This is a genomic window from uncultured Porphyromonas sp., assembly GCF_938046015.1.
Lineage (GTDB): Bacteria > Bacteroidota > Bacteroidia > Bacteroidales > Porphyromonadaceae > Porphyromonas.
This window is the reverse complement of sequence record NZ_CALIXW010000038.1, coordinates 57,672-104,000: the sequence shown is the minus strand read 5'-3', so window position 1 is coordinate 104,000 and position 46,329 is coordinate 57,672. Positions and strand designations below refer to the sequence as shown.

Below are 46,329 nucleotides of genomic sequence, written 5' to 3'. Positions count from 1 at the left end.
CCAAGGAGACGATCAATGACATCCCATGCCTCCGAGCTACCAGTAAGGCTAATGGTAAGTCCATTGTCATCTGCGTCTCCGGTTTTATGAGCGGGACAATCAACGACACTAGAGGCACTATGACTATGCTTTGGACGAGTACGCTCTACTCAGGTGAATGCGACAGAGGGGTGACATTCCTTGAGTTGGGGAAGGAAACCTTCAACCCTGCAGTGGGGTATGGCTTCCGCTTCCTTGGCCTCCCTATCCGTCCCGTCCGTCCCTAGTCCGCCTCTTGGCTAAAAGCGCCCTACCCTACCCGCGCCGCGCCCTTCGCTCAGCTGAGGTCCGCGCCGCCCTAGAGCAATAATCCGCCGGCTCCATCCCCGATCGGGATGAGGCCGACGGCCTTAGTATAGAGCACTTCCCCCTGCTCCCTCGCACTTCGCTCCACCGCCCGAGGCGCTTCCCCCAGCTCCCTTGCGCTTCCCCCGCCTAGGGGGAGAGGCTCGCTGACCGATATCCCTCAGCGCGCTGAGGGACGTCCGTCAGCAGCGTGAGGGATAGCAGTCAGGGCGCTGATGGGTATCCCTCAGCAGCGGGAGGCCGAGCAGCTAGGAGGCGGAGGAAAGGCAGGGAGCTGCGTGCAGCGCCTGCCTGAGGCGGGCTGAGGGCATAAAAAGACGGGGCGGCACACCCAGGTAAGGGAGTGCCGCCCCGTGGCGTCTCAGGGTGGCGGAGGTGCGGAGGGAGTGCCGCAGCGGCGGCCTCAGCGGCCTAGAGCTCGACCTCGCTGCTATTGATAATGACGGACTGGACGGAGATAGCGCTGTGCTGCAGCCGCTCCTCCACCAGCAGGCTGCGCTCCTCGCTGAGCGCACGCGGCACGGCCATCCCAGGAGCCGAGATCTGCGTGACCTTGATCTGATATTCGTGCCCACGCACCAGCCCGTAGCGCCCCAGCGAGCTCATCGTCGGGGCGGCACTGTCGTCGTAGTGGCGGATGGGGATGTAGTAGTAGTTCAGCGCCTTGTGGTAGAAGGCGATCCCCTCACGCTCGAAGGCCTTCGCGAAGGAGCCCTCGGTGAGCTGCGCCCGCTCTACGGCCTCCCGCAGGGCTTCGCTGGGGAAGCTCTTATCCTTGAGCATCTTGAGGAAGTCACTTTGGCTATAGCGCTGCCCGCGGAAGCTCAGCCAGCCCTCCTCCTCGCCGAGCGCCAGGCCACTCGGGATATAGGCGTAGCGGTAGCAGACCGTGGGCACCAAGGCCGCCTGATAGCAGGAGGGCGGCAGCGTGCTCTCCTTGGCATAGATCTGCGTCTGGCGCTGCCAGCCAGCCTCCGTGCCGAGGGTCGCGGGAGCCTTGGCCCAGCTGCGCTCGGGGTCTAGATAGTGCTCGCTGCTGTAGTAGGCGAAGTAAGGTGCGAGCTCCGTCGGGGGCTTCACCGCCCAGCTGTCGTAGTGAGGCCCTTTGGGGTAGCGGTCCTTGGGATCGGAGCTGTCGTCGTAGCGCTCCATGCCGCCCGTCCTGAGGAGGGCCAGGGGACGCAGCGGGATGAGCTGACGGCGCTGTGCGGTGAGGAGATAGCCTGGGGCGGCCTTGCCCTTATGCGCCCCAGCACGCAGCTCGGGCTCGCCATAGACCAGGACGCGTGCCAGCAGCGGCTCAAGGGTAAGGGCTTGGGGCGTGGCACTGAGGTCGAACTGCGCCTTCGACACCTGCACCGCCCCGCGCGCATTGAGCATGGGCAGCGTCATGACTGAGCGCTCCCCGTAGAGCTGGGTCGTCGTGATGGCGAGCTCTTCACTGAGGGCGGCGAGCGGGCTGCCCTCCTGCGTCAGCGAGACGAGGGCGGGGACGGGATTGGCGATGACGATGAGCCGATAGTCCTCGATGGGGAGGCGGAGGGCGAGGTCCGCCAGCTCCGCCACGGACTGGATCTCCCGCTCACGGACGAGGGTCACGGCGTCCTGCTTCGCCCCGCCGTAGAAGACGAAGCGCAGGCGCGTGATCTGCTGCATGGGGTCTTCGCTCAGGCTAAGCCCCCGCAGCTGTATGGTGCGTGCTGGGGAGATACGGAGGTGGAGCGTGCCCTCTGCGGTGGGGCGTGGGTCGAAGCGATGGGAAGCGTTCTCGGGACGAGGGCTGTCGGCGCAGGAGCCGACGAAGCCGAGCGCTAGCAGGGCTAGCGCCAAGGAGCGTATACTCATGGTAGTAAGATGGAGGTAAGGGGGGTAGAGAAGTAAAAGCAGTAGCCCCCAGCCGCGATGTGCTAGGGGCTACGCTAAGGGAGGGACGAGCGGCTAGACCAGCTCGTGGATGATGAGACCGGAGCGGAGCTTAGGCTCGAACCACGTCGTCTTGGGTGGCATGATCGCCCCACTGTCGGCGATGTCGATCAGCTGCTTCATCGAGACGGGATAGAGCGCTAGGGCGAGCTTCATCTCACCGCTATCGACGCGCTTCTTCAGCTCCCCGAGGCCACGGATGCCACCGACGAAGTCGATGCGCTTGTCGGTGCGCAGATCCTTGATGCCCAGCAGTTCGTCGAGGATGAGCTGGGAGGAGATCGTGACGTCGAGTACGCCGATGGGGTCGTGGTCATCGTAGGTGCCGGGGCGCGCCGTCAGCGAGTACCAGTGGTCTCCGAGGTAGAGGGAGAAGTTGTGCAGCGCTGCGGGGTGGTAGATCTCCGTCCCCTTGTCCTCGACGATGAAGTGCTCCTCGAGGCGCTTCAGCAGCTCTTCCTTGCTTAGCCCATTGAGGTCCTTGACCACGCGGTTGTAGTCAATGATGGTGAGCTGATCGTCAGGGAAGCACACGGCCATGAAGTAGTTGTACTCCTCGTCCCCACGGTGATTGGGGTTCTGGCGACGCTTCTCATCCCCGACCAGGGCAGCAGCGGCAGAGCGGTGGTGACCGTCGGCGATGTAGAGGGCGGGCATCTCGGCGAAGAGCTCCGTGATGCGGGCGATGTCCTTCTTGTCATCGATGATCCAGAACTCGTGACCGAAGCCGTCCAGCGGCGCGATGAAGCTGTAGACGGGCTTGGCCGCCGTGTACTTGGCTACGATGGCGTTGATCTCGTCCTTGGCGGGGTAGGCGAAGAAGACCGGCTCGATATTGGCATTGTTCACGCGCACGTGCTTCATGCGGTCCTCCTCCTTATCCTTGCGTGTCAGCTCATGCTTCTTGATGACGCCCGTCATGTAGTCCTGGACAGCGGCGCAGACGACGAGGCCGTACTGCGTCTTGCCGTTCATCGTCTGGGCATAGACGTAGTAGTTCTCCTCGGGGTCCTGGACGAGCCAGCCCTTCTCGCGAAAGCGGCGGAAGTTCTCAGCAGCCTTAGCATAGACCGCCTCGTCATGCTCATCCGTGCCGACGGGGAAGTCGATCTCAGGGCGGATGATATGGTAGAGGGACATCTCGTTGCCCTCGGCCTCGGCACGAGCCTCCTCACTGTTGAGGACGTCGTAAGGGCGAGAGGCGACGCGCTCGACGAGCTCCTGGGGGGGACGTATGCCCCTGAATGGTTTGATGATCGCCATAGCTGTAGGTATCTAAGGGGTGTGTAAGGGCGGCGCGACTACTTGTTGAGGCGGAAGCGCTCGTTGCCCTCCTTGATGAAGCCCACGATCTGTCGGGCAGCGGCCAGCCCAGCGTTGGTATTGGCCTCAGCCGTCTGGGCACCCATCTTCTTGGGCGTGGAGAAGTAGCGCTCACCGAGGGCAGCCTCGTAGTCCTCGTGGGCTGCGGGACGGATGTCGGAGAGGAAGCGCAGGTCCTCACGCTCCTTGAGCAGCTCGAGCAGCTCGGGCTCGTTGATGATCTCCTTGCGGGCGGTGTTCACGAGGATACCCTTCTTGGGCAGCAGGCTAACCAGCTCGCGGCCGATGGAGCCCTTAGTCTCGGGCGTGGCGGGGATGTGCAGGGAGACGATGTCGCAGGTGGAGAAGAGCTCGCGCTGGCTAGCTACGGGGTGTACGCCCTCCTGCTGCATGACTTCGGCAGGCGTGAAGGGGTCGTAGGCGTAGATATCCATGCCGAAGCCCTTGGCGATGCGTGCGACGTTGCGCCCCGTATTGCCGTAGGCCAGGAGGCCCAGTTTCTTGTCCTTGAGCTCCGTGCCCGAGGCGCCGTTGAAGCGGTTGCGGACGGTGAAGAGCAGCAGGGCGAAGACGAGCTCAGCCACGGCATTGGCGTTCTGCCCTGGGGTGTTCATGACGCAGACACCATGGGCGGTAGCTGCCTCGAGGTCTACGTTGTCGTAGCCTGCGCCAGCACGCACGACGATCTTGAGCTGGGGGGCAGCGTCGAAGACCTCCTGGTCGATGATGTCGCTGCGGATGATGATGGCGTCGACATCAGCGACGGCAGCCAGCAGCTCGCTCTTGGCGCTGTACTTCTCGAGGAGGACGACCTCGAAGCCAGCCTCGCTGAGGATAGACTTGATCCCTGCTACGGCGGGGGCAGCAAAGGGCTTTTCGGTGGCAATAAGGACTCTAGACATAGTGTTGATGTAATGATGATGCGTGTCGTGTGGGATAGATATAGGTGCAGGCAGCCGCGCCTCGGAGCCCCCCGCTGTGGCGAGGAGCTCCGAGCGTAGTGCCTTGGTGGTAGCGGGGGGCTTACTTAGCGACCTTGCGCTCGAAGTCCTTCATCGTCTGGACGAAGTACTCAACGCTGCTCTTAGGCATAGCGTTGTAGAGCGAAGCGCGGAAGCCGCCTACGGAGCGGTGTCCCTTGAAGCTGACGAAGCCGCGAGCGGAGGCGAATTCGTAGAACTCCTTCTCCAGCTCCTGGTAGGCCTCGCTCATGACGAAGCACACGTTCATGATCGAGCGGTCCTCCGTATTGACCGTACCACGGAAGAGGGGGTTGCGGTCGATCTCGTCGTAGAGGATAGCGGCCTTCTCGAGGTTCATCTGCTCCAGTACCTTGACCCCACCGAGCTCCTTGTACCACTTCATCGTCTGCAGGGCGACGTATACGGGGAAGACGGGAGGCGTGTTGTACATCGAGTCCTTGTCGACGTGCGTGCGGTAGTCGAGCATCGTAGGCAGTGGACGATCTACGTGGCCGAGGGCGTCGCGACGTACGATGACGAAGGTAGCCCCTGCGGGTGCGATGTTCTTCTGCGCACCGCCATAGATGAGGTCGTACTTAGCGATATCTACCTCACGGGTGAAGATGTCGGAGGACATGTCCCCTACGAGGCGGACGTTGACGTCGGGATCGTAGCGCAGCTCGGTACCGTAGACGGTGTTATTGCTCGTCAGGTGGAGGTAGTCGATATCGCTAGGCACCTCGCCGGTGAGCCAGGGCTTGGGGTACCAGACGTAGTTGTCGGCCTTGGAGGAGAAGCTGACGACTTCGCCGAAGAGCTTAGCTTCCTTGGCAGCCTTGTTGGCCCAGGTACCAGAGTCGACGTAGGCCGCCTTGGTCTTCAGCAGGTTCATGGCTACCTGAGTGAACTGAAGGCTGGCGCCGCCCCCGAGGAAGAGCACTTCGTAGCCCTCAGGGATATCGAGCAGCTCCTTCATCAGACGGCGTGCCTCCTCCATCGTAGCGGTGAACTCCTTGCCACGGTGAGAGACTTCGAGGATAGACAGGCCAGTGCCTGCATAGTTAAGGACGGCAGCAGCTGCATCCTTGATCACGCTTTCGTCCAGGATGGAGGGTCCAGCGGAGAAATTGTGCTTCTTCATAAGAGCAGATATTTAGTGATGAATAATAGGCTTGTACTTGGGGGCTCAGCCCTCAGCTCCCCATAGGGCGCACGGGGGCTAAACTCCTAGAGCAAAGGTATTAAAAAAACATACATCAGACGACGCACCGTAGACATTCGCTGGGGGCAGGGCTAAGGGGCGTTCTAAGGCGCTCGGGCTAAGGATCTTAAAAGACTTACGGATGGCCCAGCTCCGAGCCTCAGCGGGCCTGTGGCGAGGCTCGGGTCGTCGCGCGGGTCTGTTAGAATGCTAAGGTTTGCCCCGACCTAAGCCCCAAAGAGCTGCGCAAAGCGAGGCAAATCGTCTCATCCCCGTGCTACTCCTTGCCCGCGCGGATGCGCTGCTCGAGCTGCTGGAAGCGGCGCACGAGCTCGGGGTGCTTGTCGGCCACATTGTGCCGCTCCTCGGGGTCGTGCTTCAGGTCGTAGAGCTGCGGGGTGGGCAGGTAGCCCGTCTCGATCTTGGGCCCCCAGGTGATCATCGGCCCGTGTGTGGAGGGGGCGATGTACTTCCAGCGCTCGTCGCGTAGGCCCAGCGTCTTGTCGGCCGCCTGCTGGAGGATCCAGGGACGGCTCTGACGGCTCTGCCCGAGCCATACCGCCAGCTGATCACGGCTGTCGGGAGCGGCCTCGGCGGGGAGCTGGACGCCGAGTAGGGCAGCGAAGGAGGCCAGCCAGTCGGCCTGTGTCACCAGCGCCTCACTGCTGCGCCCCGCACGGACGACGCCTGGCCAGCGGACGATGGCGGGGATGCGCGTACCGCCCTCGAAGGCGCTGTACTTATACCCGCGGTAGCGCCCGGAAGGGTTGTGCCCTCCGAGGAGCTCCTCGGCGCGGTCGTCATAGCCGTCGTCGATGACGCCGCCATTATCGCTGGAGAGGACTACCAGCGTATTATCCGCGATCCCGAGGCTATCCAGGGCGCGCAGCACCTCTCCTACCGACCAGTCGAATTGTACGATGGCATCCCCACGTAGCCCCATACTGCTCTGACCGCGGAAGCGCGGGTGGGGGAAGCGCGGTACGTGGACGTCGTTGGTGGCGAGGTAGACGAAGAAGGGCTCCGCACGCTGGCTCTGCTCACGGATGAAGTCGATGGCGTGCCGCGTGATGGAGTCGGCGATGTTCTCATCCTTCCAGAGCGCCTTGCCTCCGCCCTTCATATAGCCGATGCGGCCGATACCGTTGACGATAGACATATCGTGCCCGTGGCTGGAGCGTAGGTTGTAGAGGAGCTCGGGGTGGGTACGCCCTGTGGGCTCGCCCGCGAAGTTCTGACGATAGTTCACCTCAATGGGCGCCGTGGGGTCGTAGTCCGCCACGCGCCCGTTGTGCATGAAGACGCAGGGTACACGGTCGGCAGTGGCCGCCATGATGTAGGACTCGTCGAAGCCCAGATCCACGAGCCCCGGCGTGACGAGGCCGTTCCAGTCCTGCGTCCCCGTCTTGTCCCCCAGCCCCAGATGCCACTTGCCGAAGGCCGCCGTACGGTAGCCCGCGGCCTTGAAGAGGTCGGCCATCGTGTACTGCTCGGGGCGGATGATCATGCCCGCATTGCCTGGGGCGACATCCGTGCCCGCTCGTCGCCAAGCGTACTGCCCCGTCAGCATACCGTAGCGCGAGGGCGTGCTGGTGGCGGCTGCGGCATAGGCGTTGGTCAGGCGTAGCCCTTGGCTGGCGAGGCGGTCGATGTGGGGCGTCTTGACATTCCGAGCGCCGTAGCAGCCGAGGTCGGCATAGCCGAGGTCGTCGGCGTAGATGATGAGGACGTTGGGGCGTGTGGTGGGGAGCTTGGCCTTCGTCCCAGGGGCGGCGGGCTGGGCGCTGGCCGTAAGGGGGAGCGCTGCTGAGGCGGCCAAGAGGCGACCGAGGCGGAGGGCTTGTGTTTCGCTGAGCATGATGGTGTCTGATTACTAGTACAAAGGTACTAAGTCTCGGGGCTCGCTGTGCAGCCTCAAGGCGGCTCGGGATGCGCTGAGCTGCTGCGACTCGCCCGCCTAAGGAGGCGCCGTGCTGACCTCCCCCCTATATATAAGGAGTATAAGGTGCCCGATCGTACCGCCCGCAAGGCAAAGGTAGACCTTTCCTCGGCGCAGCTTCCCCAGCGCTGGGGCGGCATCCCGAGGCCCTCCTACCCAAGAGAAGAGCGCTAGCCCCTGCTCGAGCTAGCGCCGAAGGTATTGAGGATGGGCACGCCCTCCCTAAGCTCGCAGCGCAGGAGCTCCTCGAAGCTCCGACCCCTAGGAGCTATAGCCCGCTCATGCCGCCTAAGCCAAGGTAAAGATACATAATTGCTCCGCGCGCGAGGCGCTGCAGCCTAAGGGGGGGGCGGGGCTGAGGGATATCCCTCACGCGGCTGACTGCCGTCCCTCAGCGTCCCGATGGATATCTGTCAGCACCCTCACTGATACCCCTCAGCGAGCTCCGAGGCTGAGGGCAGTACGGCGGGAGGCTGGAGCGGACTGCTCGGGGTAGGCTTCGTGCCCCTCCAGCCCTTAGCCTAAGGACAAGAATAGGACAAGGGTCAGCCCAGTCCCTTAGAGGAGCTTAGGCTGACCCTTGCCGTTCTGCTGACCTCGTCAGAGGCGAGCGGTCGTGCTAGAAGCGGTAGGTCGCGCTGAGCTTCAGCGAGCGTGGCGCCCCTGGGAAGGAGCGCAGCTTGTCGTAGCCCGAGATGAAGTAGCGCTTGTCGAGGAGGTTGTCCAGATTGAGCTGCAGCTGCAGGTCACGTACCTTGTAGTAGAGGGCGGCGTTCACGAGGGCGTAGCCTGGGTAGCTGATGGCATAGGCACGGCGGCCGACTTGCCCCAGTCGCTCAGAGACCCCATGCACCCCGAGGCCGAAGCCGAAGCCACGTAGGAGTCCCCGTGGGACGATGAACTTCGACCAAAGGCTACCCGAGTGGCGCGGCGTGCTCGGGCGCTGTAGCCCGAGGTCCTTCGTCCCTGCGGCGGCTTTGGTGATCTCGGCCTCGTTGAGGCCATAGCTGGCGGTGATGCTCCAGTAGGGCGTGAGCTGCCCCGCTACATCCAGCTCCAGACCGCGGCTGCGCTCCTCTCCGATGGGCACCATCAGGTCGGGCTGACCTGAGAGGCCAGCATTGTAGAGCGTATTGCGCTGCGTGAGGTGGTAGGCCGCGGCTGTCACGCTGAGGCGCCCGCCGAGGTATTCGCCCTTGGCGCCCAGCTCCCACAGCTCGCTCTCTACGGGGTCGAAGGGACCTCCCGCAGCAGGGTTGCTCTGCACGGCGACACTCTGTGGCTCGAAGCCGCGCAGCCAGGTCCCGTAGACGTTGGTGCTCGGGAGGAGGCTGTAGACGAGCCCTATGCGCGGCGTGAAGGCACGCTGCTCAGTGCGCTGCTGGGTGCCCTTGGCGTCCTTGACGACATCGGTGAACCACTCGTAGCGCAGTCCTAGGAGCAGCTGGAGACGCTGCCAGCTGAGCTGCTCCTGTAGGTAGAGGCCATGGGAATACTGCGTGGTGGGCTTGACGGTCTTGGACTCGTAGAGGTACTTGGAGATGTCCTGGTACTGGTTGCCCGAATTGCTGTTGAGGTCGAAGGCCGGGACGTTCGTCCGCGGGTTGCCGTCCTTGTCGAGGAGGTAGTCTGCGGCCTTCTTGGCATTGTAGCTCTTAGTCGTGCCGCCATTCTTGAGCAGGTAGCCGCCCGCTTCGATGTAGGACGAGTTGGGGAGCATATCGGTGCTGAAGTAGTCGTAGCCCAGGAGGAGCTTGTGCCTCAGCGCCCCTGTGTGGGTGTCCCAGGTGAGGTAGTTGTTGAAGCTATTGTTGCGGAAGGAGCGCAGGCGCTGCGTCACGCGCATCAGCACGCGGCTGGGGTCGTCGCTGCCATCGGCCTTCTTGACGAAGGCGTTGTCCTGCGAGTGCTCCAGCAGGTCCTCGTCGTAGGTGGAGTAGAGGTAGGTACTATTGAAGAGTAGCCCTGGGGCGAGCTGGTGGCTCAGAGAGAAGGTGAGGTTGGTCATCCGCTCGCGGAGGTAGTCGTTCGCCGCGGACTGCGTCGCGCTGATGGGGCGCGAGTCGAGCGCTCCGTCACCGAAGATCGCCAGGCCTCGGTCCAGCTTGCCCGAGCTAGCGCTATAGACGAGGTCCATCCCGAGCTGCGTGCGCTCGGAGAGGCGATAGGTCAGTGAGGGGGCGACGATATAGCTCGTCAGGCCCTGCAGGTCGCGGAAGCCGTCGGTGTCCTCATAGCCGAGGTTGAGGCGATAGAGGAGGCTCTTCTTATTGTTGAGCGGCCCCGTGAAGTCGCTATAGGCGCGCAGCGTGTGCCAGCTGCCCGTGGTGAGGCTCAGCGAGCGACGCTGTACCTCCAGCGGCTTCTTGGTCACGCGGTTGATGACGCCGCCTGGGGCTGCGTTCCCGAAGAGGGCCGAAGAGGGGCCCTTGATGACCTCGACGCGCTCGATATTGGCCAGTGAGGACTGGCGCCAGAGGCTCGTCTGGGTGCGCATGCCATTGATGAGGTTGCCCGAATTACGGTTGCCCGTAGCGCGGAAGCCACGGATGGAGAAGTCGTTGTAGAAGGAGTACTGATGGACGCCACTGATGTTGCGGACGACATCATTGACGGTCGTGGCACCTTGGTCGAGGACGAGCTCCTTGGTCACGTAGCCTATGGACTGAGGTACGTCCTTGAGGGCGGTGGCGGTCTTCGTCCCGACGAAGGAGAGGTTATTCTTATAGCTCTCGGCGCGGCGCCCTAGGACATCCACGGTGGGAAGGAGGTCCTCGCGCTCCTTGAGGGCAAAGTCTATATGCTGGTGCTGCTCGGGGCGGTCATCCTGCCCGAGGCTGATGATGCGCTCCTGGGGGTGGTACCCTAGGGCATGCACCACGAGGACGTACTGCCCTCGGGGGACGTCGGGTAGGAGGAAGAAGCCCGACCGTCCGCCCTGTACCTTCAGGGGGAGGCCCTTGATGCTGATGATGGTCTCGGGGATGGGACTGCCGTAGATATCGGTGATCTGACCGCGTAGGTCGTAGTGCCCGGGGCGCGGGCTATGTGCAGCCTGCGGCTCGGTGCCGCCTGCTGCCTGGGGCGTCTGGGCGGTGGCGAGGCTGCTCGCGGCCAGAAGCGCTAGGAGTACTGGGAGCTTCACTTAGGTGCTATCTAGAGTTATATACCTAGGGGCGGGCTGCGGCCTAGAGCCGCTACACACCCGCCTCTGTCTGCGCTGCAAAAGTACGCCAAAGCCTCGCCCGCCGTACGCTCAGCCCTGAATTTACCTAGATGTAGGGATAGTCGCCCGCCACTGTCCCCCTAGCCTTGGGGAGCTCCGAGCCTCCGCCCCGCTTGCAGACGGCCTCGCGGGGGCGCGGCTGACTGATATCCCTCAGGGGACGCATTGCCGTCCCTCAGCCGCCCCACTGATATCCCTCGCCGCCCTTCACTGATATCCCTCAGCACCCTAAGGAATATCCCTCAGCGCTCTGATAGATACCCATCAAGCTCCCGAGGAAGATCCCTCAGCACTCTGATAGATACCCGTCAAGCTCCTGAGGAAGGTCCCTCAGCGAGTCCCTAGGCTGAGGGTAGCACGGCGGGAGGCAGGGTAGGGCTGTGTCGCTCCTAGGCTCGGGACGCTGCTCGTAGGGGTAGCTGCATAAAACGACAGCGCGCATGAGTCGGAACTCATGCGCGCTGTGCCTCGTGTTGCCTCATAAGGACTCGAACCTTAACAAACAGGACCAGAATCTGTTGTGCTACCATTACACCATGAGGCAGTGTTGGTGAACCTTGGCGGACTCGAACCGCCGACCCCCACCCTGTCAAGGTGATGCTCTAAACCAACTGAGCTAAAGATTCATCGCTGCAAAGGTAAGGCTTTTTTCCGAATTTGCAAATATCCCCTTGCAAGCTAAGTCGGACATCCAGGCCAACTTGCTGGAGACTAAAGCCTAAAGCGCTAGGGAAGCTGGCTCACGACGAGCACGCGATCCGCTGCGATCGAGACGAGGCCGACGCCAGTGGAGGTATTGGAGGGGAACTGCAGGGGCGTGGCCAGGAAGTTATCCTCCGAGTAATCGCCGGCCTCCAGCGTGTTGAGCTGCTTCATATAGAGGTAGGCCTCGCGGCTGATGGCTTGCAGCACGAGCTCGACACGAGGCGCTAGCTTCGGGTCGGGGCTCCCATAGCTCCCGCCCCAGCGAGCCAGCGGATAGTCGCTGTCGAACTCCAGCACGGCTTGCCCGCCCTGCATCAGGCGGTCGGAGAAGACCTGCGTCTTATTGCGCGCGGGACGTCCGACCAGCCCCCCGAGGTCGTCGTCCTTGCGCCCCTTAGGGATCACCTCGCCGTCATTGAGGATGAGGCTATTGTCCACATCGAGGGGAAGGTAGTCTATATGGTAGCGCAGCACACCCGCAGAGGTACGCCAGGGATGCACCACCTTCAGGGCGATGCGGTAGTAGTTGGTCTCGGCCACGGGGTCCCGCATCTCGACCCTCCAGTGCAGGGCGCCTCGCGTGGCGGACTGTCCCGAGCTGGAGGCTCGGCGGACGCTGGCGGTGAAGGGCTGCGGCTGGGCAGGGATCTCGAGCTCGGAGCTCACCTCGGCGCCGTCGCTGCGGTCGGTGGCTGTGATGCGCACACGATCGCCTGGAGCGAAGCTGAGGTCGGGGCGCAGCAGCCCCGCGGCGAGTCGTGCCGTCTGCGCGTAGCGCTCCTGGCCGTTGACCTCGACGCGGATGCCTGCCTCCAGTACGTAGTGGGCAGCGCCCTGACCTGTGCGCGTCAGCTGCAGCGCAGGGTATCCGGTGGAGGAGAGGAGCGAGCCGTAGAGCTGGCCGACGCTGGTGGAGGTGACGTAGTTGAGCGTCAGGCGGCGCTCGGCGCTCTTGGTGATGGGGAGCTCCTTGCGGCAGCTGGTCCCGAGGCTGAGTAGCACCAGCGTGCTGAGGAATATACGGTAGGGTGACATAGAGCGTAGGGGCTAGAACTTATAGGTATAGGACACGGAGGGTAGGATGGGTAGGATGCTGTACTGGTAGAGCTTGAGGCGGTACACATCCCCACTCCCGTTGCCCGCGACGCTGTAGTCGCGCGAGGGGATGACGAAGCTGGGGTTCTGCTGGTTGTAGGCGTTGTAGAGGCTGAAGTTCCAGATCGACTCGTGACCGCGTCGGGTGACGCGGCGCAGGTTGGCACTCAGGCTGAGGCGGTGTGTCACGGGCAGGCGGTAGTTATTGCGTCGCTCTACGAAGGGCGCCTCCGCGGTGATGTCCGAGCCCTCGGGACGAGCTAGAGACATGCGCTCCAGCGGTAGGGTGATGACGCCGCCGCTGAAGAGCTCCCAGGCTGCCGAGAGCTCGAAGCGCCGACTGAAGTGCTGCGTCACGACGAGGTTGAGGTGATGGCGACGGTCGTACTTGTAGGGGTACCAAGCGCCGCCGTTGATCTGCCCGTCCTCGTAGCGGCGCTGGCTATGCGCCCAGCTGTAGCTGAGCCAGCCCGTCGTGCGACCCAGCTGGCGCATCAGCATCAACTCGAGGCCGTAGGCACGCCCTTCGCCCTGAGTGACCTTCTCCTCCCAGCCTGCGGAGCTGCCGATGAAGCTCGCCCCGTCCTTATACTCCAGCACGTGGTGCATCTGCTTGTAGTAGCCCTCCAGCGAGAGCGACCAGCCAGGGAGCCCCGAGAAGCTCAGCCCGAGGCTCAGCTGGTCGGCATACATCGGGCGTATGCGCTTGGTCACGGGGACCCAGAGGTCGGAGGGGAGGGTAAGGGTGGAGGAGGTGAGCAGGTGCACGTGCTGTGCCATACGGGTGTAGCCAGCCTGCAGGAGCCAGTCGGGGTGCAGACGCCAGCCGAGGGCCAGGCGTGGCTGCAGCGAGAGGTACTGCTTGCCCTCAGTCACGTAGAGGCTGGTGCGCAGCCCAGCGTCTACCTGCAGCTGCCCCAGCTGACTGCGGCTCTCTAGGTAGGCCGAGAGGTCCTGGGCGGGCAGCACGCGTGCCTTGCCCAGCAGCTCGGGCAGGTCCTCGACCTCTACCTGCCCCCCACGCTCACTGCGAGAATAGGCGGACATCGCCTCGGGGCGGAAGCGGTGGTGGATGTAGTCGAGGCCGAAGCGCAGCTGCTGCCTATTGGAGTGGAAGTAATTGAGATGCCAGGCGGCCGAGAGGTCCTCGATGCCCGAGCGGTAGGCCGAGCGGCTCTGGTAGAGCTCCCGCTGCCGCTGCTCCTCACTCTGCATATCGATGTGGAAGCGGTAGCCCGTATAGGCTACCGAGAGGTCGCTATAGAGGCGGGGGGAGAAGACGTGGTTCCAGCGCAGCGCCCCGAGCGTATTCCCCCAGCGGAAGCTCCCCTTGCTGTCCTCCGTACGTGCATAGTCGGGCGAGGAGGAGAAGTGCTCTCGTACGTCCGACCAGAAGCGATCACGGCCGTTGTAGAAGCTCAGGAAGAGGCGGTCACGCTCGCTGAAGCGGTGCTGCAGCTTGGCGTAGAGGTCGTAGAAATAATAGCCACCGCGCTCGTCCTTGGGCATGAAGGCACGGGCCAGTAGATCGGCATAGCTTCGCCGCAGGGAGAGGTTGAAGGAGCTGCGTCCCTTGACGATGGGCCCCTCGACCTGTAGACGCGAGGAGATGAGCCCGAGCTGCAGCGCTCCGTGGTAGTGCTGTAGGTCGCCATCCTTGGTACGCACGTCGATGACGGAGGAGAGGCGACCGCCGTAGCGCGCGGGGAAGCTGCCCTTATACAGGTCCACCGTCTTCACCGCCTCGGGGGTAAAGACGGAGAAGAAGCCCATTAGATGGTCTACATTATATAAGGGGGCGCCGTCCAGCAGGATGAGGTTCTCGTCCGAACCGCCGCCACGCACATGGACGCCCGCACTGCCGTCGCTGCCCGACTGTACGCCAGGCATCAGCTGTAGGGCCTTCATCAGGTCGGCCTCACCCAGCAGGCTAGGTACCTTCTTGAGGATGTGCACGGGGGCCTGGAGGACGCCCAGCTTATCGAGGTTGAGCCGCTGACGCTCGGCCGTGATCACGACATCCTCCAGCTGACCCGTAGGACGCAGCTGCAGGCGAAGCGTCGTATCCCGCTCCAGCTGGATGCGGAGGCTGTAGGGCGCGTAGCCTAGGTAGCGGGCGCTGAGCTCGTGGGTCCCTACGGGCAGGCGTAGGCTGTAGAAGCCTTGGCTATTGCTCATCGTCCCCTGCCCAAGTGCTGGGGCGTAGACGCTGGCGCCGATGAGGGCCTCATGCGAAGTGGCGTCCTCGATGTAGCCGCTCACGGTGACGTAGCCCTGCTGGGCTGCTGCTGGGCTCGCACCGAGCCCCACGAGGAGGAGTAGAAGGGTAAAGAATTGCTTCATCTTATACTAATGGAGTGCCTTTCGAGCTCTCTGATGACGGTGTGTTACTGCTATCGCAGCCGCTTTGTACTGCTGTCGGTATCTGCTTGTATTACGAATAGAGCCCACTTGTATGGCGAATAGCGCCTCTTTGGCCTGCTGATGGTGTCTACTTGTACTACTTAATAAAGCCTAGTTTGATTAGCTCCTGCGCGGCCTCCAGCTCCCAGCCGAGTGCCACTGTGAGTACAAAAATACAGCTTTACCCTAGACCCTGTATTGCCCCCTCCCTTACTGCCCCAGCAAGCTAAATGCTGCCCCCCAACTAAGGATGGGCCCTACGCCAGCGAGCTGCCCGAAGAGCCTCAGCGCCCCTTAGCTATGTGCCTCAGCAGGCTCCCCTCTTTGCCCTACCACTCCGACGGATATCCCTCAGCCGTCTGACTGCTATCCCTCACGCTGCTGACGGACGTCCCTCAGCGGGCTGACTGATATCGGTCAGCGAGCCTCTCCCTATACCCGTGCCGAACTGCAGCCTATCCCTAGGCGTGGGCGCAGCTGTCGTGCGGTCGATGGGCAAGGGGATGGGCGTTCCTTTCATCGGATGATTCCTTACCTTTGCTTCTAGTCCCAGGAGGAGGCTCCGCAGTTCGTGCACCCAGGCGATTCGGCGGGCTGAGCAAGGCTAGCCCTAGCGGGGGGACGCATCGAAGGAAGCACTATGATACGATTAGCTACTGCCGCCATCTACAGACGTATAGGCCGACGGATACCCTATGCCCAGCATACGAAGTCCCTGATGCTCCTTTGCAAGGAGGAGCAGGGGCCTGACTATGATGTGGACGGAGGCCTCTCTCCAGACATCGAGCGCCAGATAGCAGAGCTTGTACTAGGCGAGGGGTGGCAGTGCTTTTATCCCATCACGCAGGAGTTCTCTCCCCATATCATTACTACCCCTGGTATCTGCGGCGAGCGCTCATTGATGGAGGATCTGAAGGACGAACTCCTAGCGTACCGCATGCTAGAGCGCAAGCAAGCTCTTTTGCAGAAGCACGGGAAGGAGCTGAAGACAACCTTTCCCGCCGCCCCCATCCTGCTCCACGCATACCTTGAGGAGAGCTACACCCAGGAGCTGATCACTGCCCTACGTAGTCGCGGTGGGAGGTTCTTCTTGACGGGCATTGAGTATCCGCAGCCTGGAGGCTTCCTCCTCTTCCCCTCAGAGGATGAGGCCCACTGGATCGAGAGGCTCTCCCCCATGATAGACGAGTTGCGCCTCAGGGACGTTTACTCGTTATAGGGCCATCAGCTTGGGGCTATCCTTGAGCTCGGAAAGGCCCTAGGGGCTATCGCTTTGCCGCTGAGGCATTCGGCGAATTCTCAGTATCTTTGCTTGATACTCAAACTCTAAATAAGAAACTATCACGTGGATACCACAGCAACAGCCGCACTGGCACAGACGCTGAGCGAGACCGCATCGACTCAGTCGCTCTCCATCCTTGACCTCGCTACCAAGGGCGGGTGGATCATGATCGTACTGCTTGTCCTCAGCCTCTTAGCGGTATACATCTTTGTCAGCAAGTTCATCCAGCTGCGCAAGGCCGGCGAGGAGGACAAGTACTTCGTCCAGCGCATCAAGGACTATGTCGTCGAGGGGAAGACGAGCTCCGCCATCAAGCTCTGCGAGGACACCGATACGCCCTATGCCCGCATGATCCACAAGGGGCTGCTGCGTATCGGCCGTCCTATGTCGGACATCCTGGTGATCGTGGAGAACGTCGGCAACGTCGAGGTCGGGCGCCTGGAGAAGGGTCTGCCCATCCTGGCGACCGTAGCCGCAGGGGCGCCGATGATCGGCTTCCTCGGGACGGTGACGGGGATGGTACGTGCCTTCTTCGATATGGCTAATGCTGGCTCGGGCGGCGTGGACGTCGCGCTGCTCTCGGGCGGGATCTACGAGGCCCTCGTGACAACCGTCGGGGGGCTCGTCGTAGGGATCATTGCCCTCTTTGCCTACAACTACCTCGTAGCCGAGCTGGACAAGGTCGTGGGCAAGATGGAGGCGAAGACCGTCGAATTCATGGACCTGCTGAATGAGGTCCACTAAGGCTGAGTACAATGGGACTCAAGCGTAAGACCAAGGTCTCCGAGACCTACAGCATGGCCTCGATGACGGACGTCATCTTCCTGCTGCTCATCTTCTTCCTCGTCACCAGTACGATCATCGTGCCCAATACGATCAAGGTGACGCTGCCTACCTCGGCACCTCAGTCGAGCCCCGAGCAGCCTGCAGCTCGCATCACGGTGACGCCCGACCTACACTACTACCTCGGTATCGACCGCGAGGCCCCCGTCGAGCTGAGCCGCGAGGCCCTCGGCGAGCAGCTGGCGATCTTCGCTGCCGAGCATCCCGAGGCCTACGTCTCCATCCAGGCCGATGAGAGCGTCCCCTACCGCGAGGTCGTAGGCGTCATCAATGCTGCGGCGACCTCCTCGCTGCGTGTGGTACTCGCTACGCGCGCCGAGACCCCCAGCACTCCTACACGCTAGCCTCCCTATGGATCCGCAGGATAGATCTAGGATACAGCGCCGCGCCCTAGGCCTGGCCATCACCCTCGCGCTACACGGACTCCTCCTTGGGCTGCTCGCCCTCGTGATCCTCCGTGTGGAGCGTCCACAGCCCAAGCCTGTGGAGCTCCTCGTAGCGGTCAACGTGGGTAATGTTCCCCAGGCCTCTGGTGCCGAGGAGCCCGGAGGTGTGCAGACCCCTGAGCCACAGCGGAAGGAGGTCTCTGCTCCGCCCGTGGTCGAGCCGCGCCCCCAGCCCGTGCAGCCCAAGGTACGCCCTAAGACGCCCCCCGCCGAGCCCATCAAGACGCAGCAGCACGAGCCTAGCCTCCACGCTGCTGAGGTCGAGGCACGCAAGGAGGCAGAGCGTCGCGCACGTGCTGAGGCAGAGGCCGCCCGCCGTGCCGCCGCCGAGGCTGCTGCTCGTGAGGCCGCTCGCCAGCAGGTAGGGCGCTCGGTGGCTGGTGCCTTCGGCGCCCAGTCGGGCAAGACTGGCTCACAGGGTACGGCTAGCTCGGGCTCAGGCAATCAAGGGAGCCCCAACGGCAGTGCTGGCAGCTATGCGCTGGCAGGCCGCAGCGTGGTCAGCAACGGCGGTGTGCTGGCACGCCCCGCCACCAGCCGAGCCGTCGATGGCGTGGTACGTGTGCGTATCGTCGTCGATGGTGCGGGGCACGTGACGCGTGCTACCGTAGCGCAGGGGACGAACATCGCCGACACGAGTATCCGCAACGCAGCGCTCGCCGCAGCGCGAGCTACGCGCTTCAACGCCGTCGCTGGAGCCGAGGAGCAGGAGGGCATCATCACCTACCGCTTCAAGATCCAGGACTAGCGCTCTTCTCTCTTACTACTCATTAGACCGGTACCAACTATGGCTAAGAACATCTATGTCTTCCTGGCCGAGGGCTTCGAGGAGATCGAGGCCGTGACGACCATCGATCTCCTGCGCCGCGCAGGACTCCCTACCCATATCGTCGCCGTTGGGGATAGCCCCCGGGTGGCGGGCGCCCATGGCATCGTCATTCAGGGCGACGTGCTCGTCGACGAGGTCTACAGTGCCGACGTCCACGCCCTGGTCCTCCCAGGAGGACTGCCTGGGGTGACCAACCTCAAGGCTTCGGCCAAGCTCCAGCAGCTGCTCCAGGACGCTGCCGAGGCGGGCAAGTGGCTCGCGGCCATCTGCGCTGCGCCCTCCATCCTCGGCGAGCGTGGCTACCTCGAGGGGCGCGAGGCTACGGCTTACCCAGGCTTCGAGCAGTACCTCACGGGGGCTGTAGCGCAGCCGCTGGGAGTAGTGTGCTCGGGCAACATCATCACGGGCCGCAGCGCTGGCTCGACCGTAGACTTTGCCCTTGAGCTCATCAAGGCGATCGAGGGCGAGGACAAGGCGGCCGAAGTCGCCCGCGCTATCGTCTACCAGCGATGAGCCTCGAGGAAGCACAGCGCGCCGTAGACACCTGGATCCAGGAGTACGGCGTCCGCTACTTCTCCCCGCTGACCAATATGGCCATCCTCACCGAGGAGGTCGGGGAGGTCGCTCGCCTCATGGCGCGCCAGTACGGCGATCAGAGCTCCAAGCCCAGCGACGAGGGACGCCAGCTCGGCGATGAACTAGCCGACGTCCTCTGGGTCGTGCTGTGCCTGGCAAACCAGACGGGGGTGGACCTCACCGAGGCCTTCGCCCGCAATCTGGAGAAGAAGACGCAGCGCGACGCCACACGCCACCACGATAATCCTAAGCTACGCCCCCAGAAGGGCGAATAAGACAAGGGCAGCCCTCCGCACATATGGCGGTGGCTGCCCTACATTCATTAAACTATTACTATGGTAGAGACCAATCACAGCAAGTATCAGGAGGCCTTCGACGCCTTCGCCCCTGCCCTCACGCTCGCCGAGATCGAGCAGCGTGTGGCCAAGATCCTCAGCGAGCGCTACGAGACCAACAACTGCGCCGAGGTCAAGAAGTTCCTCCACTCCACGATCGACCTGACGACGCTCACGGCACGCGATACCGAGGCCAGCGTCGCCGAGCTGGTAGGCCGTGTTAATGACTTCGAGGGCACGGAGGACATCCCCAGCGTCGCCGCCATCTGCGTCTACCCCAACTTCGTCAAGACCGTACGCGAGCTCCTGACCGATGAGTCGGTGCAGGTAGCCTGCGTCAGTGGCTGCTTCCCCGCCAGCCAGAGCTTCATCGAGGTCAAGATCGCTGAGACTGCGCTGGCCATCGCAGCGGGCGCGGACGAGATCGACATCGTGCTGAATCTCGGAGCCTTCCTCGCGGGGGACTACAGCGAGGCCGCGACCGAGATCGAGGAGCAGAAGGCGACGGCACGCGATGCCCGCCTCAAGGTCATCCTCGAGACGGGTGCTCTGCGCGAGCCCGAGGCCATCCGTCGTGCCGCTATTTTGGCGCTCTTCGCTGGGGCGGACTTCCTCAAGACCTCCACGGGCAAGGAATACCCCGGGGCTGACCTCGTGGCCGCCTACATCCTCTGCTCGGTGCTGCGCGAGTACCACGAGAAGTACGGGCAGCTGCGTGGGGTGAAGTTCAGCGGGGGTATCCGCACGCCCGAGGACGCCGTGAAGTACTACTGCATCGTCGAGGCCGTGCTGGGCAAGGAGTGGCTGACCAACGAGCTCTTCCGCATCGGTGCCTCCAGCCTTGTCGAGAGCCTCGAGCGCGAGCTCGTCGGCTAGCCGCCCCTCCTCTCGCTGCGTAAGGCTCGCTCTGCGGTACCCACGTTCCGCCTCTGGCCTGCCTTCCTCCTGCGCCGCGCACCCCATAAGGCGCATCCTGACGCCCCTGCGCACCGCACGCAGCCAGCCTACGAGTACGCCGCACCACCATTCCACTGCGGACTGTCGCACGATCCAATAGGAAACGACAAAGGCCTCTAGGAGCATCGCTCCTAGAGGCCTTTGTCGTTTGTGAACCAGCTGGGGTTCGAACCCAGGACCCCATCCTTAAAAGGGATGTGCTCTACCGACTGAGCTACTAGTTCTACCTTGATTCAAGCTCCGCCCTTCCCTTCCCGGGTAGGCGTAACTTGCGAGGGCAAAGATACGTAAAGATTGCCAAAAGCGCAAGCTAGTCGTTAGCGAGAGCATGGACTGGGTAAGGCTGGCAGATGACTGCTAGCACTGTGTTGGGACAGTGCTTTGCCCTCCGGCTATTCGCTTGCGCCACCCTTGTGCCTCCCTCCCTCCTTGCTTTAGTCCGCTTCACAGCCTAAGCCCTTGGCTTCGTCCCCCTTATCCCTCAGCCCCGCGACTGCTATCCCTCAGCCGTCTGACAGGCGTCCCTCGGTGTGCTGATGGATATCGGTCAGCGAGGAGCCCCCTAGGAGTGGGAGGTGCTAGGGCTAGGGATTCAGCTAGCTGAGCGGGGAAGGCAACGTGCGGGGGAAGCTATTCTGAAGGCCCTTAGGGCGGGTAGGGGAGCTGCGGAATGCTTGGAGGGTAGGGGTCTTGGGAAGTAGGGGCTAGAGGGGTGAGGCTGAGGGAGTAGCTTTGCGAAAAAGAAAATTAGTGCTATCTTTGCAGCCGTCAAGAGGCAGCGATACGCACGAGGTGTGGTAGTTCAGCTGGTTAGAATACCTGCCTGTCACGCAGGGGGTCGCGGGTTCGAGTCCCGTCCATACCGCCGCTCAGCGATGAGCACGCGCTCCTCTGGACAACTCGGGATGTAGCGCAGTCCGGTTAGCGCACCTGCTTTGGGAGCAGGGGGTCCCAGGTTCGAATCCTGGTATCCCGACGATCATACAAGCGACATCATAAGTCCGATCTTCCGCTGGAGGGTCGGACTTCTTGTTTTTTTTCCCTTTACTCCTTTGTGGGCAGGAGCGCGGCAGCTTGCCCCCGACCATTGTAGTGGTACGCGCCCGCGAGAGGCCTTGGTGATCACATGGAGCTGCGAGAGGCTAGGGCGGAGCTTGGCTTGGGCGTAGGGCGGTTGCGTCTGAGCTGAGAGACGCCTAGCGCGTTTGGCCTAGGCTTACTGGCTAGCGGGCTGAGGGGCAGGGGGCCAGGCTGAGGGGGGGCGGGGAGCTTTGCACGGGGACATTCCTGGCGCGCTTACTCCTTAAGTATCCTCCCCGCTAGCTCGCGCTGCTGCCCCAGTAGTGTCGGAGCGCGCTGGGCGATATCAGTCGCGGTACCCACGGACGCCCCTCAGAAGGCTGACGGATATCCTTCAGGAGCTTCCCCCCTTAGGCTGTGGCTGCGTAACTGCTTATTCCTCAGAGCGCTGTTAGGTAGGGGAGGACGGAGGAGAGGGGCTGTGGAGGCCTTGGCTTGTCAGGCGCCTTTATAGTCTTGATCACACGAGTCTCCGTGTGATGCGAGGCTAATTAGCACGCAGCTTGTTGTGCTCGAGAGCTTACTCCTAGAGGTACAGCCGGCCAGTGCTTTTACGCTTGATGGGCCTTCTTCTATTGTGTAGTGCTTTGCTGGTGCCATGGGACAAGTAGGCCTAGAAGCTATGCTTGGGAGGAGGCGGAGGATGGGGGAGTGCGCGCATTGTCTTATCTTTGCAACTCGACTTTCCCACAGACAGAATGAACAGAAACGAATATGAAATCATGGCGCCCGTCGGCAGCTATGAGTCGCTCATGGCGGCCATAGGTGCGGGCGCTGACTCGGTATACTTCGGTATCGAAGGGCTCAATATGCGCTCCAAGAGCGCCAATAACTTCACCACCGAAGACCTCCACAAGATCGCAGCCATCTGCCGTGAGCACGGTGTCAAAAGCTACCTCACGGTCAATACCATCATATATGACGAGGACCTGGAGCTCATGCGCCAGATCATCGACGCAGCCAAGGAGGCTCAGGTCTCCAGCATCATCGCCGCCGACGTGGCCCCGATGCTCTACGCGCGTAGTATAGGTGTAGAGGTGCATCTCTCCACGCAGCTCAATATCACCAACGTCGAGGCGCTGCGCTTCTACGCCCAGTTCGCCGACGTCGTCGTCCTAGCGCGCGAGCTCAATATGGATCAGGTGGCTGCCATTCACCGCGCCATCATCGAGGAGCCCATCTTAGGGCCTGGAGGCGCACCGATTCGTATCGAGATGTTCGCCCACGGCGCGCTCTGCATGGCCGTCTCGGGTAAGTGTTACCTAAGCCTGCACGAGCAGGGCAAGAGTGCCAACCGCGGGAGCTGCTCGCAGATCTGCCGCCGCTCCTACGAGGTCAAGGATAAGGAGACGGGTATCGAGCTCGAGATAGACAACCAGTATATCATGTCCCCCAAGGACCTCAAGACGATCCACTTCCTCAACAAGATGCTGGACTCGGGCGTGCGCGTCCTCAAGATCGAGGGGCGTGCGCGTGGCCCCGAGTACGTCGACGCCGTCGTGCGCTCCTATCGCGAGGCGGTGGATGCCTACTGCGCGGGTACCTTCAGCGAGGAGCGCGTAGCCAAGTGGGATGAGCACCTGGGGCAGGTCTTCAACCGCGGCTTCTGGAACGGCTACTACCTGGGGCAGCGCCTCGGGGAATGGACTTCGTCCTATGGCTCGTCGGCGACGAAGCAGAAGGTCTACGTGGCGAAGACCAATAAGTACTTCTCCAAGATCGGCGTCGGAGAGTTCGCCGTGGAGAGTGGTGCGATCCAGGTCGGCGATGAGCTGCTGATCACAGGGCCTACGACGGGCCTTGTGCGCTTCACCGTCGAGGAGCTGCGCGTGGATATGGAGCCCGTAGAGCGCGCCGAGAAGGGGCAGGTCTGCTCCATCGCTGTGCCCGATAAGGTACGCCCTGGGGACCGCGTCTACATCTTCAGTGACAGGACGGTCAAGCAGTAGCAAAGTGAGGGTGAGGGACTCATTTTCCTCAATTTTGTGTACTTTTGTCCGTATTTTATGAAGTGGCTCCAGCGGGTACGTCCGCTGGGTGCCGCACCAAAAGTGATTAACAAAGCACGCGCTGCGCAGCCACCTAGAGCATGAGGCTGCCCCGCTGCTAGTCCGCTGTGCTGCTGGTCCGAGAGGCCGTGGCAGCCGGGCTATCCGGAGCTATAGAATGAATCTACTAGAGCAGAAACTATCCAGCTATACGGAGCCACAGAAGGCTCAGGCTGCAGGGATATACCCCTACTTTCGCAAGATAGAGAGCGAGCAGGATACCGAGGTCATCATTGACGGTAAGAAGGTACTTATGTTCGGATCCAACTCCTACCTCGGTCTGACCAACCATCCCGAGGTGAAGGCCGCAGCCCGCGAGGCTGTGGAGAAGTACGGGACAGGCTGTGCAGGCAGCCGCTTCCTCAATGGGACGCTGGACAGCCATATCGCCCTGGAGAAGCGTCTGGCAGAGTTCGCCGGCAAGGAAGATGCTATCATCTTCTCGACTGGCTTCCAGGTGAACCTCGGGGTCATCTCCTGTCTCCTCGGTCGCGAGGACTACATCATCTGGGACTCACTGAACCATGCCTCCATCATCGAGGGCATTCGTCTGTCGCCCGCCAAGAGCCTTCGCTACAAGCACAACGATATGGCCGCCCTGGAGCGCCGCCTGCAGCAGTGCGACCCCGAGCGTATCAAGCTCATCGTCGTCGACGGGGTCTTCTCTATGGAGGGTGACCTGTGCAACCTGCCCGAGATCTGCCGCCTGGCGGAGCAGTACAAGGCCTCAGTCATGGTCGATGAGGCCCACGGCTTCGGCGTCATGGGCGACCACGGTCGTGGCGTCTGCAATCACTTCGGCCTGACGGACAAGGTAGACCTCATCATGGGTACCTTCAGTAAGAGCTTCGCAGCTATCGGTGGCTTCATCGCCGGCAGCAAGACGACGATCAACTACATCCGTCACCACGCCCGCTCCTATATCTTCAGCGCAAGCTGTACGCCTGCTGCGACGGCAGCCGTAGGCAAGAGTCTGGAGATCATGCTGCGTGAGCCAGAGCGTGTCGAGGCGCTGCAGGAGAAGACGCGCTACTGCCTAGAGAAGTTCCGCAAGCGGGGCTTCGAGATCGGGAACACGTCCACGCCGATCATCCCCCTCTTCGTACGTGACAATGAGAAGACCTTCCGCGTGACGGCTGAGCTCTTCCATGAGGGCGTCTTCGTCAATCCCGTAGTGGCGCCTGCCGTCGCTCCCGAGGATACGCTGATCCGCTTCTCGCTGATGGCCACGCACACCTACGAGCAGCTCGACACCGCGATCGAGAAGATCACGGCCGTCTTCCGCCGCCTCGATATCCCCCTTCACCCACAGGCCTAGAGGCTAGGCTCGCCCGAGCTTAGCCAAGGCCTAGAGGCTCCCCGGCCCGAGTACTCCCCACTATCACAGGAGGGAGTACTCGGGCTTTTATCTATCTTTGCCCTACCCAATCGATTGATCACGCTAGACTATGGACTATAGATCACAGCCGCTTGTGCTGACGCTGATGGCGCTCCTGCTCATCGTGGCGGGCAGCTGCCGCACGACTCGCGAGGGGCAGGAGGATAAGCTCGACTCCATCCCCGAGCAGAAGCTTAGCTATGACGAGCCTAGGGCCGCGCTGCCCGAAGGGATGCACCTGGTGCGCCTGCGTGACCTCTCGCCCAAGGATGACTACCGCCTCGAGCTCATTCCACTGGTGCGCAACGAGCATCCCGCTGGCCTCTATCGCCTCGAGGGGCGCCTCGTCTCCAGCGACCCCTGGCAGGGGCTCAATCACTACAGCTACGAGGGTGCCAGCCAGCCGATCTCCTGCGCGCTGCGCCCCAATGCCCCCGAGACCTTCCGCCGATACGCCCTAGGCGAGCCGCTGCTGCTGCCCCTCTTGGGCAACCAGCAGCTCGTCCTCGAGCCCCGCGACTCCGTCGCCATAGGCCTCCGATACTGGAAGGCCGTCGGTGCCGCCACGGAGCTCAAGCCCTCGGCCGAACTGGAGCGCCGCGCTCCCAAGGAGGGCTACCGCGCCTATGAGTTCACCGCCCCAAGTCCCCGCCACGAGGATGACCCCGAGGAGTACTATATCGAGCTCATCCCGAGCAAGCGGATGAAGGTGGACTGCAACATCCATCTGCTGCGCGGACGCTTCGAGCTGGAGCGCGACGGCACGCCCGATCACCTCAGCTATACCTTCCTCTCCGATGGGTCGACGATGTCCACGCGCATGGGCTGCCCCGACGGTACGCTCACGGAGAAGCTCATCCGCCATACGGGCCTCATCGTACTGCGCTGGGCGGGCAGTGGCCTGCAGATCTACGTGCCCGAGGGCTTCGTCATGCGCTATCGTCTCTACCGCCCCGATGGGCAGCTAAGTCCCGTCACGCCGCTGCCTAAGTCGAAGTCGCCCTCCAAGCACTAGTCCCCAGTCTCGCGCGCGCCGTCGAGGCGCCCGCCCCCCTATCCCCGCTGCCATGCCTCATCGCCTGCTGCACCGCATTTCCCCCCGCCTTCGCTATCTCCTCTGCCTCAGCAGCGTGCTGCTTTGGCTCTTCGCTCTGGCGAAGCTCTCCTTCCTCCTCTACACCCGTCCCCCCGCCTCCTCCCTATCGCTCGCCGCGGTGGGGCAGGTGCTCGTGCACGGCTTCAGCCTCGATCTGGCAGTGCTGGGCTACCTGCTCGTGCTACCGCTGCTGCTGGTGGCGGGCTCGCTGCTGAGGCCTGAGATAGAGGCTAGGCGCCTGCTGCGTCCCTATCACCTTTTCCTCGCACTCCTCCTTCCACTGCTTCTCCTCGTCGATGCGGGGCTCTACCCCTACTGGGGCTTCAAGCTCGACGCGACGATCTTCCAGTACCTCGACCATCCCGCTGCGGCCGCGGCGAGCGTCTCGCTGGGCTTCATCCTCGCAGCGCTGTTCCTGTACCTCGCCTTAGTGCTGGGGCTGTACTGGATCCTCCAGCGCTGCAGTGCGGAGCGCTGGCTGCGGGGGCAGCGCCCTTGGCGCTTGGCCCTCGGCTACCTGCTGCTACTCGGTCCCTCCTTCGTAGCGATACGCGGGGGGCTGGGCAAGTCTACGAGCAATGTAGGCCAAGTCTACTTCAGCCAAGATCAGTGGCTCAACCATGCCGCCGTCAATCCCGTCTTTAGCTTCGCCTCCTCGCTGGCGCATGTCGAGGACCTTGATGCCGAGTACAATGCCTTCGGCGAAGAAGAGCGCGCGCGGCTCGTGGCGGGGCTCTACCCTGCGGCAGATGCCCCGCTTAGAGATACGCTGCTGCGCACGCAGCGCCCCAATATCCTGCTGATCATTATGGAGAGCTTCGGTGCGCGCTTCGTCGGGAGCTTCGGGGGCGATGCGGCTGTCTCGCCGCAGCTCGACCGTCTGGCGCGTGAGGGCGTACGCTTCGAGCGCTGCTATGCCAATAGCTACCGCACTGACCGCGGGACGGTCTGCCTGCTCAGTGGCTACCCGAGCTTCCCCCGCCACTCGGTGATGAAGATGCCCGCCCAGCTGCGTAGCCTCCCGGGGATCGCGGCCGAGCTGCAGCGCGTCGGCTATACGACGGACTTCGTCTACGGCGGGGATGCCAACTTCACCAATACCAAGGGCTACCTCCTCGGCTCGGGCTACCAGCGTGTGACGGACGTCACGGGGCTCTCTAGCTCGCTGCCACGCAATAGCTGGGGCGTGCATGACGAGGCGACCCTCGACTATGTCTACCAGCAGATCGTCTCCCGCCCGAAGGGCAAGCCCTGGCATATCGGCCTGCTGACCCTAAGCAGCCACGAGCCCTGGGATGTGCCCTATCAGCGGCTAGAGGGCAAGGAGCGCAACGCCTTCGCCTACCTCGATGCCCAGCTGGGGCGCTTCGTCGATCGCCTCAGGCAGCGCCCCGAGTGGCAAGACCTCCTCATCATCTGCGTCGCCGACCACGGCTACCATCGTGCCGAGGATGCGGGATCGCGCCACGGCCTCGCCACGCACCACATCCCCATGCTCTGGCTGGGCGGAGCGCTGCGCGGGCCGCGGAGCTTCGGCCAACTGATGACGCAGACCGATCTGGCGGCCACGCTGCTCAGGCAGCTGGGCCTTAGCTCCGAGCGCTTTGCCTTTAGCCGCAATGTACTGGGGACGAACTATAGCTACCCCTTCGCCTACTATACCTTCAATGACGGCTTCGCCTACATCGACAGCACGGGCTACTCGGTGGTGGACAACGCCACGGGGCAGTGCATCGAGGAGGCGGGTGCTGGAGCCGAACTGCGGCGTGCCCGCGGCCGTGCTCTGCTCCAGACGAGCTACGACGACCTAGCCCGCCGCTAGCGGCCTATCACCTCTTCCTCATCATTTAGCGCCCCACGAGGGCGGATACCTCCAGCACAAGTAAGGGAGCGTCGCAGCACTGGGCTACGACGCTCCCTTTCGTTTGGAGGGTCGCCCCTGTAGGGCTCTTGGTTCTTATTCGCTCTGCTCCCCAGGGTTTGGTCGCCCTTGTAGGGCTACGCACCCTGGGCTTTGGAGGGATCGCCCCTATAGGGGCTTTGCTCCCTTGTCTACAAGCTGGGACGAGGCAAGGCGGGGGTATACCCCCCATCGCCCTTGGGAGGAAGACTTAACAGCGACGCCAGCTGGGAGGAAGTACGGCGGGAGTACATTCCCCACCGAGCTCGGGAGGAAGGCTTAACAGCGACGCCAGCTGGGGAGCGAGGCTGCCAGTACAACCTACTGATAGGCTTTGCTGGGGCTGTCGACGGCTGTGCTAGCCCCAGCGGGGCGACCCATTCAAAGCCCAGGGTGCGTAGCCCTGCAAGGGCGACCAAACCCTGGGTAGAGCAGCACAAAAAGCATAAAGCCCTACAGGGGCGACCCTTATCATAGATAGGGGCTAAGGCCGCTACGCGGGGAGCGAGGCTGCCTGTACAACCTACTGATAGGCTTTGCTGGGGCTGTCGACTGCTGTGCTAGCCCCAGCGGGGCGACCCATTCAAAGCCCAGGGTGCGTAGCCCTGCAAGGGCGACCAAACCCTGGGTAGAGCAGCACAAATAGCATGAAGCCCTGCAGGGGCGATCCTCACCCGAAGTGCGTGAGCTACCAGTATCGTGCTACGGCTCGCTCCTCCGCTAGGAGGGTCGCCCCTGTAGGGCTCTTTCCTTTAGGTCTTATGGCTTACCCAGGGTTTGGTCGCCCTTGCAGGGCTACGCACCCTGGGCTTTGGAGGGATCGCCCCTATAGGGGCTTTGCGTCCTTGTCTACAAGCTGGAAGGAAGCAAGGCGGGAGTACCTCCCCAACTGCGCTTGGGAGAAAGGTTTAACGGCTGCGCTAGCCCCAGCGGGGCGACTCATTCAAAGCCCAGGGTGCGTAGCCCTGCAAGGGCGACCAAACCCTGGGTAGAGCAGCACAAAAGTCGTAAAGCCCTACAGGGGCGACCCTTATCATAGATAGGGGCTAAGGCCGCTACGTGGGGGGAGGGGCCGTGAGGGATATCAGTCAGGAGGCTGAGGGACGTCCGTGACGCACGCGAGGGCTATCAGTCAGTACGCTGAGGGATAGCCCTCAGCGAGGCAGTCTAAGGCCTTCAGCGCGCCCTGTCCCCTAGTAAAGAGCGACGCGCGCCCGTAGACCTCCGTGGTCTACGGGCGCGCGCCTTTATCGTGAAGTCCTCCCCAGCGCCTCAGCTCAAGGCTGAGGTGCTGGGGAGCCGCTAAGGCCTACTGGCGGGCCTTGGTATTGTTGGAGAGTTCGGACTGGGGGATGGACAGCGTCAGGCGCGCATCCGTATAGGGGATGGTCTGGCCGGTGAGCTGTGCCGAGCGCGTCGTACGGATCTGGTCCTTCTGGAAGCGCTTGAGTACCTGCAGTGCGAAGCCTTCACCCCAGAGCTCGATACGCCACTGGTAGTAGATCTCGTCGAGGAGCTGCGCGTCCGATAGCTGGTCGATATGATCGACTGCGGCGGCCAGCTGAGCGGGCTCGGTACGCTCCTTGAGCAGCGCCTTCAGGACGGTCTTCGCAGCGCTCGTGTCCCCCTTGCGCGCAGCGGCTTCGCTGGCGATGAGGTAGAGCTCAGCCGCGCGCATGAAGATGATGTCATTGAGCCACTGACGGTCAGCACCGAGCGCGGGCTTGGTCGTGGAGTAGAACTTACCCGTAGGATAGCCGCGCTTGTCGAACCACTTGGCACGTACGTCGTAGCTGGGGATCTGCTCCTGCAGCAGCTGGTTGATTACCTTGGCATCCCCTGCCCAGGCGTAGCTGTAGGTGTATATGTCGATGTGTCCCCAGAAGCTCTGTAGGCCGCCCGTCGTCTCCTTGGTGATGTCCACGCCCCAAATGAACTCTGAGGTATTGACGTCGCGGAAGCCCGTAGCATCGATCTCGGAGGCGGGGATCAAGGGGTACTGACCCGCGTCGATGACCTTCTTGGCCTCGTCATAGGCCTCCTGGTAGCGCCCTAGGTCGAGGTAGGCACGGGCGAGGAAGCCCGTGGCGACCGTACCGTCGACCTTGGACTTATTGCTACGAGCAGGGTCGCCAGCCTCCTGGAGGGCCTTGCGACCAGTCACGAGATCCTCGAGGATCTGGGCATAGACCTCCTCGAGCGTCGCCAGGCCACTGGCGGCATCGAGGTTGCGCTCGAGGGTGTAGAGCGGCAGCACGCGCTGGCTCTTGGTCGTAGCGCTGTAGGGCTGGGCGTAGACGTGGGCGAGGTTGAGCAGGGCTGCGGCACGCAGTACCTTAGCCTGACCCCAGGCAGCCTTGTTGGCCTTGCTGATTGTGCTGGAGAGCTCCTTGTCCGAGCCGAGACCCTGGAAGAAGCTGTTGGCCGCGCGTATGGTACGGTAGCTGAAGTTCCAGATCTGGGAGTTGGTGTTGCTATTGGGCGTATTGATCTGCAGCGAGGCCGCGTCCTTGAACCACCCACGGCTGGTTGTCGGCATCTCCATATCCCCCGAGAGGAGGTCTGTGTTGATGTCGAGGGCCTTCTGGGCGAAGTCGTTATGGTCGCCGTCCTGCGACTGGTTGGGCTCGTAGAAGGTAGCGATGACGGCATTGAGGTAGCCGACACCCACCTGGTCATTCCACTCCGCGGCCTTCTGGATCTGTCCAGGGGAGAAGATCTGCGAGGGCTCCTTCTCGAGGAAACCCTTGCCGCAGGAGCTCAGGAGGCTAGCAGTACGAGGCTATTCTTAGTCTTCTTGGTCATAGTCTGTTGTCTTCATTAGTCGGTGAGACCTAGCGTCGAGCCTAGAAGTGCAGCTGCACCCCTGCGACAATGCTGGATACGGGGAGGTAGCGCTGGGCGCTGGAGGATCCCGTGGTACTGCTCATGGAGGCATAGCCTCGGCGAGCTGTCAGTAGGAAGAGGTTGTCCCCGCTGAGGTAGACGGTAGCGCTGCCGATACCAGCACGCTCCAGCAGTGCCTTGGGCACGTCGTAGCTGATGCGGGCATTGGTCAGGTTGAGGAAGCTGCGGCTGGTCAGGAAGCGCGTGGAGGCGCTGCTGACGTAGCGGAGCTCCGTCTGGTCGCTGGCTAGGATGGGCAGGTCGCTGCCCTTGTTCTCAGGCGTCCAGGAGTTCAGGATGTCCTTGTGGTAGTTGGTCTCCCCGATGCGCGCCCCAGACTTCATCAGTCCAGCGTACGCCAGGTCGAGGCCGTAGCCGCCGAGGCCGTAGGTGAAGCTCGTGCTCAGGCGGAAGCGCTGGACGCGTAGGTCGAAGCCGAAGCCCCCGACGAAGTTGGGGATAGCGGACTTGCCGACGAACTCACGTACGGCCGAGCTGTAGTCGGTCGTCACGCCCTCGGTCAGCTTGGAGACATCCCCGCCGTCCTGCAGGTACTTCTCGAGGTCGGTGACGTAGACGTCCTTGCCGTCGACCTTCTGTGTGTAGCTCTTCCACTGGGGGAGGCCCTTGTCGTTGACTCCTCTCCAGGAGCGGAGGTAGAAGTCACGCAGCGAGTGACCCTGCTTGTAGGCATAGGAGCCCTGGATCTCGTAGTGCTTGGGGGCGTCGGTAGCGGGATCCTTGGACATGCGGTCGATCCTATTGGCATAGTAGCCGCCATTGGCATGCACCGTCAGCTCGACGTCCTTTGTCTTGATCGCTTCGTAGCGTAGCTCGAGCTCAAGGCCTCTGTTGCTGAGCTCGCCATCATTGACGGGGAGCTTGCTGTAGCCGAGGGAGGGAGGCGTCTGGGCGTTGAAGAGCATGTTGCTGGTCTTCTTGATGAAGAAGTCCAGGTTGAACTCCAATCGATCCAGCAGGCGCGACTCGAGCCCGATATTGAAGGTGTGGGAGAGCTCCCAGCTGAGGTTGGGGTTCCCCTTAGAGTAGAAGGAGAAGGAGGGCTCACCCTGCGCATCCGTCAGGTCGTATAGGTCGGTGTAGAGGTAGTAGTCGGGCGTGTACGAGCTGTAGCCAAGGGATAGATCTTGGTTCCCTAGTACCCCATAGCTGGCCTTGAACTTCAGGTTGTTGATCCAGCTAGCGGAGGAGAGGAAGGACTCGCGGCTGGCGATCCAGGCAGCCCCCACCGAGCCGAAGGTGCCCCAGCGGTGGCCGTCAGCGAAGCGCGAGGAGCCGTCGCGGCGCAGCGAGGCGCTCAGGTAGTAGCGATTATCGTAGTCGTAGCGCAGCTGACCGAAGTAGCTCTCGATGGCATTGGTCAGTCGGTAGGAGGCCGAGCTCTCGTTGATGAGCCCGTCGTTGAGGTCGAGGACGTTGCCCTTGACGACCTTCTTGCGCTGGGCGCTCATCAGGTCGTTCTCCTGCTCGCTGCTCTCGTGGGCGATGAAGGCGTCGAGGTGGTGGTCCCCGAAGGCACGGCCCCAGGAGAGGATCTGGTTGAGCGTATGGTTGTGCAGGATGTTACGGTTCTGCGTGATGCTCCCTACGTTCTTGCTATCGCCGTAGAGGGGGTTGGCTAGGCGTGCCTGACGGTAGGCCTGGAACTGTAGGCCGTAGTTGATGGCGAGCTTGAAGTCCTGGAGGAAGCGGTACTCGAGGCTGATATTGGAGGTGAGGAAGTCACGTGAGGCCTGCTGCTTGTCTAGGCGCGTCGAGCCTGCGGGGTTGATCCCCCCACGGAAGGGACGGGATACACCATCGTACTCACCGAAGTCGTAGGCATCGGCTCCACCGAGCTTGGGGTCGGGGACACGCTTGCCCGTGACGGGGTCGTGCTGGAAGACAGGGAAGATGCTGGGCGTGCCGTAGACCCACTGGAAGCCGTTGGAGTCGGTCGTGCCCTGCCCGGGGTCGTTGGTCGTCGTGTTGGCATAGGATAGGCCGATGGTTGCCTTGAGGTCCTTGCTGAGGTTCGCCGTCAGGTTGTTGCGCAGGCTGAGACGCTTGAAGTCCGAGCCTACGTAGTAGCCCACGTTCTTCTGAAAGCCGAGGGCGGAGGCGAAGCGGATCTTGTCGTTACCGCCAGAGATGCGGAGGTTGGCCTCGTTGAACTGCCCCGTGCGGAAGAGCTCGTCCTCCCAGCGCTCAGGCGTGTAGAGGCGCTTGGCAGCACGGTTGAAGCGGCCCGTCTGGGCGTCGATCAGCTGGCCCGAAGGCAGGTCCCAGAGCTTGTAGCGGCTGGGGATGGAGGCTGCGGCGTCGGCGCCACTGGCGAGGATCCCGTCGAAGAAGAGCAGGTCAGCAGCGCTCTGTGGGGCGTCGGCAGCACTCTTGCCGTCTGCGAAGCGCGTGCGGGGCGAGCTGTAGGCCGAGGCCAGCGAGTTTTTGAGACCGAAGTACTCATACTTATTCTTGACGCTCTGATAAGCCACCTCGAGGAAGTCCTCGGGGCTGTTGATGACGTCATAGAGGGGGATGAGGCGCTTGTTGATCCCAGCCTTGAGCTCGGCGTCGAAGGTGATCTTGCCTGCCTGCCCCTGACGCGTGGTGATCAGGACGACCCCATTGGCCGCACGTGCCCCATAGAGGGCGGTGGCGGAGGCGTCCTTGAGCACGGTCATCGACTCGACGTCCGCGAGGTTGAGCCCACCGAGGTTGAGCTCGTAGGGGACGCCGTCGACGACGTAGAGCGGGGCTGTATTGGAGTTCACCGAACCAATCCCACGGATCTGTACCGTGGCGTTGGCGCCAGGCTGCCCCGTGGTGGTGAAGACTTGTACCCCAGGCGAAGCACCTTGCAGGGCGGTGGTGAGGTTGGACGTGCTCTTACGGTTCAGCTCCTCGACCGAGACACGGGCGGCGGAGCCGGTGAAGGAGTTCTTGGACTGACGCCCATAGGCCACGACCACGACATTATCTACCACGCGCTCCTCGGCACGTAGGGTGACGTGCAGGGGCTGCCCCGTGAGGTTGACGCGCTGCGAGATATAGCCGATGCTGGAGACGGTGAGGCTCTTGGTGCCTGCGGGTACCTTGAAGGAGAACTTCCCCTCCGTGTCGGTCAGGACGCCGACCTTGGGGTGCTCCGTGGCTACCACGCTGGCCGCGATCACGGGTTCACGATCATTGCTCGCGATCACCACCCCAGAGACGGTGATCTGCTTTTGCTGAGCTAGTGCCCCTGCGGCGCTTGAGGCCAGGAGTAAGAGATAGAGTAGGCTTTTTCTCATTGCTTAGCTGGGTATTAAGTGAATGTTGCTTGCGGATGGGTGGGGGATAAAAGAGAAGCTCCTTTGTGGTTGGTTACCACAAAGGAGCTTCTGTATGTATCGGTTGACTACGCCCTAGGGGGGCATATCGATCAGCTCACATGAGGCAACGCGGAGGCGCTATGCGTATGATACATACACATAGACATTCGGCGCCAAATGGTAATGAGCTGAGTTCTTGTCATTCTTGTCTGTCTGCTTTTTGAGGCCCTCTCGGGGAGGGTGCTTGAGCGCAAAGTTAGTAATTCTTTACAATAATCCAAATCGCGCTCCGACCTGCGCCTCGCTGTCCGCTACCCTTCGCCTCCCTCCCGCTCTGTCCAAATCCTCGCCGTACGCCGCCCAAGCTAAGCCCCTCGTCCTCCTTATCCCTCAGCGCCCTGACTGGTATCCCTCAGCCGTCTGACTGGCGACCCTCAGCGTGCTGATGGATATCAGTCAGCGCCGTGCTCCTTAGGTGGGGGAAGGAAAGCAGCAGGGAAGAGGAGGGGAGGAAGGCTAGGGGACTAGAGGCGGGCGCGCTGCTCGCCCAGGAGAGCAAGGCTTAGGAGGCCGAGGGCGAGGAAGGCGTAGTAGAGGAGTAGCGCCCAGAGGGGGAGGGGATAGCGGAGCTGCAGGGCTTCGAGGGTAAGGCCTTCGGTGAGCTGGCGAACGGATGTGCCGAGGTATTCTATGAAGGCGCTGAGCCACGCCGTCGGTAGCCCCAGCAGCTGCAGCAGGAGGCAGCCTAGGAAGCTCGGGATCAAGAGGCAGGCCGCGGCCGTCAGCGGGAGGGCACTCAGTAGGAAGCCCAGCGAACTGCGGCCGAAGAGCTGCAGCGAGAGCGGGAAGAGCAGCAGCTGCACGGCCAGACTCATCGCCAGCACACCCCACATCCAGGCCAGCGGCCGCAGCTGCAGCCGCCCCACGCTGCGGTAGATCGGGCCGTAGAAAAGGTAGATGGCCAGCATCGCCACATAGCTCAGCACGAGGCTCGCGCTGTGGAGGCTCTCGGGGAGGCAAAGGAGCTGCAGGACGAGCGGCCAGGCGAAGATCTCGGGGAGCGAGGGCGGCCGCCCGAGGAACTTCGCCCCAAGGTAGAGGCTCAGCATCAGGGCGGCACGTACGGTGGGGATGCTTGCCCCTGTGAGGAGCGTGAAGCCCCATGCGCCCATGAGGAGCAGTCCCCAGCGGAGCCGTGGACGCTCGCTGAGCCCCGGTATATAGCGCAGGAGTAGGGAGAGCAGCCCGATGACGAGCGCCAGATGGAAGCCGCTCACCGCCAGCAGTTGGGCTGCCCCTACGGCGACAAAGTCCTCCCGCAGCTGTCGTCCCTCGGCGTCGTGCCCGAGCGTCCCGAGGCTCATCCCAAGGGCCAGCTGCCGCGTGTAGGGACTGAGGGGCAGCTCGGAGGCATTTAGGTAGATGGTCTCCCTGAGCCGCTCGAGGGCAAGTAGCGGCTGTGTGACCAGGAGCTGCGCGCTCGTGCCGTGACTGAGCGCCAGTACTTCGCCGTGCCCACGTCCCGAGAGGCCTTGGCTGAGGAGGTAGCGGGCATAGCCTTCGCCCACCGTACCTGGGTAGTCCTCGAGCCCGCGCATTCGTCCCAGACGCAGCAGGAGCGTGTCCCCGACATGGGGCGCTTCGTCTCCGAGATCGAGCTCCAGCAGCCAGTGACCGCTGGGGCTTAGGGACTCGGTGGCTTGGGCTTCCTCCGCCCTTGGAGCAGCCTCGGGGAGCAGCGCGAGCCTAAGGAGGGCGCGGCCCGAGCGGGCTTGGTCTATAGGAGCAAGCAGCTGGGCGCGGGCGTAGCTACCGCTCGGAGGGGCGGGCTGCTGGAGCTCCGTGAGGCGCGCGCCGTAGTGCAGCCGTGCTAGCAGCAGGCAGAGCAGCAGCAGAAGCCCACGCAGGAGGCTTCCCCAGCGCCAAGCCCCGAGGAGCCGCCCGAGGACTAAAAGCAAAAGCCCACCCCCAGCGAGCCCGAGGGCCAGCTGAGGGTGGGGATAAGCGTAATAGGAGAGGTAGCCGAGGAGGAGGCACGCGAGGAGCTGCACGGCGGGGCTGCGACCCCAGCGGTCCCACAGCTGCCCGAGGAGGCCACGCTCTAGGCTGCGCCTGAGGAGGCTAGGCACGGCGCCGAGCCCCTGAGGGACGCTGCTACTTCGTCTGAGGCGCCAGTACCTTGAGGCTGTGGATGGCTGCGCGTGGATCCTCATGGGCGAAGACGTAGCTGCCAGCTACGAGGGCGTCGGCTCCAGCGGCGACGAGCTCGGCGCCCGTCTTGGCATTGACCCCGCCGTCGACCTCGATGAGGGTGCTTAGCCCACGCTCGTCGATCATGCGACGGAGGCGGCGCACCTTGTCCACGGTCTGCGGGATGAAGCGCTGCCCGCCGAAGCCGGGGTTGACGCTCATCAGCAGTACCATGTCTAGCTCACCGAGCACGTCGCCGAGCAGCTCTACAGGGGTATGCGGGTTGAGCGTCACGGCGGCCTTCATCCCCGCGTCACGGATGGCGCCGAGGGAGCGGTGTAGGTGGGGGCTGACCTCGTAGTGGACGTTCATCGTGTCCACGCCGAGGGCGGCGAGCTCACGGACGAACTTCATCGGCTCGACGATCATCAGATGTACGTCCAGTGGCTTGCGGATGTGCGGACGGATCGCCTCGAGGATGGGGAAGCCAAAGGAGATGTTGGGGACGAAGACGCCATCCATCACGTCGATGTGTAGCCAGTCGGCCTCGCTATCATTGATGAGCTCGACGGCCTTGTCTAGGTGGAGGAAGTCCGCCGCCAGCAGCGAGGGGGCTATGATGGGGGAGTGAAGCTGGCTCATGCGCTAATGGGGATTAAGGTGGAGGCCAAGAGGCGTAGGCGGCGTAGGCCCTCCTGATGACGGGGCTGGCTGCGCTCGAAGGCGGTGCGGGCGATGAGTTCTAGCTTGTCTTGGTCGTTGAGGATGTAGCTTTGTTCCATAAGCAGGGGCGCGGTAGGTGGTTAATAAAGGGAAGGGATGGAGCAGCTAGCACGAGGCTGCAGCTCCATCCCTATAACGGCTCATAGCGGCGCTCTAGTGTGAGACGATCGAGGCCGCGAGCGGTCTACTTGAGGAGGTCCTTGATCCCTCCCAGGGAGGAGAGGATGCCGGAGGCCTCGTAGGGGAGGTAGACGGTCTTGTTGTTCTGACCCGAGGTCATTTCCTTGAGCGTCTCCAGATAGTGTACGGCGATGAGGTACTGCGAGGGGTTGGCCCCCGAGCCCTCTACGGCGGCAGCGATCTTGCGGATGGCCTCGGCCTCAGCCTCGGCCGTCAGCAGCTTCGCCTCGGCCTCTGCCTTGGCGTGCAGCACCTGGGCCTGGCGCTCCCCTTCGGCGTGGTTGATGGCCTGCTGCATACGTCCCTCGGACTCGCGGATGGTGGCCTCCTTCTGCCCCTCAGCGTTGAGGATCTGGGCGCGCTTGTCACGCTCGGCACGCATCTGCTTCTCCATGGCATCACGGATCTCGCGGGGCGGGTCGATGTCCTGGAGCTCTACGCGGTTGACCTTGACCCCCCACTTGTTGGTGGCCTCGTCGAGGATAGCGCGGAGCTTGTTGTTGATGGTGTCACGGCTGGTGAGGGTCTCGTCGAGGTCCATCTCCCCGATGATGTTACGCAGGCTCGTCTGCGTGAGCTTCTCGATCGCGTCCGGGAGATTCTGGATCTCATACATGGCACGCATGGGGTCGACGATCTGGAAGTAGAGGATCGCGTTGATCTCGGTGACGACGTTGTCCTTGGTGATGACGCTCTGGCGGGGGAAGTCGTAGACGGTCTCACGCAGGTCGATGTTGGTGATCTCGGTGAAGCGTACCAGCGTCTGCCCATTGCCTGCGGGGATAGTGTAGCGCCAGCGCATGGGGCGGGGACGGTCGATGAAGGGGATGATGATGTTGACCCCTGAGTTGAGGGTACGGTAGTATTTGCCGAGGCGCTCGACGATGACGGTCTGCGACTGCTGCACGATGCAGAGCCCCTTGAAGATGGTGTAGATGACCAGCAGCGCTAGGGCGATGGGGATGATCAGTTCGATAGGCATAGGCGTGTATAGGGTTTAAAATGTAGGGACAAGGGTACGTGCGCGTGGGGGGAGGCTACTTGGAGAGGGGCTCGACGATGAGGACGACGCTCTGATAGCCCGTGATGCGCACCTCGCGCCCAGGCTCTAGCGCTTCACCGCCCTCGGAGACAGCGCGCCACACGTCGCCATCGACAGCGACGCGACCACCTTGATCGCCCGGCTCGATACGCTCACGGACGAAGACACGGCGCCCAATGAGGGCATCCATCCCCGTCTTGGCATCGTGCGAACGGAACCAGCGGCACATCAGCGGCTGCAGTAGCCACAGCGCTACGAGACTCCCGACGCAGAAGCAGATGACCTGTACCAGCCAGCTCCAGCCGAAGAGCGCTGCGGGGATAGCCAGCAGGGCTCCCATCCCGAAGCAAGCCAACACGAAGCCGGGCGTCACGATCTCAAGGGCGAAGAGGAAGAAGGCTGCGATCAGCCACAGCTGCCACACGGGGAGCTGTGCAAGGGTATCCATCATAGTCGTATCGTAGGCATAGGTTGATAACTCAGGCAAAGCTAAGCATTCAGCCGCAATAAAGCAAGAGCCGAGCGGTAGCCCTCGCCCAGCGCTCCGACTGATATCCCTCAGCTCGCTCACTGACGTCCCTCACGGCGCTTACTGACGTCCCTCAGCGAGCTGACTGATATCCTTCACGGAGCCTCCCCTATACCCGCGCTGCGCTGAGGCTTAGCTGTCCTTGCTGTGCGCTGAGGTAGGGGAGACGGTGGGGGACTTGGGAGGCCTCCGCACGCCCCTGTGTCGCACCTCCCTTGAGGCCTTGTCGCGGGAGAGGTAAGCGGGGGCTCGGAGGCGCCTGAGGCAAGGATTTTAGGTAGGGTCGCGATAAATCTCTACCTTTGCCAACGATAATTCGCCTAACGACATAGCAACTGCGGCAGCGTACCGCCACCCCGCCTCCCGATGAAGAAGAAGGTTATTTGGGTCATTGTCCTAGCCTTGATCTCCGCCTATAGTCTCCTTACCTGGGTGCAGTATCAGTACTACGACAGAGTCCTGGGGCTGCGGCAGGAGGGTATGCGTCGGCAGATGAAGGAGGCGCTGGCCGAGGTGGCCGACGAGCTCCAGGTGCGCGAACTGGTACGCTACCTCAATAAGGGAGTAGGGGAGGAGAACGGCTACTTCACCGACGTGGAGTTCCACAAGAGCAAGGTCGCCCGCCTGGATATCTGGCGGCGCAGCAAGCAGGATACGCTGGCTGTGCAGCGCGCCCTCGACTCGGATCAGGTGCTCCTGCAGATGAAGAACAAGGATAGGCAGGGCGGGCGCAATACCCGTGTGGACTTCCGTCCCTCTGACAAGCTGCTCTACGCCTACTTCGCTCGGCTGCACTCCCTCGACCGCTATATCCTCAAGTACATCTACGACGTCAACACCGTCGACAGCATCCCGCAGCTGGTCAATATCCGTCTGCTCAAGAGCTTGATCCGAGAGCGCTTCGATGATAAGGACCTAGAGGGACCCTTCATCCTCTCGCTCTATGACGGCCGTGGGCAGCTGATCTACGAGTATCATCCCGAGGAGATGCGCAGGGGCAACTGGAAGGAGGTGACGACCGTCAAGCAGCATCTCTTCGTCCCTGCCGACGGCACCGAGTCGGGCCGCCCCTATATGACGGTGTCGCTCGACCTAGCGCCGACGCGGGCTGAGGTCCTTAGTCTGGCGCTGCCGGGGCTGGTCTCGACGATCCTCGTCCTGTTCCTGGGCTTCTCCGCGCTGGCCTTCCTGCTCCGTGACATCAACTTCTCGGAGCAGCGCACCAGCTTCATTAACAACATGACCCACGAGCTGAAGACGCCCATCAGCTCGATCATCCTAGCTAATAAGCTCCTCGGCGAGCAGGCTTCCCCAGCGGTGACGACACCCAAGCAGCGGCAGCTGATGGGGATCGTCTCGACCGAGGCGCAGCGCCTCAAGTTCCTCATCGACCGTGTGCTGCAGTTCTCCCTCCTGGAGGGGCGGGCAGGCAGCTTCACCCTCGAGCCGCTGGACGTCAACGAGCTGCTGCTACCCGTGGCGGAGATCTACACCTTCCACGCGCAGCAGAAGGGAGGCGACCTCTCCCTCGATCTGGAGGCCAGCGAGACCTGGGTACGCGCTAGCCAGGTACACCTGCAGAATGTCTTCTTCAACCTCCTGGACAATGCCGTCAAGTACAGCCGCCCCGACGTGGCGCTGCAGCTGACCATACGCACGGCCGACGAGGGCGACCATATCCGCATCACCATTGAGGACAATGGGCTGGGGATAGAGCGCAAGTATCTGAAGAAGATCTTCGAGCGTTTCTACCGCATCACCTCGGGCAAGCAGCACAACGTACGCGGCTTCGGCCTAGGGCTGGCCTACGTCAGCTCGGTCATCCGTCAGTGCGGCGGGCGCATACAGCCCGAGAGTGTCGTGGGCGTAGGGACGAAGATGGTCATCCTACTGCCTACGGTCAAGGAGGGCTAAGGCCCCCAGCGTCGCTAGCCTGGCTCAACACTAGGGCTAAGGTGCGGCGCAGTCACCATTGATAATTATCTAAGTACACCAAGCTACTGTATCTCTAACTGTATCTCTATATGAACGAGTCTATCCGGATACTGCTCTGCGAGGATGAGGAGAACCTAGGCCTGATCCTCGAGGAGCTGCTGACAAGCAAGAAGTTTGTCGTCGATCGTTGCATGGACGGCGTCGCAGGCTGGGAGGCCTTCAAGAGCCGTCGCTACGACCTCTGCCTGCTGGATATCATGATGCCCAAGCGTGACGGCCTCACGCTGGCCAAGGACATCCGCAGCGTATCGCAGGATGTACCCATCATCTTCCTGACCGCACTAGGGATGCGGGAGAACGTCCTCGAGGGCTTCCGCTCGGGGGCGGATGACTATATCGCCAAGCCCTTCAGCATGGAGGAGCTGCTGCTGCGTGTCGAGGCGGTCCTACGCCGCAGCCGCAGTGAGAGCACGCGTGCCATGCAGCACGAGTACCACCTAGGGCGCTATACCTTCAATGTCACGAGCCAGACGCTAGAGATCGGGGAGACCAAGCGCAAGCTCACGACCAAGGAGTGCGAGCTGCTGACGCTGCTCTGTCAGTTCGCTAATCAGACGCTGGAGCGCAGCCATGCCCTCAGCGTCATCTGGGGCGTGTCTGACCCTGGGGCTGGGGACTTCACCCAGCGCAGCATGGACGTCTACGTCACCAAGCTCCGCCGCATGCTCGAGGAGGATGAGCGCGTGGAGATCAAGAACGTCCATGGCAAGGGCTACAAGCTGGTCCTGCCCCCCGAGGAGAGCGTCCTCTAGCGGCTGCCCTCCGCATCCCTCTAGGCTAGCCCTCGTGGGCTACGAGTCCCGCGAGGCCGCAGCTAGCCCCTAGCTGCGGCCTCGCCGCTACTCATCAGACAGATACACCTCACCCCCTCCCCACCCTTCACTACATATATATAATGATGAGTAAGAATAAGAAGATCGCCAGGCCGAAGCATGCCCAGCAGAGCAGCGGCCACGCACACCATATCACCAAGAAGGAAGTACAGCGCATCACCCGCCTTCTCCTCGAGGAGCAGGAGGAGCAAGTACTCTCCTACAAGCAGGTATGCTATGCCTTTGGTAAGACTACCATGGCGCAGAAGCGTACCATCTACCATGCCCTACAGGAGCTGGCCGAGGCAGGCGAGCTGCAGGAGCTCGAGCCCGGGCGCTTCGTCCGTGCGGGGCAGCAGACGGGCCTGAGGCTGGAGGGGCGCTTCGACTACCGCGCGGGGCGTCCGAGCTTCGTCCCCGATGATCCCGAGCTGGAGCCCATAGCCCTCGACGAACGGGGGCTCTCGACGGCGCTGCACGGCGACCGCGTCGTCCTCAGCTGCCACCGCACCCGCCGCGGGCAGCTCAAGGGGGCGCGCATCTCCGAGATCCTCGAGCGGGCGCAGGCGACCTATGTCGGTACGCTGCAGCAGTCGCGAGGCTTCACCTTCTTCGTCTCGCCCAATCGCGAGCTGCGTCAGGACGTCTTCATCCCCGAGGCTAAGCTCAAGGGCGCTACCGCCCGCGACAAGGTGCTCGTACAGGTCACGGACTGGGAGCCCCGAGCCAAGAACCCCAAGGGCATCGTCCTCGATGTCCTCGGGGAGGCGGGGGCCAACGATACCGAGATGCACGCCATCCTGGCCGAGTTCGGCCTGCCCTACCGCTACCCCGAGGAGGTGGAGCGTGCCGCCGAGGAGCTGACCGACGAGATCAGTGCCGAGGAGCTGAAGCAGCGCGAGGACTTCCGCGGGGTGCTGACCTGCACCATCGACCCGCGCGATGCCAAGGACTTCGACGATGCCCTTTCCTTCCGCCGCCTGCCTAATGGGCGCTATGAGGTGGGCGTGCATATCGCCGATGTCAGCCACTACGTCCCCGAGGGCAGCCTCATCGACGAGGAGGCCTACCGCCGTGCCACCAGCATCTACCTCGTGGACCGCACCATCCCCATGCTCCCCGAGCGCCTGAGCAACTACCTCTGCTCGCTGCGCCCCGACGAGGACAAGTACGCCTATAGCTGCGTCTTCGAGCTCGATGCTGAGGCGCGCCTCCACGGCGCGCGTATCACGCGCAGCGTCATCCGTAGCCAGCGCCGCTTCACCTACGAGGAGGCGCAGGAGATCATCGAGAGCGGGCAGGGCGACCATGCGGAGGCTGTCCTCACGCTGCACCGCCTGGCGCAGCAGCTGCGTGCTCGGCGCTTCGAGCGCGGCAGCATTGCCTTTGACCGCCCTGAGGTACGCTTCGAGCTCGATGCCGAGGGCCGTCCCCTAGAGGTCATCATCAAGGAGAGCAAGCCCGCGCACCAGCTCATCGAGGAGTTCATGCTGCTGGCCAATCGCACCGTGGCCGAGCGTATCGCCGACGCTACGCGCCGCGACATCCAGCCGCCGCTCCGTCTCGAGGGCAAGTCGCCGACCTTCGTCTACCGCGTCCACGAGGCACCCGATGAGGAGAAGCTGCATAGTCTGGCCGACTTCGTCCGCCCCTTCGGCTACCAGCTGCGCTGGCAGGGTGGGGGTGAGGCCGTGGCTAAGAGCCTCAACGAGCTCCTCGCCGCCATCAAGGGGCGCCCCGAGGAGGCGATGATCTCCATGCTCGCCATCCGCTCTATGGCCAAGGCACGCTATACGACGACGCACATCGGGCACTACGGCCTCGGCTTCGAGAGCTATACGCACTTCACCTCGCCCATACGCCGCTATCCCGACCTCATGGTGCACCGCCTCTTGACGCGCTACCTCATCGAGGGCAAGCGCAGTGCCGACCTTGGCCGTACCGAGGAGCGCTGCGATCACTCCTCCGAGATGGAGACGCTGGCGGCCAATGCCGAGCGCGCCTCGATCAAGTACAAGCAGGTCGAGTACATGATTCCCCGCCTCGGGCAGCAGTTCTGGGGCATCGTCACGGGGCTAGCCGACTGGGGCATCTATGTCGAGCTGGAGGAGAACAAGTGCGAGGGGCTCATCCCCGCGCGTGAGCTGACGGATGACTACTACGAGTACGACGAAGCTAACTACTGCCTCGTGGGGCGCCATACGGGGCGCCGCTACCGCCTCGGCGATCGCCTCGAGGTGACGGTAGCGCAGGCCAATCTCGAGCGCAAGCAGCTGGACTTCGTCCTCGCAGGGGCGGAGGACGAGGCGCCGCGTAGCGGGATGTATGCCCGTGCCAAGGGCGGCAGCCGCTCGGGCGGCAAGGGCAAGGACAAAGGCGCCCGCAGCCACAAGTCCCCCAGCAAGGGGCGTGGCCGCCGTCCGCGCTAGCCGCACATCAGTGCGGCCTAGGCCGCTCAGATACCTCTTAGATTCACAGGGGGAAGGGCTCGAGCCCTTCCCCCTGTGGCTTTTATGAAGCCTAGGCCTCAGTGGGGCGAGCCTTCCCGCAAGCCAGAGAGGCGAAGGAGGCGGCATAGGATATATCAAGGGTCGCCCCTGTATATTTGGGGGGCTTGACCCAGGGTTTGGTCGCCCTTGCAGGGCTACGCACCCTGGGCTTTGTAGGGATCGCCCCTATAGGGGCTTATCCTTCCCGCTGAAGCAAGGCCGCAGTACGCTCGGCCGATGCGGCTATCCTTTTTGAGGAAGCCTAGGCCTCAGTGGGGCGAGCCTTCCCGCAAGCCAGAGAGGTGCAGGAGGCGGCATAGGATATACCAAGGGTCGCCCCTGTAGGGCTCTGTGTTGTTTGCTGTGGCTTACCCAGGGTTTGGTCGCCCTTGCAGGGCTACGCACCCTGGGCTTTGTAGGGGTCGCCCCTATAGGGGCTTGCTTGGCCGTTGGGGTAAGTCCGAGGCTGCAATCCCGAACGGCATGTAGGGTCGCCCCTGTAGGGCTCTGTATTCGGGCGCAATGCCCTGCGGGGGGTGACCCACAGCACGGCCCTTTTCCACAGCGCGGCCCTTTTATCCCGTGTAGTGCGGGGTGAGGTATTATGCCCCGATAGTCGAGCTCCTTGGCTAGTTGCCTGGCGGCGGGGTAAGCCCCAGCGGGGCGACCTTTTTCAAAGCCCAGGGTGCGTAGCCCTGCAAGGGCGACCTTTTTCAAAGCCCAGGGTGCGTAGCCCTGCAAGGGCGACCAAACCCTGGGTAGGAGATTGTGCCCGAATACAGAGCCCTACAGGGGCGACCCTACATGCAGTTGTGGTACTGAAGGATAGTTCTCAGCGTCCTGACTGATATCCCTCAGCCTCGGGCGACTTATCCTCGGGGCTGCGGCGAGCATGGAGCTGCTGCGTCGCCCCTATAGGGGCTTGCTCGGCCGTTGGGGTAAGTCCGGGGCTGCAATCCCGAACTGCATGTAGGGTCGCCCCTGTAGGGCTCTGTATTCGGGTGCAATGCCCTGCGGGGGGGTGACCCACAGTACGGCCCTTTTCCACAGCGCGGCCCTTTTATCCCGTGTAGTGCGGGGTGAGGTATTATGCCCCGATAGTCGAGCTCCTTGGCTAGTTGCCTGGCGGCGGGGTAAGCCCCAGCGGGGCGACCCTTTTCAAAGCCCAGGGTGCGTAGCCCTGCAAGGGCGACCAAACCCTGGGTAGGAGATTGCGCCCGAATACAGAGCCCTACAGGGGCGACCCTACATACAGTTGCGGTGCTGAGGGATAGCTCTCAGCGTCCTGACTGCTATCCCTCGCGGCGCTGACGGACGTCCCTCAGCCTGCTGACTGCTATCCCTAAGCCTCGGGGGCTGATTCCTCGGGGCTGCGGCGAGCGTGGCGCTGCTGCGTCGGCCCTTGGGTCGGGGGCTGCTCCGCGGCCTCCCTAGGACCAGCCCTTGACCCTCGGCGAGGAGCTGGCGGGGAGACTCTAGGAGGGCGGGAAGTAGGGAAAAGCGAGCCCAAAAATGCTTCGGCGGAGGGGGCGAGCTCGATCGGGACGGCTCTGAGGGGCCTCGGGAGGGTCGTTTTCATAAAATGAAGAGAAAATTCAGAAGCTAGGGAGACTTTCGTTTTTTCAAAGAATTTAACTTCCCCCGCCGTGGGGACTGGCGCACCCGCATAAGCCCTTTTTCGTTGCCCTGACCTAGTGCCTAGCCTCGGTGCTAGGGCCTCCCAAGTACGTTCTCATCGGCTGGCCGCACCCCGAGATCCCAGGGGGCCTAGCCCGCCGCACGAGGGGCAGCGCGCTGGGATCCCAGTGGGGGTAAAGTGGTTAATAAGTGTAAAGGTATTTAATAACAAATTTAGGAAAGAAATTTCCTTAGTTTCAGCGTCTTACCACCCCTAGGTTTCGCTAAAAAATTACCTATATTTGCCCTGTGGATGAGCTCCCTCCAGAGGCGCTGCCCTCGGGCTCGGGATCGTCTCCCAAATAAGGACAATAAACGTAACGTGTATAAGAAGCACTAACTACCACTTAACAAGAACACCTATGGGAAGCAACTACGCCCACAAGGAAACGAGCAGACGCGGCATCAGCCGTGTGCTCTGTCTCATGGTAGGACTCTCGCTGCCGATGCTCATCGGCGCTGGCGTCACACCGCTCCAGGCTGCAGAGACTAATACCACAGCCCAAGCACCAGGCCCTAAACAGACCAAGAAAATCGTCGGGGTCGTCTCAGACTCCAAGACGGGAGAGCCCATCATCGGGGCTGCCGTACGCCTCAAGG

30 protein-coding genes and 5 tRNA genes (1 of these 35 cut by a window edge) are annotated in these 46,329 nt (G+C 62.6%); 17 read left to right on the top strand and 18 right to left on the bottom strand.

The genetic code is table 11. The features are described 5' to 3' along the window. Positions 1-756: 756 nt before the first annotated feature. The 10 genes from Q0248_RS05205 to Q0248_RS05160 all read right to left on the bottom strand — a co-directional run bounded on the left by Q0248_RS05205 (position 757) and on the right by Q0248_RS05160 (position 15,062). Positions 757-2,190, bottom strand: a complete 1,434-nt coding sequence (locus Q0248_RS05205; protein WP_299320491.1) for an Mfa1 fimbrilin C-terminal domain-containing protein — start codon at positions 2,188-2,190, stop codon at positions 757-759. A gap of 93 nt (positions 2,191-2,283) precedes the next feature. Further along, the gene (locus tag Q0248_RS05200; RefSeq protein ID WP_299320488.1) at positions 2,284-3,531 is read right to left on the bottom strand and encodes a DUF1015 domain-containing protein; all 1,248 of its coding nucleotides are present in this window, start codon (positions 3,529-3,531) and stop codon (positions 2,284-2,286) included. 38 nt (positions 3,532-3,569) lie between these two features. Further along, on the bottom strand, positions 3,570-4,493 hold the full coding sequence (locus Q0248_RS05195; RefSeq protein ID WP_299320486.1) for an NAD(P)-dependent oxidoreductase: 924 nt from the start codon (positions 4,491-4,493) through the stop codon (positions 3,570-3,572). Between the two features lie 121 nt (positions 4,494-4,614). Next, entirely contained in the window at positions 4,615-5,694 is a 1,080-nt protein-coding gene (gene serC / locus Q0248_RS05190; RefSeq protein WP_299320483.1) for a 3-phosphoserine/phosphohydroxythreonine transaminase, read from the bottom strand. Positions 5,695-6,031: 337 nt separating this feature from the next. Further along, positions 6,032-7,612, bottom strand: coding sequence for an arylsulfatase (locus Q0248_RS05185; protein WP_299320481.1), 1,581 nt, complete (start codon positions 7,610-7,612; stop codon positions 6,032-6,034). Between the two features lie 700 nt (positions 7,613-8,312). Next, positions 8,313-10,838, bottom strand: a complete 2,526-nt coding sequence (locus Q0248_RS05180) for a TonB-dependent siderophore receptor (RefSeq protein WP_299320478.1) — start codon at positions 10,836-10,838, stop codon at positions 8,313-8,315. Between the two features lie 554 nt (positions 10,839-11,392). Then, a tRNA-Gln gene (locus Q0248_RS05175) sits at positions 11,393-11,463 on the bottom strand. Positions 11,464-11,467: 4 nt separating this feature from the next. Continuing rightward, a tRNA-Val gene (locus Q0248_RS05170) sits at positions 11,468-11,545 on the bottom strand. A 100-nt stretch (positions 11,546-11,645) separates the two neighbouring features. Further along, the gene (locus Q0248_RS05165) at positions 11,646-12,659 is read right to left on the bottom strand and encodes a DUF4249 family protein (protein WP_299320475.1); all 1,014 of its coding nucleotides are present in this window, start codon (positions 12,657-12,659) and stop codon (positions 11,646-11,648) included. A 12-nt stretch (positions 12,660-12,671) separates the two neighbouring features. Next, a complete protein-coding gene (locus Q0248_RS05160; protein WP_299320473.1) occupies positions 12,672-15,062 on the bottom strand; it encodes a TonB-dependent receptor in 2,391 nt (796 codons plus the stop codon). A 700-nt stretch (positions 15,063-15,762) separates the two neighbouring features. Here Q0248_RS05160 and Q0248_RS05155 point away from each other — a divergent pair. The 7 genes from Q0248_RS05155 (at position 15,763) to deoC (ending at position 20,309) form a co-directional block, all read left to right on the top strand. Beyond that, entirely contained in the window at positions 15,763-16,341 is a 579-nt protein-coding gene (locus Q0248_RS05155) for a hypothetical protein (protein ID WP_299320470.1), read from the top strand. 126 nt (positions 16,342-16,467) lie between these two features. Then, complete coding sequence (locus Q0248_RS05150) at positions 16,468-17,148, top strand: MotA/TolQ/ExbB proton channel family protein (protein WP_249107421.1); 681 nt, start codon at positions 16,468-16,470, stop codon at positions 17,146-17,148. Positions 17,149-17,159: 11 nt separating this feature from the next. Beyond that, on the top strand, positions 17,160-17,591 hold the full coding sequence (locus Q0248_RS05145; protein WP_211788679.1) for a biopolymer transporter ExbD: 432 nt from the start codon (positions 17,160-17,162) through the stop codon (positions 17,589-17,591). A 7-nt stretch (positions 17,592-17,598) separates the two neighbouring features. Beyond that, positions 17,599-18,441: a TonB family protein gene (locus tag Q0248_RS05140; RefSeq protein ID WP_299320466.1), complete on the top strand. Its 843-nt coding sequence runs from the start codon at positions 17,599-17,601 to the stop codon at positions 18,439-18,441. Between the two features lie 39 nt (positions 18,442-18,480). Next, on the top strand, positions 18,481-19,035 hold the full coding sequence (locus tag Q0248_RS05135; protein WP_299320463.1) for a DJ-1 family glyoxalase III: 555 nt from the start codon (positions 18,481-18,483) through the stop codon (positions 19,033-19,035). Continuing rightward, positions 19,032-19,373: a nucleotide pyrophosphohydrolase gene (locus Q0248_RS05130; protein WP_299320461.1), complete on the top strand. Its 342-nt coding sequence runs from the start codon at positions 19,032-19,034 to the stop codon at positions 19,371-19,373. Before Q0248_RS05135 ends, Q0248_RS05130 begins: the two co-directional genes overlap by 4 nt. 60 nt (positions 19,374-19,433) lie before the next feature. Further along, on the top strand, positions 19,434-20,309 hold the full coding sequence (gene deoC, locus Q0248_RS05125) for a deoxyribose-phosphate aldolase (protein WP_299320458.1): 876 nt from the start codon (positions 19,434-19,436) through the stop codon (positions 20,307-20,309). A 232-nt stretch (positions 20,310-20,541) separates the two neighbouring features. Here the strand turns inward: deoC and Q0248_RS05120 are convergent. Then, positions 20,542-20,614, bottom strand: a tRNA-Lys gene (locus tag Q0248_RS05120). A 567-nt stretch (positions 20,615-21,181) separates the two neighbouring features. Between Q0248_RS05120 and Q0248_RS05115 the strand changes: the two genes are divergently transcribed. The 6 genes from Q0248_RS05115 to Q0248_RS05090 all read left to right on the top strand — a co-directional run bounded on the left by Q0248_RS05115 (position 21,182) and on the right by Q0248_RS05090 (position 27,814). Then, positions 21,182-21,255 (top strand) — tRNA-Asp (locus Q0248_RS05115). Positions 21,256-21,291: 36 nt separating this feature from the next. Continuing rightward, positions 21,292-21,366: transfer RNA gene (locus tag Q0248_RS05110), tRNA-Pro, on the top strand. A gap of 802 nt (positions 21,367-22,168) precedes the next feature. Then, a complete protein-coding gene (locus Q0248_RS05105) occupies positions 22,169-23,419 on the top strand; it encodes a U32 family peptidase (RefSeq protein WP_299320455.1) in 1,251 nt (416 codons plus the stop codon). A gap of 217 nt (positions 23,420-23,636) precedes the next feature. After that, complete coding sequence (locus tag Q0248_RS05100; protein ID WP_299320453.1) at positions 23,637-24,836, top strand: aminotransferase class I/II-fold pyridoxal phosphate-dependent enzyme; 1,200 nt, start codon at positions 23,637-23,639, stop codon at positions 24,834-24,836. 130 nt (positions 24,837-24,966) lie between these two features. Continuing rightward, the gene (locus Q0248_RS05095) at positions 24,967-25,911 is read left to right on the top strand and encodes an ecotin family protein (RefSeq protein ID WP_299320451.1); all 945 of its coding nucleotides are present in this window, start codon (positions 24,967-24,969) and stop codon (positions 25,909-25,911) included. A gap of 52 nt (positions 25,912-25,963) precedes the next feature. After that, the gene (locus Q0248_RS05090) at positions 25,964-27,814 is read left to right on the top strand and encodes an LTA synthase family protein (protein WP_299320449.1); all 1,851 of its coding nucleotides are present in this window, start codon (positions 25,964-25,966) and stop codon (positions 27,812-27,814) included. A gap of 1,387 nt (positions 27,815-29,201) precedes the next feature. On the opposite strand, the gene Q0248_RS05085 is transcribed toward Q0248_RS05090, so the two are convergent. From Q0248_RS05085 to Q0248_RS05055, 7 genes are all read right to left on the bottom strand, one after another. Continuing rightward, complete coding sequence (locus tag Q0248_RS05085) at positions 29,202-30,563, bottom strand: RagB/SusD family nutrient uptake outer membrane protein (RefSeq protein ID WP_299320446.1); 1,362 nt, start codon at positions 30,561-30,563, stop codon at positions 29,202-29,204. A gap of 175 nt (positions 30,564-30,738) precedes the next feature. Beyond that, a complete protein-coding gene (locus tag Q0248_RS05080) occupies positions 30,739-34,071 on the bottom strand; it encodes a SusC/RagA family TonB-linked outer membrane protein (protein WP_299320444.1) in 3,333 nt (1,110 codons plus the stop codon). Positions 34,072-34,616: 545 nt separating this feature from the next. Continuing rightward, positions 34,617-36,221: a ComEC/Rec2 family competence protein gene (locus Q0248_RS05075; RefSeq protein WP_299320442.1), complete on the bottom strand. Its 1,605-nt coding sequence runs from the start codon at positions 36,219-36,221 to the stop codon at positions 34,617-34,619. Positions 36,222-36,246: 25 nt separating this feature from the next. Beyond that, the gene (gene rpe, locus Q0248_RS05070; protein WP_299320439.1) at positions 36,247-36,924 is read right to left on the bottom strand and encodes a ribulose-phosphate 3-epimerase; all 678 of its coding nucleotides are present in this window, start codon (positions 36,922-36,924) and stop codon (positions 36,247-36,249) included. Further along, positions 36,921-37,064: a hypothetical protein gene (locus tag Q0248_RS05065; protein ID WP_299320437.1), complete on the bottom strand. Its 144-nt coding sequence runs from the start codon at positions 37,062-37,064 to the stop codon at positions 36,921-36,923. Before Q0248_RS05065 ends, rpe begins: the two co-directional genes overlap by 4 nt. A gap of 125 nt (positions 37,065-37,189) precedes the next feature. After that, positions 37,190-38,167, bottom strand: a complete 978-nt coding sequence (locus Q0248_RS05060; RefSeq protein WP_299320434.1) for an SPFH domain-containing protein — start codon at positions 38,165-38,167, stop codon at positions 37,190-37,192. 55 nt (positions 38,168-38,222) lie between these two features. Next, the gene (locus tag Q0248_RS05055; protein WP_299320433.1) at positions 38,223-38,678 is read right to left on the bottom strand and encodes an NfeD family protein; all 456 of its coding nucleotides are present in this window, start codon (positions 38,676-38,678) and stop codon (positions 38,223-38,225) included. Positions 38,679-39,122: 444 nt separating this feature from the next. On the opposite strand from Q0248_RS05055, the gene Q0248_RS05050 reads away from it, so the two are divergent. The 4 genes from Q0248_RS05050 to Q0248_RS05035 form a co-directional block, all read left to right on the top strand. Continuing rightward, positions 39,123-40,670 (top strand): HAMP domain-containing sensor histidine kinase, encoded by a 1,548-nt coding sequence (locus Q0248_RS05050; protein ID WP_299320431.1) that lies wholly within the window; start codon positions 39,123-39,125, stop codon positions 40,668-40,670. A gap of 110 nt (positions 40,671-40,780) precedes the next feature. Further along, positions 40,781-41,503 carry a response regulator transcription factor gene (locus tag Q0248_RS05045; protein ID WP_299320429.1) on the top strand — a complete coding sequence of 241 codons (723 nt, stop codon included), beginning with the start codon at positions 40,781-40,783 and terminating at the stop codon, positions 41,501-41,503. Positions 41,504-41,649: 146 nt separating this feature from the next. Then, entirely contained in the window at positions 41,650-43,992 is a 2,343-nt protein-coding gene (rnr, locus tag Q0248_RS05040) for a ribonuclease R (protein WP_299320426.1), read from the top strand. A 2,099-nt stretch (positions 43,993-46,091) separates the two neighbouring features. Continuing rightward, positions 46,092-46,329: the 5' end (the start) of a TonB-dependent receptor gene (locus tag Q0248_RS05035; protein WP_299320423.1), read on the top strand. It continues 2,969 nt past the right edge of the window; the window shows 238 of its 3,207 coding nt (coding positions 1-238); its start codon is at positions 46,092-46,094; the stop codon falls past the right edge of the window.

Bases quoted from the DNA above. Each gene is read 5' to 3' on its own strand.
- Q0248_RS05205 (WP_299320491.1), bottom strand. From the start codon at position 2,190: ATGAGTATACGCTCCTTGGCGCTAGCCCTGCTAGCGCTCGGCTTCGTC.
- Q0248_RS05200 (WP_299320488.1), bottom strand. From the start codon at position 3,531: ATGGCGATCATCAAACCATTCAGGGGCATACGTCCCCCCCAGGAGCTC.
- Q0248_RS05195 (WP_299320486.1), bottom strand. From the start codon at position 4,493: ATGTCTAGAGTCCTTATTGCCACCGAAAAGCCCTTTGCTGCCCCCGCC.
- serC (WP_299320483.1), bottom strand. From the start codon at position 5,694: ATGAAGAAGCACAATTTCTCCGCTGGACCCTCCATCCTGGACGAAAGC.
- Q0248_RS05185 (WP_299320481.1), bottom strand. From the start codon at position 7,612: ATGCTCAGCGAAACACAAGCCCTCCGCCTCGGTCGCCTCTTGGCCGCC.
- Q0248_RS05165 (WP_299320475.1), bottom strand. From the start codon at position 12,659: ATGTCACCCTACCGTATATTCCTCAGCACGCTGGTGCTACTCAGCCTC.
- Q0248_RS05160 (WP_299320473.1), bottom strand. From the start codon at position 15,062: ATGAAGCAATTCTTTACCCTTCTACTCCTCCTCGTGGGGCTCGGTGCG.
- Q0248_RS05155 (WP_299320470.1), top strand. From the start codon at position 15,763: ATGATACGATTAGCTACTGCCGCCATCTACAGACGTATAGGCCGACGG.
- Q0248_RS05145 (WP_211788679.1), top strand. From the start codon at position 17,160: ATGGGACTCAAGCGTAAGACCAAGGTCTCCGAGACCTACAGCATGGCC.
- Q0248_RS05140 (WP_299320466.1), top strand. From the start codon at position 17,599: ATGGATCCGCAGGATAGATCTAGGATACAGCGCCGCGCCCTAGGCCTG.
- Q0248_RS05135 (WP_299320463.1), top strand. From the start codon at position 18,481: ATGGCTAAGAACATCTATGTCTTCCTGGCCGAGGGCTTCGAGGAGATC.
- Q0248_RS05130 (WP_299320461.1), top strand. From the start codon at position 19,032: ATGAGCCTCGAGGAAGCACAGCGCGCCGTAGACACCTGGATCCAGGAG.
- deoC (WP_299320458.1), top strand. From the start codon at position 19,434: ATGGTAGAGACCAATCACAGCAAGTATCAGGAGGCCTTCGACGCCTTC.
- Q0248_RS05105 (WP_299320455.1), top strand. From the start codon at position 22,169: ATGAACAGAAACGAATATGAAATCATGGCGCCCGTCGGCAGCTATGAG.
- Q0248_RS05100 (WP_299320453.1), top strand. From the start codon at position 23,637: ATGAATCTACTAGAGCAGAAACTATCCAGCTATACGGAGCCACAGAAG.
- Q0248_RS05095 (WP_299320451.1), top strand. From the start codon at position 24,967: ATGGACTATAGATCACAGCCGCTTGTGCTGACGCTGATGGCGCTCCTG.
- Q0248_RS05090 (WP_299320449.1), top strand. From the start codon at position 25,964: ATGCCTCATCGCCTGCTGCACCGCATTTCCCCCCGCCTTCGCTATCTC.
- Q0248_RS05080 (WP_299320444.1), bottom strand. From the start codon at position 34,071: ATGAGAAAAAGCCTACTCTATCTCTTACTCCTGGCCTCAAGCGCCGCA.
- rpe (WP_299320439.1), bottom strand. From the start codon at position 36,924: ATGAGCCAGCTTCACTCCCCCATCATAGCCCCCTCGCTGCTGGCGGCG.
- Q0248_RS05065 (WP_299320437.1), bottom strand. From the start codon at position 37,064: ATGGAACAAAGCTACATCCTCAACGACCAAGACAAGCTAGAACTCATC.
- Q0248_RS05060 (WP_299320434.1), bottom strand. From the start codon at position 38,167: ATGCCTATCGAACTGATCATCCCCATCGCCCTAGCGCTGCTGGTCATC.
- Q0248_RS05055 (WP_299320433.1), bottom strand. From the start codon at position 38,678: ATGATGGATACCCTTGCACAGCTCCCCGTGTGGCAGCTGTGGCTGATC.
- Q0248_RS05050 (WP_299320431.1), top strand. From the start codon at position 39,123: ATGAAGAAGAAGGTTATTTGGGTCATTGTCCTAGCCTTGATCTCCGCC.
- Q0248_RS05045 (WP_299320429.1), top strand. From the start codon at position 40,781: ATGAACGAGTCTATCCGGATACTGCTCTGCGAGGATGAGGAGAACCTA.
- rnr (WP_299320426.1), top strand. From the start codon at position 41,650: ATGAGTAAGAATAAGAAGATCGCCAGGCCGAAGCATGCCCAGCAGAGC.